Annotated in this window: 49 protein-coding genes (1 of these 49 running past the window's edge); 24 read left to right on the top strand and 25 right to left on the bottom strand. The window is 65.1% G+C overall.

All coding sequences use genetic code 11. From position 1 onward, the window contains the following. Nucleotides 1-582 carry the start of a DNA polymerase III subunit alpha gene (gene dnaE / locus ACZ7KI_RS12565; protein WP_470273262.1) on the bottom strand. The gene continues 2,937 nt to the left of window position 1, outside the view, so only the first 582 of its 3,519 coding nucleotides appear in the window; it begins with the start codon at nt 580-582; its stop codon lies off the left edge, out of view. Nucleotides 583-701: 119 nt separating this feature from the next. On the opposite strand from dnaE, the gene ACZ7KI_RS12560 reads away from it, so the two are divergent. Beyond that, nucleotides 702-1,667 (top strand): LysR family transcriptional regulator, encoded by a 966-nt coding sequence (locus ACZ7KI_RS12560; protein WP_470273261.1) that lies wholly within the window; start codon nt 702-704, stop codon nt 1,665-1,667. Nucleotides 1,668-2,020: 353 nt separating this feature from the next. Then, nucleotides 2,021-2,143, top strand: a complete 123-nt coding sequence (locus tag ACZ7KI_RS12555) for a hypothetical protein (RefSeq protein WP_470273260.1) — start codon at nt 2,021-2,023, stop codon at nt 2,141-2,143. Nucleotides 2,144-2,198: 55 nt separating this feature from the next. On the opposite strand, the gene ACZ7KI_RS12550 is transcribed toward ACZ7KI_RS12555, so the two are convergent. From ACZ7KI_RS12550 to ACZ7KI_RS12535, 4 genes are read right to left on the bottom strand one after another with little or no spacing between them, the layout of a single operon-like run. Continuing rightward, nucleotides 2,199-4,247: an AbfB domain-containing protein gene (locus ACZ7KI_RS12550; RefSeq protein ID WP_470273259.1), complete on the bottom strand. Its 2,049-nt coding sequence runs from the start codon at nt 4,245-4,247 to the stop codon at nt 2,199-2,201. Between the two features lie 28 nt (nt 4,248-4,275). Beyond that, nucleotides 4,276-4,704, bottom strand: coding sequence for a DUF7878 domain-containing protein (locus ACZ7KI_RS12545; RefSeq protein ID WP_470273258.1), 429 nt, complete (start codon nt 4,702-4,704; stop codon nt 4,276-4,278). Between the two features lie 15 nt (nt 4,705-4,719). After that, nucleotides 4,720-8,850: a polymorphic toxin-type HINT domain-containing protein gene (locus ACZ7KI_RS12540; RefSeq protein ID WP_470273257.1), complete on the bottom strand. Its 4,131-nt coding sequence runs from the start codon at nt 8,848-8,850 to the stop codon at nt 4,720-4,722. Nucleotides 8,851-8,902: 52 nt separating this feature from the next. Next, on the bottom strand, nt 8,903-9,943 hold the full coding sequence (locus ACZ7KI_RS12535; RefSeq protein WP_470273256.1) for a hypothetical protein: 1,041 nt from the start codon (nt 9,941-9,943) through the stop codon (nt 8,903-8,905). A 449-nt stretch (nt 9,944-10,392) separates the two neighbouring features. Between ACZ7KI_RS12535 and ACZ7KI_RS12530 the strand changes: the two genes are divergently transcribed. Further along, nucleotides 10,393-10,803 carry a hypothetical protein gene (locus ACZ7KI_RS12530; protein WP_470273255.1) on the top strand — a complete coding sequence of 137 codons (411 nt, stop codon included), beginning with the start codon at nt 10,393-10,395 and terminating at the stop codon, nt 10,801-10,803. Nucleotides 10,804-11,539: 736 nt separating this feature from the next. On the opposite strand, the gene ACZ7KI_RS12525 is transcribed toward ACZ7KI_RS12530, so the two are convergent. Both ACZ7KI_RS12525 and ACZ7KI_RS12520 read right to left on the bottom strand, forming a co-directional pair. Further along, nucleotides 11,540-12,733 carry a hypothetical protein gene (locus ACZ7KI_RS12525; RefSeq protein WP_470273254.1) on the bottom strand — a complete coding sequence of 398 codons (1,194 nt, stop codon included), beginning with the start codon at nt 12,731-12,733 and terminating at the stop codon, nt 11,540-11,542. 603 nt (nt 12,734-13,336) lie between these two features. Further along, complete coding sequence (locus ACZ7KI_RS12520; RefSeq protein ID WP_470273253.1) at nt 13,337-14,032, bottom strand: hypothetical protein; 696 nt, start codon at nt 14,030-14,032, stop codon at nt 13,337-13,339. A gap of 548 nt (nt 14,033-14,580) precedes the next feature. Between ACZ7KI_RS12520 and ACZ7KI_RS12515 the strand changes: the two genes are divergently transcribed. The 6 genes from ACZ7KI_RS12515 (at nt 14,581) to ACZ7KI_RS12490 (ending at nt 20,941) form a co-directional block, all read left to right on the top strand. Continuing rightward, nucleotides 14,581-15,690 (top strand): hypothetical protein, encoded by a 1,110-nt coding sequence (locus ACZ7KI_RS12515; protein WP_470273252.1) that lies wholly within the window; start codon nt 14,581-14,583, stop codon nt 15,688-15,690. Nucleotides 15,691-16,346: 656 nt separating this feature from the next. Further along, entirely contained in the window at nt 16,347-16,613 is a 267-nt protein-coding gene (locus tag ACZ7KI_RS12510) for a hypothetical protein (RefSeq protein ID WP_470273251.1), read from the top strand. A 72-nt stretch (nt 16,614-16,685) separates the two neighbouring features. Beyond that, complete coding sequence (locus ACZ7KI_RS12505; protein ID WP_470273250.1) at nt 16,686-17,180, top strand: (2Fe-2S)-binding protein; 495 nt, start codon at nt 16,686-16,688, stop codon at nt 17,178-17,180. Then, nucleotides 17,177-18,166 (top strand): FAD binding domain-containing protein, encoded by a 990-nt coding sequence (locus ACZ7KI_RS12500; protein ID WP_470273249.1) that lies wholly within the window; start codon nt 17,177-17,179, stop codon nt 18,164-18,166. Before ACZ7KI_RS12505 ends, ACZ7KI_RS12500 begins: the two co-directional genes overlap by 4 nt. Continuing rightward, complete coding sequence (locus tag ACZ7KI_RS12495; RefSeq protein WP_470273248.1) at nt 18,163-20,274, top strand: xanthine dehydrogenase family protein molybdopterin-binding subunit; 2,112 nt, start codon at nt 18,163-18,165, stop codon at nt 20,272-20,274. Before ACZ7KI_RS12500 ends, ACZ7KI_RS12495 begins: the two co-directional genes overlap by 4 nt. A 193-nt stretch (nt 20,275-20,467) precedes the next feature. Beyond that, nucleotides 20,468-20,941, top strand: a complete 474-nt coding sequence (locus tag ACZ7KI_RS12490; protein ID WP_470273247.1) for a nuclear transport factor 2 family protein — start codon at nt 20,468-20,470, stop codon at nt 20,939-20,941. A 1,038-nt stretch (nt 20,942-21,979) separates the two neighbouring features. Here ACZ7KI_RS12490 and ACZ7KI_RS12485 read toward each other — a convergent pair. Further along, entirely contained in the window at nt 21,980-22,495 is a 516-nt protein-coding gene (locus ACZ7KI_RS12485) for a hypothetical protein (protein ID WP_470273246.1), read from the bottom strand. A 620-nt stretch (nt 22,496-23,115) separates the two neighbouring features. Between ACZ7KI_RS12485 and ACZ7KI_RS12480 the strand changes: the two genes are divergently transcribed. Then, nucleotides 23,116-23,499, top strand: coding sequence for a single stranded DNA-binding domain-containing protein (locus tag ACZ7KI_RS12480; protein ID WP_470273245.1), 384 nt, complete (start codon nt 23,116-23,118; stop codon nt 23,497-23,499). Nucleotides 23,500-23,662: 163 nt separating this feature from the next. Here the strand turns inward: ACZ7KI_RS12480 and ACZ7KI_RS12475 are convergent, their stop codons facing one another. Next, nucleotides 23,663-24,061 carry a nuclear transport factor 2 family protein gene (locus ACZ7KI_RS12475; RefSeq protein ID WP_470273244.1) on the bottom strand — a complete coding sequence of 133 codons (399 nt, stop codon included), beginning with the start codon at nt 24,059-24,061 and terminating at the stop codon, nt 23,663-23,665. Between the two features lie 396 nt (nt 24,062-24,457). Here ACZ7KI_RS12475 and ACZ7KI_RS12470 point away from each other — a divergent pair, with 396 nt between their 5' ends. Together ACZ7KI_RS12470 and ACZ7KI_RS12465 are read left to right on the top strand one after the other, a co-directional pair. Continuing rightward, the gene (locus tag ACZ7KI_RS12470; protein ID WP_470273243.1) at nt 24,458-25,390 is read left to right on the top strand and encodes a S8 family serine peptidase; all 933 of its coding nucleotides are present in this window, start codon (nt 24,458-24,460) and stop codon (nt 25,388-25,390) included. A gap of 245 nt (nt 25,391-25,635) precedes the next feature. Then, on the top strand, nt 25,636-25,926 hold the full coding sequence (locus ACZ7KI_RS12465) for a hypothetical protein (protein ID WP_470273242.1): 291 nt from the start codon (nt 25,636-25,638) through the stop codon (nt 25,924-25,926). Nucleotides 25,927-26,158: 232 nt separating this feature from the next. On the opposite strand, the gene ACZ7KI_RS12460 is transcribed toward ACZ7KI_RS12465, so the two are convergent. Both ACZ7KI_RS12460 and ACZ7KI_RS12455 read right to left on the bottom strand, forming a co-directional pair. Beyond that, entirely contained in the window at nt 26,159-26,764 is a 606-nt protein-coding gene (locus tag ACZ7KI_RS12460) for a DUF6801 domain-containing protein (RefSeq protein ID WP_470273241.1), read from the bottom strand. A gap of 46 nt (nt 26,765-26,810) precedes the next feature. Further along, nucleotides 26,811-28,844 (bottom strand): oxygenase MpaB family protein, encoded by a 2,034-nt coding sequence (locus ACZ7KI_RS12455; protein ID WP_470273240.1) that lies wholly within the window; start codon nt 28,842-28,844, stop codon nt 26,811-26,813. Nucleotides 28,845-29,174: 330 nt separating this feature from the next. On the opposite strand from ACZ7KI_RS12455, the gene ACZ7KI_RS12450 reads away from it, so the two are divergent. Further along, nucleotides 29,175-29,879: a TetR/AcrR family transcriptional regulator gene (locus ACZ7KI_RS12450; protein ID WP_470273239.1), complete on the top strand. Its 705-nt coding sequence runs from the start codon at nt 29,175-29,177 to the stop codon at nt 29,877-29,879. A 118-nt stretch (nt 29,880-29,997) separates the two neighbouring features. On the opposite strand, the gene merB is transcribed toward ACZ7KI_RS12450, so the two are convergent. The 3 genes from merB to ACZ7KI_RS12435 all read right to left on the bottom strand — a co-directional run bounded on the left by merB (nt 29,998) and on the right by ACZ7KI_RS12435 (nt 32,759). Continuing rightward, nucleotides 29,998-30,675, bottom strand: coding sequence for an organomercurial lyase (merB, locus tag ACZ7KI_RS12445; protein WP_470273238.1), 678 nt, complete (start codon nt 30,673-30,675; stop codon nt 29,998-30,000). 32 nt (nt 30,676-30,707) lie between these two features. Then, entirely contained in the window at nt 30,708-31,640 is a 933-nt protein-coding gene (locus ACZ7KI_RS12440) for an NADP-dependent oxidoreductase (protein WP_470273237.1), read from the bottom strand. 213 nt (nt 31,641-31,853) lie between these two features. After that, a complete protein-coding gene (locus tag ACZ7KI_RS12435; RefSeq protein WP_470273236.1) occupies nt 31,854-32,759 on the bottom strand; it encodes an NADP-dependent oxidoreductase in 906 nt (301 codons plus the stop codon). 715 nt (nt 32,760-33,474) lie between these two features. Between ACZ7KI_RS12435 and ACZ7KI_RS12430 the strand changes: the two genes are divergently transcribed. Next, a complete protein-coding gene (locus ACZ7KI_RS12430; protein ID WP_470273235.1) occupies nt 33,475-34,473 on the top strand; it encodes an ABC transporter substrate-binding protein in 999 nt (332 codons plus the stop codon). A gap of 161 nt (nt 34,474-34,634) precedes the next feature. Beyond that, complete coding sequence (locus ACZ7KI_RS12425) at nt 34,635-35,078, top strand: hypothetical protein (protein ID WP_470273234.1); 444 nt, start codon at nt 34,635-34,637, stop codon at nt 35,076-35,078. A 436-nt stretch (nt 35,079-35,514) separates the two neighbouring features. Here ACZ7KI_RS12425 and ACZ7KI_RS12420 read toward each other — a convergent pair whose 3' ends face one another. Beyond that, nucleotides 35,515-36,033, bottom strand: a complete 519-nt coding sequence (locus ACZ7KI_RS12420; RefSeq protein WP_470273233.1) for a TrmH family RNA methyltransferase — start codon at nt 36,031-36,033, stop codon at nt 35,515-35,517. Nucleotides 36,034-36,400: 367 nt separating this feature from the next. Between ACZ7KI_RS12420 and ACZ7KI_RS12415 the strand changes: the two genes are divergently transcribed. The 4 genes from ACZ7KI_RS12415 to ACZ7KI_RS12400 all read left to right on the top strand — a co-directional run bounded on the left by ACZ7KI_RS12415 (nt 36,401) and on the right by ACZ7KI_RS12400 (nt 42,063). After that, nucleotides 36,401-36,769 carry a hypothetical protein gene (locus ACZ7KI_RS12415; protein ID WP_470273232.1) on the top strand — a complete coding sequence of 123 codons (369 nt, stop codon included), beginning with the start codon at nt 36,401-36,403 and terminating at the stop codon, nt 36,767-36,769. Between the two features lie 445 nt (nt 36,770-37,214). After that, nucleotides 37,215-38,204 (top strand): S8 family serine peptidase, encoded by a 990-nt coding sequence (locus ACZ7KI_RS12410; protein WP_470273231.1) that lies wholly within the window; start codon nt 37,215-37,217, stop codon nt 38,202-38,204. A gap of 959 nt (nt 38,205-39,163) precedes the next feature. Then, entirely contained in the window at nt 39,164-40,642 is a 1,479-nt protein-coding gene (locus ACZ7KI_RS12405) for a S8 family peptidase (RefSeq protein WP_470273230.1), read from the top strand. Between the two features lie 197 nt (nt 40,643-40,839). Continuing rightward, entirely contained in the window at nt 40,840-42,063 is a 1,224-nt protein-coding gene (locus ACZ7KI_RS12400) for an MFS transporter (RefSeq protein ID WP_470273229.1), read from the top strand. A 10-nt stretch (nt 42,064-42,073) separates the two neighbouring features. Here ACZ7KI_RS12400 and ACZ7KI_RS12395 read toward each other — a convergent pair whose 3' ends face one another. The 5 genes from ACZ7KI_RS12395 to ACZ7KI_RS12375 all read right to left on the bottom strand — a co-directional run bounded on the left by ACZ7KI_RS12395 (nt 42,074) and on the right by ACZ7KI_RS12375 (nt 47,128). Continuing rightward, the gene (locus ACZ7KI_RS12395) at nt 42,074-42,985 is read right to left on the bottom strand and encodes a LysR family transcriptional regulator (protein WP_470273228.1); all 912 of its coding nucleotides are present in this window, start codon (nt 42,983-42,985) and stop codon (nt 42,074-42,076) included. Nucleotides 42,986-43,244: 259 nt separating this feature from the next. Then, the gene (locus ACZ7KI_RS12390; RefSeq protein WP_470273227.1) at nt 43,245-44,036 is read right to left on the bottom strand and encodes a hypothetical protein; all 792 of its coding nucleotides are present in this window, start codon (nt 44,034-44,036) and stop codon (nt 43,245-43,247) included. A gap of 327 nt (nt 44,037-44,363) precedes the next feature. Next, a complete protein-coding gene (locus tag ACZ7KI_RS12385) occupies nt 44,364-45,236 on the bottom strand; it encodes a LysR family transcriptional regulator (RefSeq protein ID WP_470273226.1) in 873 nt (290 codons plus the stop codon). A 157-nt stretch (nt 45,237-45,393) separates the two neighbouring features. Then, the gene (locus tag ACZ7KI_RS12380; protein WP_470273225.1) at nt 45,394-46,635 is read right to left on the bottom strand and encodes an MFS transporter; all 1,242 of its coding nucleotides are present in this window, start codon (nt 46,633-46,635) and stop codon (nt 45,394-45,396) included. A 103-nt stretch (nt 46,636-46,738) separates the two neighbouring features. After that, nucleotides 46,739-47,128 carry a DUF3224 domain-containing protein gene (locus ACZ7KI_RS12375; protein ID WP_470273224.1) on the bottom strand — a complete coding sequence of 130 codons (390 nt, stop codon included), beginning with the start codon at nt 47,126-47,128 and terminating at the stop codon, nt 46,739-46,741. Nucleotides 47,129-47,451: 323 nt separating this feature from the next. On the opposite strand from ACZ7KI_RS12375, the gene ACZ7KI_RS12370 reads away from it, so the two are divergent. Then, a complete protein-coding gene (locus ACZ7KI_RS12370; protein ID WP_470273223.1) occupies nt 47,452-49,761 on the top strand; it encodes a helix-turn-helix transcriptional regulator in 2,310 nt (769 codons plus the stop codon). Nucleotides 49,762-49,791: 30 nt separating this feature from the next. Here the strand turns inward: ACZ7KI_RS12370 and ACZ7KI_RS12365 are convergent, their stop codons facing one another. Beyond that, a complete protein-coding gene (locus ACZ7KI_RS12365; RefSeq protein WP_470273222.1) occupies nt 49,792-50,661 on the bottom strand; it encodes an SDR family oxidoreductase in 870 nt (289 codons plus the stop codon). Nucleotides 50,662-50,733: 72 nt separating this feature from the next. Here ACZ7KI_RS12365 and ACZ7KI_RS12360 point away from each other — a divergent pair, with 72 nt between their 5' ends. Then, nucleotides 50,734-51,303 carry a TetR/AcrR family transcriptional regulator gene (locus tag ACZ7KI_RS12360; RefSeq protein WP_470273221.1) on the top strand — a complete coding sequence of 190 codons (570 nt, stop codon included), beginning with the start codon at nt 50,734-50,736 and terminating at the stop codon, nt 51,301-51,303. Here ACZ7KI_RS12360 and ACZ7KI_RS12355 read toward each other — a convergent pair. Then, a complete protein-coding gene (locus tag ACZ7KI_RS12355) occupies nt 51,266-51,634 on the bottom strand; it encodes a hypothetical protein (protein WP_470273220.1) in 369 nt (122 codons plus the stop codon). The genes ACZ7KI_RS12360 and ACZ7KI_RS12355 overlap by 38 nt on opposite strands. 430 nt (nt 51,635-52,064) lie before the next feature. Further along, nucleotides 52,065-52,619, bottom strand: coding sequence for a GNAT family N-acetyltransferase (locus ACZ7KI_RS12350; protein ID WP_470273219.1), 555 nt, complete (start codon nt 52,617-52,619; stop codon nt 52,065-52,067). Between the two features lie 273 nt (nt 52,620-52,892). On the opposite strand from ACZ7KI_RS12350, the gene ACZ7KI_RS12345 reads away from it, so the two are divergent. Further along, complete coding sequence (locus tag ACZ7KI_RS12345; RefSeq protein WP_470273218.1) at nt 52,893-53,177, top strand: hypothetical protein; 285 nt, start codon at nt 52,893-52,895, stop codon at nt 53,175-53,177. Nucleotides 53,178-53,256: 79 nt separating this feature from the next. Here ACZ7KI_RS12345 and ACZ7KI_RS12340 read toward each other — a convergent pair whose 3' ends face one another. Continuing rightward, a complete protein-coding gene (locus ACZ7KI_RS12340; RefSeq protein ID WP_470273217.1) occupies nt 53,257-54,126 on the bottom strand; it encodes an SDR family NAD(P)-dependent oxidoreductase in 870 nt (289 codons plus the stop codon). A gap of 3 nt (nt 54,127-54,129) precedes the next feature. Further along, nucleotides 54,130-54,669 (bottom strand): nuclear transport factor 2 family protein, encoded by a 540-nt coding sequence (locus tag ACZ7KI_RS12335; RefSeq protein ID WP_470273216.1) that lies wholly within the window; start codon nt 54,667-54,669, stop codon nt 54,130-54,132. 707 nt (nt 54,670-55,376) lie between these two features. Between ACZ7KI_RS12335 and ACZ7KI_RS12330 the strand changes: the two genes are divergently transcribed. Together ACZ7KI_RS12330 and ACZ7KI_RS12325 are read left to right on the top strand one after the other, a co-directional pair. Then, complete coding sequence (locus ACZ7KI_RS12330; RefSeq protein ID WP_470273215.1) at nt 55,377-56,858, top strand: AfsR/SARP family transcriptional regulator; 1,482 nt, start codon at nt 55,377-55,379, stop codon at nt 56,856-56,858. 11 nt (nt 56,859-56,869) lie between these two features. Beyond that, nucleotides 56,870-57,550, top strand: a complete 681-nt coding sequence (locus ACZ7KI_RS12325) for an SDR family NAD(P)-dependent oxidoreductase (protein ID WP_470273214.1) — start codon at nt 56,870-56,872, stop codon at nt 57,548-57,550. Nucleotides 57,551-57,671 lie beyond the last annotated feature (121 nt).

Here is a 57,671-nt window from a genome sequence, read left to right as displayed (position 1 = left end):
GATCGGAAGCCCGTGATCCATCAGTTCGAGGAAGAAGTCGTCCGCGCCGAAGATGTCGCGATAGTCCGAAGCCGCCTGGATCGCCTCGCCGGGTTGGCCGAGCCGGAGCCTGGTCTGCACCTCGCCCGACGGGCATCCGGTGGTGGCGATGACACCTTCGTGGTGCCGGGCGAGGAGTTCGCGATCCATCCGGGGTTTGCGGTAATAGCCCTCCAGACTGGCCAGCGAGGACAGCTTGAACAGGTTCCGCAACCCGGTCGCGTTCTCCGCCAGCATGGTCATATGCGTGTACGCGCCACCGCCGGAGACGTCACCGCCGTCGCCACGCCGTCCCCAGAACACCGGTTTCTTGTGGAAGCGGGACTCAGGCGCGAGGTAGGCCTCGATGCCGATCACCGGTTTGAGCCCTGCCTGGACGGACTGCCGGTAGAACTCGTCCGCGCCGTACATGTTGCCGTGGTCGGTCATGCCCACCGCGGGCATGCCGAGCCGCTGTGCCTCGGCGAACAGGGGCGCGATCTTGGCGGCGCCGTCGAGCATCGAGTACTCGGTATGAACGTGCAGGTGCACGAAGGAGTCCACCGGCCACTCCCTACGGTTGTACAATTCCGGTCTGACGCGGTGATTTGACCGGTGTCGGGCCGACGTTGTCCAACAAGCGACACGCGATAGGCGACAACCACGAGTTGTAGAGGAGCACTATGGAGCTGGACCTGGGCGCGGTGCGCGCGTTCGTCGCGGTGGCCGAAGACCGGTACTTCAGCGAGGCCGCGATCCGGCTGGAGATGAGCCAGCAGGCGGTCTCCAAACGCGTCGCCAAACTCGAAACCGATCTCGGCGTGCGGCTGCTGTCGCGAACGCGCGGAGGCGCCGAGCCGACCGACGACGGTGAAGAGTTCCTCAAGCACGCCCGGGCGCTGATCAGCCTCGCGGACCAAGCCGTCGAACGCCTTCAGGGCAGGCGGCGTCCCTTGCGCGTCGACGTCCTCGGCACGCGGCTGGCGACCATGGAGGTCATCCGGGCGTTCCACGCCGACCACGACGACGAGCTGGAACTCGTCACACCCGGGCTGGGCGCGGTACGCCGGCCGATGCTGCCCGAGTCCGTCGACGCCGCCTTCGCCCGTGTCAGCACCGTGCCGGATCCGGGGATCGGCCGCACGCCCGCCTATTTGGAACCGGTGAACCTGCTGGTCGGACGGCGGCACCCGCTCGCACGGCGACGAAAAGTCGCGATGGCGGAACTCGACGGCCTGACCGCCTGGATGCCCTACAACGCGCAGGCCGGCGAATGGGTGGAGTTCTGGGCGGAACTGTGCCCGGCGTTCGGCATCCTGGTCGACACCGACGGACCGAACTTCGGGCTCGAACACCACATCGAGGTGATCGGCCGGTCGAAGGACCGCCTGGGGTTCGTCGGCGCGAAGATGCACGTGCCCTGGCATCCGGACGTCGTCCAGATCCCGCTCGTCGATCCGACGCCGATGTACCCGTTCTCCCTGCTGTGGCGGCACGACAACCGGCATCCCACGTTGCCGCTGCTGATCGAGCACGCCCGTTCCGCCTACCGGCCCTTCGATCCGGAGCGGCAGTGGCTCCCGGTGCCGGACCGCGAGGCCATGACCCATGTGCACGATGCGCGAAGGACCACCGGTACGGAGAAGTGAGGTCATGGGGCTGATCGGCGCGAGCGTGACCAGGCTGGGCCCGGTCGGTAAGCGGCTACATGACGCGCCGCTGCCCGATCACCGAGCCAGAGCCGCGGGCGATGTTCGACAAACTCGCCGTTCACAGCCCCGCCCTGGTGGTCGTGGACCAGCCCGCCACGGTCGGCGCCGCCGGGCCGTGCACACCCGCGCGGGCGGGCGGGTGTGCAACGTGGCCTGACTGCCCGGACCGGCGATGCGACGGATCGCGATCTCTGCCCCGGCGACGTCAGAACCAAGGCATGTGACGCCTACGTCATTGCCGATGCCGACGCCGTCTACCCCAGACTCTGCATCATCTCAACGTCGACGGCGTGGCCTGGGCGAGCCGGACGCGCTCGTCGGCTTCGACGACAATCGCCGCCCTGATCTGTCTCGCCCGACGTCGCCGCGACCTGCTGTCCAGCATGCACAAACGCACTCCCGCGAAGCGGTGAACAAAGCGAGCAGTACGCCCTGTTCACCGCTTCGGGCTCGGACTACCTCACTCCGCTACGGCCTGCACGGAGTGGATCGATCGCTCGAAACACCGGTAGCGGAGTTGTAGAAGATGGACCCGTGCTGGAAGTTGCTGCACCGGCCGCCTGGTACGTCCATTTCGCTGGACGTGGGGTAGCCGAGGTAGGAACCCTCCCAGCCGAGGTCTTTCCACCGCCCCTTGATACCGCCGTAGATCAGGTGCGGCCCCGTGGCGGAGGTCCAGTAGATGGAGCCACCGCCTGCGAAGTGATTGAATCGACCGATCCTGTCCGGGGTTGCGGTTTCGTCCGTGGTTGGTGCCCCGAACGCCCAGTGGTGCAGTCCGTCCTCCGTGATGTACTTACCGTAGATATAGCCTTCCATATGCTTCACGCCGATCGTCGCGGTCCAGGTCAGGCGCCCGTTCTGATAGTCGCGGTATCGGATCGCGCCCTCGGTCTTCTCGTCCGCCACAGGGTCGCCGATCCGGGCGCGAATGTCACTGTCGTTCAACCAGCGGCGCTGGATCGCCGAGGTGCTCGGGTTCCCACCGTGGACTCGCCAAAGCCGATCGATCCCGTAGTTGGCCGGCGCGTCGAACACATTCGCACCGCTGCCGTTGGCGGCCCACATCCGACCGTTGTAGTGACGGAGGAACCGGCCAGGTGCCCCCTTCGCCTCCAGGGCCACAGCACCGGATTCGGTGCGACTGCACCACGTCGCGTCTGTGCGGAACCGATCCGTGCCATCGCTGGGCACGATGAGTACCTTGAAGTCGAGCTGTCGCAGGTAGTTACCCGGCTTGGTGACCGACTCGAAGGAATGACATCCGAAGTCCGCCAGCCCTGGGACCACCTTCCAGGTCGCGTCAGCACCTTCACCCGGCTGCGGTGCCGGATTCCCGAAGGCGATCACCGCTTGGCCCCCCTGCGGTCCACGCACGTAGGCTCCCCTGACGCCGTCCGTGTCCGCCTGCAGCGACTGGTGGAGAACCCAGTCCTCGTACTGTCCGATGCGCAGGAACCGGTCGACCGCCTGGTAATCCCCGGCAAGCGCGTTGCCCGCCGCCCAGGCGAGCATGGGATGAACGCCACTGTTTTCGGCGCGGACCTTGAGTTCTTGCAGACGCTTGCGGTCGGCCTCTGTCTTCTTCTGAAGGGCGATCTCGAGGTCTCGCTTGTTGGCCGCATAGATACCCGTGTCGATATAGGCTTTCCAGTCCGCGGAATTGCTGCTGCGCAGAGCGCGCTCGGCCGCGACGGCGACTTCCGACCCGGCGACCGCCCGGTTCCAGATCTCCCGGACGAAGTTGTCATTCGAAAGTACGAGCAGGCTTTCCGTCGCGACAATCCCGAGCACGGCGGCCGCGTTGGCCTTCGCGTTCCGAGCCGCCAACCGCGCCTTCTCGGCTTCGGTGGCTTCCTTGTCCGCGTCGATCGCGTCCTGCTGGTCCTGTGCGTGAGCCATGCCGATACCGGTGAGCAGGAAGGTCTTCTGCGCCGCCTCGTCGGCGCCAAAGGCGGTCAGCGCGGCAGCCTTCACTTTGGGACCGGTCGCCCGCTGCCACAGGGCGAAAACGAAGTCCTTGTAGCTTTGGATGAGAAGCTCGGGTTCGGCGACCACCCCGATCGTGGCCGCCGCACGCTGCTTCAGCTCACGGGCTTGACGCGCCACCTCGGCGTCTTGGATCTCCTTGACGTCGTCCCGTCTCTTCGCCTCGTGGATGCCCGTCTTGATCCACTGCGTGCACTCGAGTTCCGTCCCCGCGAACGCCAGCTCGGCCGACGCGCGCACTTCCGCACCTGTTGCCTTGCGCCACAGCGCGATGACGAAGTTGCGGTCATTGAGGATGAGCAGGTCGTCCCCGGCGACGATCCCCAGCACAGCCGCGGCCCGGACCTTTTCTTCCAACGTCGACTCCGGCACCGCCGCAGCCGCGGCAGTCGCCTGCGTCGGGGTTTCCGCCCCTGCCCCCGCCGCGGCGGGGGCAGCCGCAAGGCTGGACAGCACAGCGCCCGCAGCGACGACCGTCAATATTTTCGAAAACACACCAGGTCTTTTTCTCATCATTTCCTCGTTCATCACGCAATCCTTGGACAGTTCAACATCGCTACTCGCGCACCGGCGGCAGAAATTCCTCGATCCAGGCCCCGAAAATATCGATACACGCCTTTCGCAGTTCCAGTGCAAACCTGTCTATCTCCGCATCCACTTCACCCACACTCAAGGGTGACCCGTAAGCGGTTTTCCCGGCGCCGTCTTCCGCGAGTCGCCACATCGAATCGAGCCTGACGATTCTCACTCGCCAGCGATCCTCCAAGGACAGTGAAACGAACTCGAAATTCTTCCGCATCACCGAAGACGTCTTTTTCCACTCCCACAACGCGACCACAAGCTCCACCACCGGGAAGGACGCTTCCCACCAGAACTCTCGACCATCGTCGAGAATGGTCACGTCGGCCTCGACGTCGACGAAGACGTGCGCCTTACTGGAACCCTTCAGCTCCGGCGCCCCCAGTCCGGTGAACTCGAGCCTCAACGAAACCACTCCTCGCTACGCCGGTGGAATAGCATGAACAGGATGCGTGGTGATTATTTCCCCATCCTTGCCGACTACCATCTTAATTACCGAGCGCCCGTTTTGTCCAATTTCCCTCCCCATGTCGACATATGCCAGGAAGTGGCCGTCGTCCTGTTTCCGGAATACCAGACCCGGCTTGTTCAATCCCTCCGCCACGAGTGCCCTTGCCTCGTCAACCGTGGCAACGTTGAACTTGGCGAAGTTGCGACCATCGTTGATCAGATGCTTGTCCTTGATGAAGATCTTCTGCGGATCTTTGGCTGGACCTTTGATGATTTCCGACGCCTGCTCGAGCAGTTCTTCACAGGCGCTGCTGTTGTGTGCCAACAGTGAGGTGCCGCCCGAGAAGACATAGAAGGTGTGAACCTGGTCCACTGTGAGGTTGTAGACTTCGTGCACTTCGGTCCACGCGCGGGTCGAAGAAACTCGATGCACCCCACCGCTCGCGTCACGCAGTGTTTCTCCGGTGGTCAAGTCGCCGGCGTTGATCCATTGCCTTCGCCCAGGGGACCAGAACGGATGCCGGTCCGTGGCGACGACCCGGTCTCCGGCCGCGTCGATTCCGATCTCCACGAGGTTCTTCACCCCGCGGCCGACGATCACGTCGGTGACCGTGTGCGGCTCCGTACGCGCGCTCTTGGTGTCGGTCGCGACAACGGAGTCCCCGACGACGACCGACCTGATGGGCTTCCGCGAGCCGCCGGCCAGCAGGACCGGGGTTTCCGGTGCGAAACTGTTGGGCTTCCCGGTCAGGCAAGCCTTTACCGCGTTGAGGGTCACCTGGGCCGCGCCGACGGCCTTCACGCCCGCGGACGAGGCGGTGAGGAATTTGTCCAGTGAAATTCCTACCCGGACCATGGCCGCACCGAGTTGGGGAAGCTTCACGATGAGTGCCGCCAGCGAGGCCGCGTTGATGAAGGTCCACAGGCAGGCCGCGATGTCGCCTTCGCCGAAGCACTTCTTGGCGTCGTTGACCCCGATTATCTCCAGGAGGACGTCGGCGCCGTTCTCCTGCAAGAACTGGAGAATCGTCTTGTTCGCATCGCCTCGAGCCTGCTCGTACTGGGCGATACAGTCGGCGTTGCCCTCGCACAGATCGTCGAGCGTCTCTGCTTCTTCCGGCGTGAGCCCCGGAAGACCGGCCTCGACGTTGCCTGCCTTCTCCGCCCGCTGGGCGTTTTCCCGCTGACGTTGCGCTTCTTCCGCCCGGTCCGCCGCTTTCCCGGCTTCGACGGCGCTCGCCAGCGCGTTCCGCGCGGCCTCGACGGCGTTGTCGGCGTGCTGCTGTGCACTCTGGGCAGCCGCCTCGGCGGCTGTCGCGTCGGTCTCGGCCCGACCTGCCGCGTCCCGAGCGGCGGCCGCGTCGATCTCGGCCTTGCTCGCCGCGGAACGGGCCGCCGCGGCGTCCCGTTCGGCCGCGGCGGCGTTACGCCCGGCGATCGCGGCGTCGTTGTTCGCCGCGTTCGCGGCGGCACGAGCCTTACGCGCGTCTTCGCGCGCCTGGGCGTCCGCGTCGTTGGCCCTGGCGGCGGCGGCCCGGGCCGCGGCCCCGTCCGCTGCCGCGTCGGCTGCGGCTTGTTGCGCCTCCGCGGCCGACTTCGCGGCCGTGGCCGAGGATCTCGCGGCCGCGGCGGCCGCATCGAAAGCCGGCTTGACTTCGCCCGCCGCGCGATCGGCCGCTTCCTGCGCCAGCCGCGCGGCATCAAGGGCTTCGGTGGCCCGCTTCTGCGCGGCCGCGGCTTGTTCGGCACCGACGGCCTTGGCCTGGTTGGCCACGAGCAGGACGAAGTCGGCGTCGAGATCCGTCCCGCTGAAGGGGGCGGCGACGGTGATCGCGGTGTTCGCCGGATCGGTGATCGCCTTCGAGGAAGACCGGGCCGCTGTCGCCGCCTGGACCGCCAAGCCCGCTTGAGTCGCGGCGGAAACCGATTCCGCCGCCGCGGCGTCCGCTTCCGCCTTGGTGCGCTGCGCCGACCAGAGAGCGTTCATGGCCTCGGAAGCGGCCTGCTGGGCGAGCGATTGCGCGGTACGGGCGGCCTCGGCCGCCTTCGTCTCGTTGAACGTCGCGTCGGACGCGGCCGCGTTGGCCTGCATCGCGGCCAGATGGGTGGCCGCGGCTTCCGATTCGGCCTTGCTCGCGGCCGCGTTCGCCCTGGCGGCGGCCGCCGCCGCCTGTTCGGCGGCCGCGCGGGCGCGGGCGGCATGCCGGGTCGCTTCCGTCGCGGCCGCCCGTGCTCCGGCGGCGGCGCCGGTCGCCACGTTCGCCGAGTTACGAGCCGCACCCGCGGCTCCCCTGGCCGTGTCCGCGTCGAGACGAGCCTGGTTCGCGGCGTTCTGGGCCGTGTCCGCGTGGGGTCCGCCACGGGCCGCCGCGGCGGTGGCGTCGAGCGCGGCCGCGCGGGCGTCGGCGGCTCGCTGATCCCGTTCGGCCGCGTAGGCCTTGTCTCTTGATTCCGCGGCCAGGCGTTCTTCGGTCTTCGCGTTGGTTTCGGCGGTCGCGGCGAGGCCGTCGGCCGCCACGGCTCCGCGGCGTGCCTCCGCGGCGATCCCGGCCTGCCGATCCGCCTCACGGCGGGCGCTCTTGGCGACGGCGGCCTGCTGCTCCGCTCTGCCGCGTGCGCTCGCGGCGGCCGCCCGCTCCCGTTCGGCGACGGCGCGGGCGGCCGCGGCGTTGGCGGCCTCACGTTCGGCGGTGATCCGCGCGTCGCGGGTCCGTTCCGCCGCCTGCCATGCCCGGGTTTCGGCGGCTTCGGCCGCGTGGCGAGCCGTCTTGGTCCGGAGCGCGGCGTCCTTCGCGGCTTCAGCCTGTACCCGGGCGGCTTCCGCGATCTGGGCGGCCGTCCGGGCGTGTTGTTCGGCGTGCTCCCGCCACTTCTTCGCCTCTTCCGCGTGGCGCGCGGCCTTTTCCTGCGCGTCCCGTGCTTGATCGGTGAACGCCGTGGCTTCGATGGCGTGCTGGGCCGTCTCCGACGCGGAGACCGCGGCGCGGGCGGCCTCGGCCATGGCGCTCGCCATCTGCGCCCACTGGACCCCGTAGGTCAACCCGGTGTCGACCAGGACGGTCGCTTGGACCTGCGCGGACGCAGAGGCCGCCTGCGCGTCGGTTGCGGCTTGACGCGCAAGGCCGAGCTGGCGGGCCACCTCGGCCTTGACCTCGTTGAACGCGTTCAGCGGGTGCTGCCCGCCCGCCGCGTTGGCGGCGAGGATCTGCGCGGCACGACGTGCTTCCGTACCGGCCGAGATCAGCGCGTTCGAGGATTTCTCCAGCGCGCGGACTCCGTTGCCGTGCGCCTCGAGGAGAAGCCGTCGCGCCTGCGCCGCCCGTGCCGCCTTCCGCGCCAGCTCCGACAGCTCTTCCGCGGCCTTTTCGCGCGCTTCCTGATCTCTCAGGAACTGCTCACGCGCTTCGGCATCGGCCTTCGCCGCGACCAGATAGCCGGTCTTGAAGAACTCCGTGACCGCCGCGTCGCCCGCGTCCAGAGCGGCCTGGGCGGCTCGCTTGACCTCGGGACCCGCCACCCCGAGCAGGGCCTGCAGCTTCGCGCGGTTCGCCGCGACCGCCTGCTCCGCGCTCTGCGCGGCCTGATCATCCCGCTGGCGGGCGACATCCGCGCCGTACGCCAAGAACAACTTGCGGTCCGAATCGGAGCCGGCGAGAACCCGCTCGACCTCGGCGTTGAAGTATGGTCCGCCGGTACCGCGCAGGGCCCGGACGTCCTCCAGGTCCTTCCGGGCTTCCGCCGCCTTGCGGTCGGCCGCGCGCGCCCTGGCCGCGGGAAGACCCCGGTCGAGGAACTCCATGATCGCCGCGGTGCCCCCCGCGTCCAGGGCGGCTGTCGCGGCATCGCGGACTTCCTTGTCCTCGGCGAGTTCCGCGTTGTCGACGACGATCTGACGCAGCCGGGGATCGCCCCAATCGGGAACGCCCGTACCGCCCTCCCACTCCCGGTAGGGATCCGCCGGCATCGGCCGGGGCGCCGTGTTCACCGGCGGCGGTTCGGCCAAGCTGCCGACGGACGGCGAGCCCGTCGCGACGCCGGGCTGAACGAGACCGGCGAAAACGGTGAAGATCAGGAGCGTGATCAAGATTCTTCGCGCGCGCACCAAGACATCCCCCTCGATCTGAATGCGGAATCAAAGCCGGGCAGAGAGTTCTTCAGCGTTCGTCCCGAACGCGCTGTTCGCCGTCACGCGCCTGCTGGAGCAAGTCGTTCCAGTACTGCGCCTGCTGCGCCGCAGCGGTCCGTTCGGCGTCCCATGAGGACTGACTTGACTGCGCGGGCGTGACAATCGCCGCCCAGTTCGGCCCGGCCGCGGCGACGGCGGCCGCGTAGACCGCCGCCCAGTTCGCGGCTTGCTGTTCGGCGTACCACTGGGCGTCGCCCCAGTAGGAGCGGCCCGGCGCCGTCTGCTCGCCCACCGTCTGCCAGGCCCGGACGGCCGCGGCCTTGGCCTGCTCGGCCATCTCGTCCGACGCTTCGCGCGCGGCCTTCTCCGCGGCCGCGGCCTCCTCGACGAGCCGGTTGAGGGCCGCACGCCACCGCATGTCGTTGTCCGCTCCGAGCTGCCTTTGCGTCTCGAGGTCGAGCCGGGCGCCGAACGCCCAGCCCGCCGCGAAGAAGTCGACGAGATCACCATCGCTCGCACCGGCCCGGGTCGCGTACGCGGCGCTGACCCGCACCTGCGCTCCGGGGTCGTTGGCGGCCAAGGAGCGAACGAAAGCCCGGTCGGCTTCGACCAAGGCCTGTGCCTGTTCGCCCAGAGCTTCCCGCGCCGAGGCGTCACGGAGCTTCGCGGCTTCGAATCCGCCGTTGGCGAAGCGCTCCCGATCCGCGTCGTCCCGGCTGTTCACCGCGTAGGCGGCGGCCTTGTGCACCTCTGGCGCGAACTCGGCGGTGAACGCAGCAAGGACACGTTTCGCGAAGTCCATGTTGCGGGCTTTTCGTTCAGCGGAAAGCTTTACGGCGTAGTCGTAGCCACTTTCGACGAACTGCGCGATGGCTGCGTCCGGAGCACTGGACAGGAGCGCCTGCCAAGCGGCGATGCGGACGGGCGAGCGCGGATCCGACTTCGCCAGGTACTGCACCCAGATCCGGTCGCCCGCCGCCGAAGCGACGGCGATGGCCGGGCTCGCCCACATCGCCAGCACTGCGACCAACAGCGAACAGAGCGCACGTCTGAAGGCATGCTTCCGCATCTGCGATCCCTTCTCCCCCACGACAACGACACTTGGAGGAGCCGACTCTATGGCACCCGAACCGCTTTCCGAGACGGAAAGAATCACAAATCTTCTGCCCCGGGCAAGGTAACGGAATAATGGAACGAAACGATCGCGCCCGGCAGACAGGCTTTCACAAGCAGAAACCTACTCCATATGGAGTCAAGAACAAGAACGATAACCGCATCGTCACCCAACCATGCCGCATCGGTCATCGAATTATAACCAGTGAACGCATGCCCAACAGTATATGAAACCGGCACAGAAAAGCATCATTACCAACAGCACGTCGCTCGACTTGAAAACAGGGTCCGCGCAAGCGGATGACACGGATTCCCCGACCATTACCTGTCAGGTAATCGACGGCACTCCCCGTCCGGCAACAAAATCGGTCTCGTCGGAACATCCCGTCGAACAAGGAGAACCACATGACTTCCCCTGCCACCGCCGTCGAAGCGACCACCGTCCCGCCCACCTTCCTGCGGAGGGTGCTGGTCCTGGACGCGATCATCACGGGCGGAAACGGGCTCCTGTATCTGTTCGCGGCCGGACCGATCGCCGAGCTTCTCGGCATGCGAAGCACCCCTTTGCCCGCTATCGGCGCTTTCCTCACTGCATACGGCATCGCGGTCGCTGTCGCGGCGAAGCCCGCACGACCCGCCGCATGGACGACCAGACTGGTGATCGGCACGAACATCGGCTGGGCGCTGATCAGCGTCGTGGGCGCAGCGTCCGGCTGGCTCGAGACGAACTCGATCGGCACCGCCTGGACGGCGGCGCAGGGGTTCGTGGTCGCCGGCTTCGCGGCCTTGCAATGGATCGGCCTGAAGAGGTCCTGATCTTCGACGGCTGGCGTCCCGCTTCCTCTGGGATAAGCGGTTTCACGGACGTGGCCGTGCGATCGCCGGGGTCATGACGGCCCTCTGTTCGGCAAGACGGCGAATGCCGCATCGAGCACCTGAAGGAAACTGGTGCGATTCGTTCGAAACGTGTCGGTCATCATCGCGGCCTCGGCGGCTGCCTCCCCCACGCAGGCAGCCGCCGGAATCAGCCGGCGATGAGTGTCTCCGCTGCGGGTCCTCGCGTGCGCAGGCCCGTGTCCGGTCGCAACCCGGCGCGGCCGAGCCCCTGGATCGTCTTAAGAAGCCACCGTAACGTGGCGTGCCCCGGCGTGGGTCCGGACCGGCTGACGGCAGCGGGGACGGCGACTGGTCTGTCCACAAAGGACCCTATTTGCACGGGTAAGTGTCCAACTTGGGCGGTATGCGTGGCTTCGCGAGCGGGTCGTGAGTGCGAAGTAGGGTTCTAACCCTAATTAACACTCACGACCCCCTTCGAAACCGTAAATATAGGCATCAATCGGACATGAAGTCATCCAATGGTGTCCCCTGTGGACAGTCAAGGAGGCCCCACCGTCTCAGTGGGGAGTCCTTGATTGTGACCAGTCCGCGAAGGCCTCCTTCGCTACCTTCAGGGTAGGGAAGGGGACCTTCACATCAGCGAGGCGATCACGCCATGTTTGCCTTACCCCTCAATAAGAAGCCACCGTAAAGGTCATGGTGTCTCCGTCCGCGCTCAAGAACAAGTTGGCTTGACGGGCCGAGATACCACAATCCGCAAACGGCGGAAGCCGGTAGACACCCTCAAGACTCCGCCGTGCTCGAAGGAGAATCCATACCCGGTCAGATCCACTGAGGTCAAGCTCCGGCAAGTCTTGCTTTCCTTCAGCGTGGGGACGCCGAATACGGAGAGTTCAGTCAAGTCGAAGGCGAGAGGCACAGTGGCTGAGATGTCCGTACCGTGCGTACTCCCCGTGACGTGAGCCGGTGAGCTGACTCTGAGGACCGCAGTGGCAGGTATCAAGTTCAAGAGCCGAAAGGATACGAGCTGGCTTTTGTCCAGGCTCAAAGCGGCGGTGAACGTACCGGTCACACGATCGCCGTCCACGGCGAAGCCCCCGTCGCCGAGGTCGGCGTCTCCAGCGGCGTAGGCCAGGCGCGTGGTCGTCCGCGCGTTGAACTCCTTGTGGAAGGTTGCCGCCACGACTTCGACTCGGTTCCATTCCTGGAACCAAGGCTGTGCCAGACAATATCCTGCCAGCGTGCCATACGCGGTGGCCGAGCCATTCGCCTTACGGGGAGTGATGGTGACGCCGAACGATGACGCGTACATCAGGCCGATGCGGGTACCCGCGTCGGCGAACACCATCGGCGGGAGTGTCCCTTCGCCGGATACCGACGTCACCACTTCCCCGAGAAGTGGGATTCCGGACTTCGACCACCGTGGTGAGGTGGCGGGATCAGGCAAGTTCGTACCGTAGTAGGCAACACCGATCGTAACGTCGATGTCGAACGATGTGGCACCGGCCGATACCAGCGCGGTGCGCAACGGCGTCCCCTCAGCCAGGTCGAGCGACGTCGTGCCTGTGCCTCTGTACGGGATCCGTTCCGTCGGCACGCCCGCAGTCGCCTCGGTCGGCGCGTCGAGAGTGATACTGAAGCCTTGCGTGTAAGCGATCTCACCGAGATTCGCAAGTTCGAGGTGACAACTTTGAGTGTCACTCTTGGTCAACGGCGATGTTCGCGGAGACGCGCCCGCGACGTCAGGCGCGACTGCGAGTCCCAGTACCACCGCGACGACGGAAAACATCGACGCGGCGAGAAATCTACCCGATCCGACCATGAACCACTCCGATGTCTCGCTCTTCCCGGGTGGCGAACGTATGACCGAACCGAAGACCCAGGCAAGCGCGAGGAAGAAACGACTCACCCCGCGACGGAGCCTGCCGCATGATTTGTGCCGACTATGCCGGTCACACGCATCCATGATGCAGCAAGTGTTATGAAAGTGCGCCGACAGGTCATCAAGAGTCAGCGCGGCGTCGGACGAGCATGGCTTCCCGTCCGAAGATCACGTTCGAACGGAGATCCGATCGGTCAGGATCAGCTCAGCACAGCCCCGTATGCCGCACATGGCACATGGAACTCCCCGTAAAAGATGATCTTTGGCAGGGTCACCACCTGAACATGGAGGTTGAGCTGTCAGGGTTACGGCGGTTCCAGGCCGAAGGTGGGGCCAGCCGCTCGGATACCTGCTGCGCACAGCTGATCGCCTACGCCAGAGTCCGAGTCTGCTGGTCCACGCCTGAATCACGGACGAGGATGCGCCTCTCGATGGCCGCGCACGATGACAACCTTCGCGGGATCGCCCCGTTCACCGTGATCGTTCCAGTGGCCATAATCGCGCGACCGGCCATGGTGGGCAGCGGGCTCTTCCTTCACGCGAAACTGATCAGCAAGCCGAAACAGCCGCCGCTGACTCACAGCGGTATCGTCCGCTCTCCGAGTCGTGGCGATCGAATTGGCACGAACGCTAGGCCACATACCAGATCACCTGGACACTTCCGTCCGACTGAGCGCGTAGCTCGGCACAAGAAGTGTGCGGGACAACGAGCCCGTTCACGCGGCATAACCGTTCGCGCCCGTCGAGCGTCGTCCTTTTGCTGGTGTAACCTTTTTCAGTCAAGTGTCCATGCATCGCACCGTACGCGTCCCATCCTGACACGTTCAGCCTCCTGGAACATCCTCCGGACCCACAGTCGACCTCCTGCCGCGCGTCTTGCAGAGTCGATGGAAGTGGCACCACCGACTCGTCTTCCGGAGGCGCTTCCAAGCGCAGGAAAAGAACACATCCGGTGATGAACAGGCCACCCAAGACCATTGCGAGCAGAAGCCCCGTGCCGGTGGGGCCGCGCCGCTGGGCGAAAAGTCCCACGCCACAGATGACGGCGGCGCAGATCGGGTAAAGCCAGAGCAATTCGAGCTCCGACGGCACCCATCGCCCCGGCGTCCCCAGTTCGCGCGGCACCACGAACCACGCCAAGACGACGAGCAGTGCGACGCCCACGCCGATTCCGGCCCTCGAGGACGCGGCCAAGCCGCCGCACCACACCGCCACCGGGACAAAGCCGAGCCATGCGAGAGGGAAGGTCGTCCACGGATACGTGCTCACCGCGAGCGCGACGACCATCAGCGCCACCCGCCACCAATGTCTGCCCCAGAATTTCATCGATCCCCTAGACTCTGACCACAGCTGGTGCGAAACTCCAGCCGGAAACGATGCGGAAGCGTATACCCCTTCGGCGGATTCACTGACCGGATCCCACCTCGCGGAGAGCTGCCAAGGACGCCCGCTGAGCCCGACGAATCTAGTTTAGACAGACAGATCTTCCCAGGAGAATCCGGCTTGCCCCCGACGCGACATACGCGGCGTCCCCGGCGAACGATGCCGGAAGCCTCAGGAAGTTCCCGATACCGCATCGATCATCGAAGGCCATGAACTTCGCATGGTGGATGTCTTGAGAGTGCCGAGAGACTCTGTGAGGCTCAAACAGGGAAGCGCTCGGCTCACGCGGTCCCGGTAGAGCCTGTCGCGGGAGCGGTTCAACACCCGAGCGTTACGCATCCAGGCGAACACAAGGAGACTTCGGCGCTTTGAACAGGCTTGGCCGAGCTTGGCGTCCGAACCAGCGGACAGGAGTCGCAGGGCTCGATTCCGCTGCCACGACACGGATAGCGGAGTTCCGTCCTGCCGAAGCAGGCTTAGGACGCGTCGAGATGTGGCGCCCGTATCTGCTCGCGATCGGCATGTTCCTCGTCCTTCGCTCGGTCGGTGTGGTCCTCCTAGCGGCGATGGCGGAGCGCCGCGATTTTTCACTGCTCGATCGGCTCACAGCCTGGGACGCGAAGTGGTACCTGCAGATCGCCGAACACGGATACTTCGGTCTGAACGGTACGGTCGATGCGGCGGGCCGGCCGTATCCGGATGCGCCGATGGGATTCTTTCCTCTGTATCCCGGCATCATCAAGGCGCTGAGTCAGCTCGGCTTGCCGCCGATCGCCGCCGGGCTCGCTGTGTCGACGCTCGCGGGAATCGCCGCTGCGTGCGGACTTCTGCGGATCGGCCGTTTCACCGGCGGCGATCGCGTCGGCCTGATTCTCGTGGCGCTCTGGGCAGGAGCGCCCATGTCGACAACCCAGAGCATGGTGTACACGGAAAGTCTGTTCGTCGCCTTCGCTGTTTGGGCTCTGATCGGCGTGCTCGAACATCATTGGGTGTCCGCCGGCGCCTATACGATGCTCGCCGGCCTGGTGCGGTCCACGGCAGCGGTTTTGATCGCCGTGGTCATGGCAGCGGCCGTAGTCTCGGCGTTGCGTCACCGGACGGAGCGGTGGCCGACTGTCGCAAGCGCGGCCGTCGCACCGCTCGGGCTCCTCGGCTATTGGGGATTCGTCGCGTCCCGGACGGGAACGTTCACCGGATGGCAGGAGATCGAGTACCGCGGATGGGGTGTGCGATTCGACGGTGGTGCCGAGGCTCTCGAACACGTGTATTCGACGCTCACCCGTGAAAGCAGGCCTTTCGAACTCCTGGTCGTGATCGTCACGCTCGGCGCGGTGGTGCTCGCCGTCCTCTCAGTGACCAACCGGATTCCCTGGCCATTGGCGGCCTATGGATGCGGGGTCCTGATACTGGCGATCGGGACAGCAGGCTTCCCCTTCATGAGGGCACGTTTCCTCCTTCCCTCCTTCGCTCTGTTGCTGCCGATCGCGATCGGTCTCGCCAAGCGGCGTACCTCGACCGCCGTCGCCGCGACCGCGACGTTCGCCCTGGCTGGGTGCTGGTACTCGGCATACTCCCTCACCGTCTGGCAGTACGCCATCTGAGCGGAACGCCGACCTCGTCGTGTGTCGATGCCACTCGTCAGAAAATCCCGATCGCCCTAACCCGAGGACGAAATGAAGCGTTCCATTGTGTTGTTCTGCACGCTCGTGGCCATCGGTGCCGCCGTAGTGATGATCACTCTCCCCCAACGCGAGCCGCTGTTGTGCCCGAATGGGTGGGCATGCCTTCAGCACAGTACGGCAGACGGTGACAGCGTCCTGAGGGTCAACTCGGAGACCTGGGTCACCGTGCAGGACACAGCGAAGCCAGGCCTCATATTGATCAACAACCAAGAGCCCGGAGACGACGCGTGTGTCGCCGAAGGACCGCACGGGGCGGGAAGGATCGTCTGTGTCCAGAGCCAGGAAGCCCGCACCGTTCCCGACCTGATCGCCCTATCCGCGCGCGGATAGACCATGTCCGGTACGGCCTTCGTCACAACGAAGGTGTTCGTGTGTCCTGGAGAGGCCGACCCACCAGTCTTCTTCGCGGCGATTTCTCGCGATCGGCTTTGAGGCCGCCGAGCATCGCGACCGGGTCGTCATTGATCCCGACGTAAAGCGCATCGCCTGGGCGTTGCGACCCCGCGACTCGATCGGTCAAGCTTGAAGGGTGAAGCAGTCTCCTTTCGAGACGCTGATTCCTGGGGTGAGCAGATATGGCCGTCCCGGTGGTCTGCCCTGTTCGGGAAGCCACCGGGAAACTATTCGACGATGGGATCGCCGATATCGGCCCGGCGTCGCGCCAAGATCGCAGGGTCGTCGATCTCGCCGGTTCGCCCGGAGTCCCCTGGCTCGATGTCGACTTCCGCGGCGCCGACGCCGGTCGTCCTCTCGGGTACCGCGTGTCGACACCGCCTGGAGCCGCCGAGCAGTCGGCCCAGATGAGCCGGTCCTGGCGCCAAGCCGGATCGCGCCCCGGGTAATCGTTCTCTAGTTGACCTACCGCAGGCCCCGCACCTGCGGATCTTCACCATCCCACCACGAGGAGAACACGCGTGACCGAAACCCATGAGCGACCACTGTCCATAGTGGTCAACAACTCTCCCAGGACGACCACGGTGGACACCAGGTCGACACTGGTCGACGCGCTTCGCGACCAGCTTGGCCTGACCGGAACCAAGAAGGGTTGTGATCGAGGAGAATGCGGGGCCTGCACCGTTCTTCTCGACGGTCGCCGGGTGTTGTCGTGCACGATGCTCGCGTTGGCCGCGGCCGGCACTGAGATCACCACCATCGAAGGTCTCGCCGGTGACGGTGGCGTTCTGCATCCCGTCCAGCGGATGTTCCTCGAAAAGGATGCCTTTCAATGCGGCTTCTGCACGCCGGGCCAGGTGATGTCGGCGGTGGCATGTATCAAGGAAGGCCACGCCTCGTCCACCGACGAGATCAAGGAGTGGATGAGCGGCAACATCTGCCGTTGCGCCGCCTACGTACAGATCGTCGACGCGGTCTCGGAGGCTGCCGCCGAAATGGAGGCCGGTAACCGGTGAAGGCCTTCGACTACGTACGTGTTTCAACCGTCGATGAAACGCTCGCGCATCTGCGCTCACCCAGCGCACAGCTGATGGCCGGCGGGACGGAACTCGTCAACTGGATGAAGGAAGGGATCGAGTCCCCCGGCCTGGTCGTGGACATCACGAATCTGGGGCTGGACAGCATCGAGTCCGGGCCTGACGGCCTACGGATCGGTGCCCTGGCGACGATGAGCGACGTCCAGGCGGACCCCGTCGTCAACCGCGACTTCCGGGTCGTCGCGCAGGCACTGCTGCGTTCCGCCTCAGCGCAGCTAAGGAATATGGCGACCATCGGGGGAAACCTGATGCAGCGCACCCGCTGCCCCTACTTCCGCGCGAACGCGTCCCTGCCGTGCAACAAGCTGGTCCCCGGGTCCGGATGCGCCGCTTTGGAAGGGGGCGTCACCACCTCCCATGCCATTTTCGGTGGCAGCGACCATTGCGTGGCCACCAATCCCTCGGATCTGGCGGTCGCCTTGGCCGCGCTCGACGCGTCGGTCGTGATCCGCAGCGACCAGGGCACCCGCCGGTCGCCGGTCGCCGGTTTCCACCGGCTACCTGCCGACCAGCCCGAGTATCACACGGAACTGCGGGCCGACGAACTGATCGTCGCGGTGGAAGTGCCCGCCGTCCCCTCTCCTCGCGAATCACACTACATAAAGGTCCGCGAACGGGCCTCGTACGAGTTCGCCGTGGTTTCGGCCGCCGCGGTCGTCGACGTCGAGGGCTCCACGATCACGGATGCCCGTATCGCGATCGGTGGCGTCGCACCTCGCCCCTGGCGGCTGTGGCAGGCCGAAACCGCGCTCCGTGGACTGAGCCTCGATGACACCCCACGGATCCGGGCGGCGGTCGCTGAATCGTTCGCCGATGCCAGGCCTTTGCCGGGCAACCTGTTCAAGGTCGACCTCGCACAGCGGACGGCGGTACGGGCACTGCGGAAGGCAGGAACGGGAGCATGAGCGTGGCAGCAAGGAACGTTCTCCGGCCCGATGGGCCGGCAAAACTCGCCGGCGCGGCCCTGTACGTCGCCGACAAACCGGATCCGGAGGCGTTGGTGGCGGCACTCGTCCTGTCCACTGTCGCCCGTGGACGGCTCGTCGGGCTCGACGTCTCCGCCGCGGAAGCCGCGCCGGGCGTCCACCAGATCCTGGGCTACGAGCACATGCCGCGACTGACTCCCCTGCCGTCGCCTCCGATGGGGCACACCGTACTTCCGATGCAGGACCCAGTAGTCCACTACGAAGGACAGCCGATCGCCATCGTCCTGGCCGGCACCTGGCATCAGGCGCGATTCGCGGCAAGCCTTGTCCGTGCTCATTACGATTCCGTCGAGCGACCGGTCTCCTTCGGAGAAGCGGAAGACATCCCCGCGGCCGGACCCTCCATGCTGCGCGAGGACGCGGACGTGCTGTCCGGGGACATCGAGGCAGGTATCGCGCGGGCCGACGTGGTGATCGACGAGGTCTACACCACGTCCGACCGGCACGCCAACCCCATCGAGCCTCACGGGACCGTGGCCTGGTGGGACGAAGAACAGCTCGTCGTTCACACCACGACGCAAGGCATCGCCCTAACACAGCAGACCTTGGCCGGCCTCTTCGGTCTGCCGCCGGAGGACGTCCGCGTCGAGTCACGCTACGTCGGTGGCGGATTCGGGTCCAAGGCCTATGTCTGGCCGCACATCCCCTTGGCCGTCGCGGCGGCGAAAGTGTGCCGCCACCCGGTCCGGCTGGTACTGACTCGCGCGGAGATGTACACGCTGTGCGGTCACCAACCGGCGACCTGGCAGCGCGTCCGCCTCGGCGCGACCAGCCAAGGCCGGTTGACCGCGCTGGAACACAGTGGGTCACACCCGACCAGCCGGGCGGCGGACTACCACATCGAGAACATGACGCAAGCCGCCGTGGCGCTCTACGCCAGTCCTGCGATCGCACTTCACGCCCGTGTCCGGCAGGTCGACCGGCCCGCGCCGACACCGATGCGCTCACCCAACGAAGCCGTGGGAATGTTCGCGGTCGAGTCCGCGATGGACGAGCTCGCCCACCGGCTCGACCTTGATCCCGTCGAGTTGCGGTTGCGCAATGAGCCTGCCGCCGATCCGATGACAGGCAGGCCTTTCTCTTCCCGGACGCTCGAGGCATGCATCCGCGAGGGAGCACACCGGTTCGGCTGGTCACCCCGGCCTCCGACCGCGTCCGTCCGCGAGGGTGACGACCTCGTCGGCTGGGGCATGTCCGCCTGTGCGATGGAGGTCCACCGTGGGCCCGCGTCAGCACGGATCCGCGCCCACGCCGATGGGCGGATCGTGGTGGAGACCGGGCTCGAGGAGATCGGGACCGGCTTGCCCGCCATGGTTCAGGCGGTCGCCGGAGAGGTACTCGGGGTCGCTCCGGAGGACATCCACGTCCGCCACGGAGACAGCACGCTGCCCGCTCACGTCGGCGGATTCGGTTCGATGTCCACGATGGGTATCGGGTCCGCCGTGTACACCGCGGCCCTGGACCTCCGCGAGAAACTCGAAGCGGCGGGCGGTTTCGCAGGACTCCGGCAGACCGGAATCACCGAACTGAGCGCAGAAGGAGCCTGGGCTCCGGAGCCGACAGCGTCGGCGACGGGCGCGTCACGCGACTTCTCGACCCACGTCTACGGGGCCGTGTTCGTCGAGGTCCGGGTGGACGCGGAACTGGGCTTCGTCCGGATGAACCGCTGCGTGGGCGTGTACGGCGCCGGCCGGATCATCAACCCACTGGCCGCGCGGAGCCAGCTCACCGGCGGGATCATCTGGGGCTACGGCCATGCTCTGCTTGAACGATCGGTACTCGAGAACGACCGCGGAAGGTTTCTGTCCAAGAATCTCGCGGGTTACGTCGTGCCGGTCAACGCGGACATCGGCGACATCGACGTGTCCTTCATCGAGGACGACGATCGCCGCACGAGCGCGCTGGGCGCCAAGGGTATCGGGGAGATCGGGGCGAACGGGGTCGCGTCCGCCATCGCCAATGCCGTGTTCCACGCCACCGGGCGCCGTGTCCGCGATCTTCCGATCCAGATCCATGACCTGCTCTGACGAAGTACGGGCCGGGGACGGTCACTCGGGAGAGTCGCCCGTTCCCGGACCGATGCCCACAACGCATGGCCACAAGCCTTGGACCAGAGGAATCACTCCGGTGTCTCCTGAGCAGTGACGCTATGCGCTGGTGGTCGTGACGCTACCTCCGCACCGCTGTTCGCCTACCTCACGGACATTTCAAGGAGAATCGATGGCATACACCTACCGGCTCACCACGCTCGCACTGCTGCTGTCAGCGGCCGCCTGTAGTGCCTGCGGTGCGGAGCCAACGGCTCCGGTACCGGGCCGGTCGGAAGCCCCGCCGACGGCACCCGCACCGCTGTCCGGATCGGATCGAGCCGCCGCCCCTGGGATCACACAGAAGTTCACCGACGCCGCCAACAGGGGAGATTCTCCAGGTGTGGCGGCGACTTTCGCCGAGCAAGCGAGATTCGACAGCGTAGGCCGGATTTTTCCCTCACGCGAGGCCATCATGAGCCGGTTCATCGATCCGGAAGTCATCGGAGTGGGCGGCCGATACGAGATCACCGGCGCCCGATGGGCCGGAGACCGGTATGTCGTCGACTACCGATTCACGACACGGTCCGGCGGCGAGGAGATCTTCTACTACGCGTTCCTGGTCCGCGATGGTCTCATCCGGGACGTCCTCGGCCGGTACCGCTGATCCCTTCACCACGAGGACTGACCGACGAGACGCACGAGTCCGTCGATCAGTCCTCGGCACGGCGAGCAGGACAGCCACGAGATGTCCGAGTTGGGAGGCGCACGCTCTCTCGACAGCATGCTGATGCAGACTTGGTAGCGTGGTCCTCACGGCGCCGACCAAACCGGGAATTGGGCCGACCGCGACATCCCCGTCTCCGTCCAGCCTCCTCGCACGGGCCCTTCGAGAGATTGCGGGTGTTGTCCGAGCAGCTCAGGTCATGCGACCTTTACCGCGACCGAATCTCGTTGCCCCCGTGCCCTACCGCGCTCCGCCGGAGATGATTGATCATCCTCGGCGTGCAGGCAGACCACACAAGTACATTTGATCTCGCGCCCTACATTCCCGCACGCGTCCACCACACCGACAACGCCGATAGTATTCGCTACGGTCGTTCCCTGCCGCACCTGAGCCGGGTGGCAGAGCTGTTGCTCGAAGGGACAACCGCTTCCGGTGAGCATGATCTGATCCGGCCACTGCGCGTTGGTGATCTCCCCGTGCAGCCGAGCAGGGTTGGTGTCGTTGCTCCGCCACAACTTGATGTGCCGTCCGTGAAACTCGACCTCTTGCACCAAAGTGAACCCCGTGACGGATGCCGCATTGACCGCTGGGGCAGTCCAGGTTGACGCGAGTGTCAGGCACACAGCACCTATGCCGACAATGACACTTTTTCCCTTTGCCATGATTCGCACTTAGCTCGGACCTTTCGTTTATAAAAATAGGAAAAGTGAGTCGAGCAGCCGGAAAGTCATGCTGGATTCGACAGTTTAATCGTCGACCAATTGCGCCGGAAACGCCATACTCCCGCAATGCGAATATCGCCGGCGTGACACCTTGATGTTTATCGGCCGCGCTCCGACACAATTACCCGGATCGTGATGCACGCGCACCGTCATGAACGACCAGGGGAAGGCTCAGCCCGGCCATGCGTGGCCAACCGAGCGCCCACCCGCCGCCCAAGAGCACTTATCGTCAAAGCCACCAACCGCGGTCGTTTCCCTAGTGCTTGTACACGTGCACGCGGCCGACATTGTCGTTGATCGCGCTGCCGAAGTACCTTGGACTGATCGAAAAGCTCGCCGATTTGCGAAGGGAGGTGTCATGCACGGTGACTCGGTCGCAGGCAGGGTGCATCAGTTCGATGGAACTGAGATTGGCTCGCCAGTAGTTGGCGGGGTCGTAGGTGTAGCCCTCTCCGTCGCAAGGACCAGCGCCTCCCCAGACCTCGAGATTTTGCCCCTTGAAGTCGGTATCGCTCCACCACTGCATCAGCAGGACGTCCGCGGTCACCTGCTCGGCGTTCAGCCTGGCCTTCACGTCCGGTTGACGCAGGTACGCCGCCTTGTCGAAGGCAGTCGGTGAACAGTGCTCGTGCGCGACCCTGGAACTCTGGCCAGGGCCGCCCTTTCCGAGTACGACCACGCAATGTTCCTTGCCGCTGGCCGGCGCCGACGGGGCCACGGGCGACGCGATCGCGGTCGATTGAGCCATGGGCAATCCGCCGAAGACGGCCATGGCTACGATCAATGAACGGGTTCTCTTAGTCTTCGACAAAAGCAAGGATCTTCATCCTTTCAGATAAGCGAGCATTACGCCCTCCAGCCGAACTCGCCGACGATGCGAACCAGCATAGACCAACGAAATCCGGCGACATGGAATTTCTGCTGAATGTGAATATTTCACTGGCGAAGTGCGGTTATGATCATGCTGCAAACGTCAGGTTCCGACAAATGCGAAGATTGACGTGTTCGATGATCACTCGTATATGAGTGCACGACACTGGTGGTCATCTTGGGCATCCGCCGCAGCGCGGATGTGACACCGGAGCGGAACGGCTTCCGCATGCGGCCCTGAGGTCGACAGACCGCGCCAGACCGCTTGGTCGCCGCTTCGATCCGGACCCGATCTGCGGGCGAGCAGCTCCTCCGCAAGGGATTGAACGCCGGAGTACCAGCAGGCCGTGATCACCTCCCAGTGAACACACTTCGGGTAATCGGCACGATGGCCGCAGTGACCGAAACGCCGGATGAAGCCAGCGGGAAGCTCGCCGGAATGGCGTGACTGCTACAAAAAGGCTGCGGCACGCCCTGGCTTCACTTGCCGTACCCTTTCACTCCGACAGTCAGGAAATCGCGATGCCGAGAAAACCAACGACCTTGCTTCTCACCACGCTTGCCGCGGCCACCATCGCGGCCGTGAACGCCCCGACCGCTTCCGCCGCGACGTACACTCCCTTGAAGACCGCTTCGCAGGGGTCCCTGATCACTCGCCTGCTGATCAACGACCAGACCGGGGAGTTCCACGCGGAAGGGCGGAACCTGCGACCGGGCGACATCGTCCGGCTGGACATCGGCGACCACTTCGGTCATCCGTCCATCACAGTCACCGCGAATCTGGCGGAACCGGGCCTCCTCACCCCGCCGTTCCGGAAGAGCAACACCAAGTTCAGGGCTTGTGCCGGGAACCCGGCCGACAGTACCCGGTTCATCTGCACGGACTACCACCTTCACCGGAACTGATCACGATCATGAGCGACTCCCGGGGAGACACTTACTGAGTGAATGACCCACTTCCCCGAGAAAGATCTGCCTGCGACGGGAACTCACAGTTCGCAGGCAGATCTTCTCATGCAGGGCTTCGAACAGGACTCACACGCGTACAAACGAAGCCGCAGCGTCCACGTCAGAGAAGATCCGCCTTTGAAGTTCCGCTGTCGATCCGCTGCCCGACGTCCCACTTCTCGACGAGCAGACCCGCCTCGATCCGCCAGATGTCGACCGACACCGCATCGGGCTCATCACCTCCGAGATGAATGACGGAGTAGGTCCAGACGAAATCAAACTCGGCGACTGTGGCCTTGACCTGAATCGAAAAGTTCGGAAACCGGTCTGCAACCTGTTCTCGGAAGCTGGCGATCGTCCTCAGTCGACCGACCCCCGCACCGGGATGATGGTTGATGAAGCGCTCCGACAAGAACTCGGCCGCCCGGTCGAATTCCTTCCTGTTGTAAAACGCTTCACAGAATCTTCTCACTAGATCCTTGTTGGCCGATAAGCGATCAGGAAGATCACTACTATTCACGGCTACCATCCCTCGGTTGAGATACTCGGACTCAGGTCGTCAACGAACGACAGTTTCGACCCGCAGGCCTGAGATTATCATCGAGAACGCTCGAAGGCTGACAGCGTCACGACCTCCACCGCACTCCAAATCGGGTGGAATCATAGACATATGGTTATCGAATCAGCATGCGCATAGTTCATGATTCGTTGAACGAGCAGTCTGCCAAAGGCCTCGGTCGCAACGAGAAGCCGCAATGAAATTTCCGCCTGCTACCTTCGCGTAAGGCCCTTGAATCGAGCAACACCGATTCAAGGCTGCCTGCCTGAGACCAGGCGGGGCCACGGCTTCCGCCCACTAGTGAAGTAGGTTCAAGTGGCGCGCTTCTCAAAAGTCAGACAGTTCGCGGTCGCCGGCGTGTTTCTCGCGCTCGCACCAGGAGCCCTCGGTTCACCGGCCGAGGCGAGCACACCACAAGGTTCCGCGGGCACGCAGGCCGACCCCAGCCGCAGCCTCGACCGGATCGACCAGCGGGACCTTCCCTTGTCCCGCAGCTACAGCTGGGCCACGAAGGCCGAGAACGTACACGTCTATGTCGTCGATACGGCCATCCACCGGACCCATGTCGACTTCGAAGGCCGGGCGACGGAAGGCGTCGACCTGGTCGGCGGGCCAAGGGACTCCGACGTGTGCTTCCTCAGCGGAACAGCAACGGCGAGCCTGGTCGGCGGCGCCAAGTACGGTGCGGCGAAGGGCGTCCAGCTCAAGAGTGTCCGCGTGCGCGACTGCTGGCAGGAGACAACCCCGGAACGGGTCGTAGCCGGAATCAATTGGGTGACCGCCCACGCTCAACGTCCCGCCGTCGCCGTGCTGCCCTTCGTGCTCGCCCCGAACAACGCCGTCGACGAAGCCATTCGCAAATCCGTCAAGTCCGGCGTCAGCTGGGTCACCAGCGCAGGCGGCGCGAAGCACGCCTCCGAGGACGCGTGCTCGCTCTCCCCGGCGCGGGTTTCCGAGGCCATCACCGTGACCCCACTGGACGTCGCCTTGTTCTCCACCGCAGGCGACGTCCTCAGGGGCGATGCACGACGTGGCCCCTGTGTCGACGTAGCGGCACCTTCCTCAGGTCCCACCGCGATGGGTCCCGGCAACGGACAGAACCTTTGGGATCGCGGCGGAAGCGATAGCGCCTATACGGCCGGCGCCGCGGCACTGCTCCTCGGCGAGCACCCCACCTGGAGCCCCACGCAAGTTCACCAAGAACTCGTCAGGAAGTCGACGAAGGACAAACTGAACCCGGGAACCATCGGCGCCACACCCAATCGCATCCTCTACACCGGTGCGGCGTAACGAACTCTGGCGAGTGGCCGTGCCGATCCATGTCGGTGCGGCCACTCGTTCGGCGCGGCCTACCCTGAAGACCCGATCACTCACCCGACAGGGAGGCCTGACGCTACTTCCCTGGATGAAGCACCAATGAGGCCGGATCGAATGCCGGACAGACCAGCATGCCTGCTCATCGGCCCTCCTGGTCGATGTTGTGCCTTCTTCCTACCACAATCAAGGATCGCTGAAATGCGCAAGAAGTAGCCACCGTGCTGCTTGCCACTCTGTCCGCGGCCTCCATCGCCGCCGTCAACGCTCCCAGTGCGTCGGCGGCCACGTACACCGAACTGAAGTTCGCGTCCAAGCTCCTGACGAGCGCTCGCCTGTGGCTCAACGACCAGACCCGAGCAATTCACGCCGAAGGGCGGGTCCTCCCGCCTGGCTGGATCGTTCGTCTGGACATCGGAGAGGGATATCCCGGGCGCGAGAGCATCACCGCCACCGCGACGCGGGCCACCGCCGGCCTCAGCACCCGGCCGCATCGCGAGAACTACGCCTGATATAGCGCCTGTGCGGGAGACCCCGTACTGAACGGGCCGTTCGTCTGCACGCGTTTTCACTATCACCGGACCTGATTTGTGCCATCCGAGCGGGTCCGGCCGGGATGAAGCGCAGCTTCGCTGCCTGAACATGACGAACCTGCTCGCAGAAGAGAACGGTCCGCTGTGTCACGACGTTCACGCGTGACACAGCGGACCGTCAAAGCCGAAGGTCGGCCTTAAGCGGAGCCATTCAGCCGACGATCTGGGTCGTGCCGAGCAGTGTGTCCTGGGTCGGCGGGGCGAGTACGAGGTTGAGGTCGAACTCCCCCAGGTCGCTGTCAGTCACGATGTGCGAGGTGGCCTTCGGCTCCACATTGACCTTCGTCTCCCCAGTGGGAACGCCGCGGGGAACGGTGAACTTGAGTCCGCCCTTGGCCTGGAAGGTCAAGGGGCCTTGGGCCGGCACCGGGGTGTCCGGAATCGGGAGCCGGACGGCGAGCGGAACACTCAGGCCGTTGCTCACCGTGATCCGCGCGGCAGACCTGATCTCACCGGAGATCTTCTTGGCGCCGACCAGGCGCAAACCGTCCGCCGCGGCGTCTCCGCCGTTCACCTCCAGCGTGAACGGAACATCGAGTGGTCCGCCGACCGTGACGTTCGACGGGATGTCGACGTGGACGACCACCTTCACCGTCTGGATGCCGATGATCGGGAACTCACCCTCGAAGGTCAGTTCCTTGTCCGCGGCCGCGGCCGTCCCCGCGGTGAGGACGCTTGCCGCCACCACGGCGGTCGCCGTCACGGCAGCGGCTTTCACCGCGCCGCGTGCGCTGTCTCTCAAGGCTTTCACAGACATTCCAATACCCCTTCTTCGTGGATGATTACTTTGTCGGGCAACCGGTTCAGCGGGCACCGAGGACCGGCTCGGACTCCACCAGGCCGACGTCGTCGGGCGCGCGATTCTCCTTGAACACCCGTTCACGCTGCCTGGCCCTCAGTTCGAGGTGCGCCAGCGCGGGCGGCGTGTAGCCGTACCGTTCACGAGCTTGAGCGGGAGTGAGTGTTTCTTCCGTGGCGGGCGCGATGCCGAGCAGCACCGGCGCCACGATCGGCAAGGTCGATGGTGACAGCAGGCGCAGGGCGGCCAGCTGGAGCCAGCTGCTCATGCGGATGAACCGGAACGACAGCCGCATGACCGGTACCACCAACGCGTCCAGCAGCCGGCTCTGCCGGATCCCCGCCAGATCCCGCATCCAATGCGGCATCGACGCGATGGTCGCGACGCGCAGAGTACTGGTGATGACCAAGACTGCGGGCCAGTACGCCGGCGGCATCGGGGGCAACATCACCTCGGCGTGCAGGAGGTGATCCATGGTCGAACGCGCGACGGGTGAGCCGACCAGCTGGGGACGCATGCGTTCGAAGTAGGCGCGGACGCCTTCGCGGTCACGGGGGACGTCCGCCGGGTCGCAGGTTTGAAGTTCTGCCGCCGCGGCGCAATCCGCCCAGTAACGAGCCTCTTCGTCAGCACTGAGCCTGCCCGGCCCGTACTTCTCGTAGGCATAGAGGATCGAGTGCCATGCCGTCAGATGGATCCACAATTGTGACGCTGGATCGTTGGCGTCGTAACGCTTTCCAGTGACCGGGTCGACACCCACCCCCGTCGAATGGACCTTCACCAAGATGTCCGACGCCTTCATGGTGACGCGGGTACCGGCGAAGGCGACCATCGCGAAATAGCGCAGGGTTCGGTCATAGCGCGTATGCGAGCGGGTCCTCAGGGCTTTGGTCTTGTCGACGGCGGCGACCAGCGCCGGGTCAAGCTCCTCGACGACGACAGCGCGCTGGAAGCCCACGGTGAGCGAAGTCGGGTAGGTCCACACCTTCCAGGTCACCGACCCCGGGCCGAAGAAGCCCCGGTCGTCATGAGGCGTGATCTTCGACCGGATGCCCCGTGCGAGTTCCCACGCCGATGCCTCCGACGGCGGTTGGCCTGGCTTGCCGGTGGTCACCGCGGTCAGCACCGGACGCACGACACGGGCCAAACCCAGCAGAACCAGCCCGAAGAAGCCGGTGCCGAGCAGCAAGACCATGGCCGAGACGACGATCAACGCCCCCGGCGATCCCCACCGCAGGTCACCCGCGTAACGCAGGACTCCCCCCAGGGCCAGCAGACCGAAGACGACCAGCGCCGCGAGCCCTACCGCCGCCTGCCGGAGATCACCGACGACCGCGGCGTACACGATCAGCAGCCCCAAGGTGATCGACCAAACCGACAGTTCGCGCAGATCGAACGCGCTCACCGGCCACGGCCACCACGCCACGTAGGGGCCGGGGCGGACCGTGGCGCCGATGCCGGCGACGAGTAACCCCATCCCCTCGATCCCCGCGAAAACCCGTGCCCACCCAGGGATCGGGGTCGCGGCCGCGACACCGTCGACATCGACACGGCGAAGAAGCTGAGCAGGCACTGTCAGCACGGTGAGCAGGATCGTGATCCCCAGGGCGATCAACCAGATGTCAGGGACAGGCACGCTGAAAGCCGTCCCTGCGATACCCAACTCGCGGGGCGGGTTCAGCTCCGCCTGATAGTGCTTGGTCACGACGAGGCTTCCGGCGGCCATCACCAGCGGCGCGAAACTCGCTATGCGGGCGTTCGTCCATCCCGGTTCCAACGCGGCGAGGAACAAGAGCACGACCGCGGCACCGAAACCGGCGCCGACGGTAGTGGCGGTGAGGGGGCTCGCCATGGTCCACGCGAACCACACGTCGGTCGCACCACTACCCAGGTACAGCACGAGGAACACCACCACACAGGCCAGGACCAGCGGCGCGAACAGGCCGTCGCGGACCGCGGGATGCAGGTTCTTGCCCGGTGCCTGTGGCGCCTTCAGCCGGCTGTCGATGCTTTCCGCCGCCGGATCCGACGTGCCCATGACGCCTCCTGAAGGTGACGTGGTCGAGTTCGGCACAGCGCCGCAGCCGACCGAGGTGGTCTCCGCGCGGAAGGAAAGCCGGACTCGACCACAAACGCGAATTGGACTGGCGGCCGATTCTGAAAGAGTTTCAAGTACTCGCCTGTACTCTGCGTACGCTAACGTTCTTTAAGAGCTCCGACAAGGGGCACCGATATGCTTGGCCACGATCTCGGATAGCGGACACAGTTTCCCGGCCCCGCGGTGTCAGCGACAACACAAAACAACGATGAGCGCCACGTTCCCGCCGGGTCCGCGCTCGCCCGAAGTGTGTAATGAGAAGGTGGTGCCATGAGTGAGCGGCCATCCTTGACCGGTGTGGAGGCCCTCGCCACGGTGGGGCAACGGCTGCCGAGCCGGCACGGACTCACCGCGGAAGAGGTCGCGGCGTCGCAACGGGCCCGGATCCTGGTCGGCTTCATGGAGGTCACCGCGGAGAAGGGGTATGGGGCAGTCACGATCGCCGACATCGTGGAGCGGGCCGGAGTATCGCGTCAGACGTTCTACAGCCTGTTCCCCACCAAACAAGCGTGTTTCGTCGCCGCGTTCCGGGCTGGAGCGTCGACAGCCCTGGGGGAGATCACGAAACCCCTGAGCGAACTCTCCTATCTGGATTGGCGAGCCGCCGTGACGCTGACGATGGAGCGGTACCTGGCGAAAATGGCCTCGCAGCCGAAGGCGACCTGGACGCTGCAGATCGAATGCCTGGCCGCCGGCCCGGAAATCGCCGCAATGTACCACCGGCGGATCGCCCGCATCGCCGAGCTGTACCGCATCACCTACAAGCACGTGGTGCGAAAAGAGGACCCGACCAGACCGGAACTACCGGACGAAGCGTTCGACCTGCTGGTCGGCGGCATGTCCGACCTGATCCGTCAGTGTCTCTACACGAAAGGCGCCGAGGCGATCCCCGACCTGGCGCCCGTGTTCCTCCGCACTCTCATGGCCCTCTTCGGCGAGCGCGACGTACCTGCCGGTGCGGCTTCGGGCTCCTGACCGATGCGGAGATCCGCCGTACTTGATCGCGGCGGATTCAGCCCGTCCGGGAACGCACGGCACGGTCACCGGGCCTGATCGAGCCGGCATCCTCTACCGGACCGTGTGCCCCGTCTAGCTAGCTCCAGAAGGGTCCGCTGAGCCCGGCCTGTTCGAAGTACTCGGCCGCGGAGGCCGGGTCCCGGCGGGTGTACCCGTGCTCGAGCCTGCCCTCGTACCAGCCTGCCGCGAGCCGCCAGAGCGTCGCGAGGTCAAGCACATATCCCTTGTCCTGCCCCGTTTCCGTCAGCCATTCGTCCACACAGGACTCAGCGCAGAACAGCCGCTGGTTGCCGCAGGTGTGCACGACGTCGTCCCACATCCGCGCCACCGGCACCAGGAAATGCGCGACCAGGTCACCCTTCGGTGGTGCCTGATCATTCACCATCAACGCCTGCGGTTCACCGCAACCGCGGCAGCGCGTGGACACCAGCACCTCGGGTTCGGCCTTGACCAGATGCGGGATCGCGAACGCGTCCCACGCGCAGCCGCCCCACCACAGCGTCCGCTCGCCCATCACGGAGAACCCCAGCGGAATCGCCGCGAACGGATGCGCCATCACGACGTGCTCACGGGTGTCGAGCACCAGATGCCGCTGCTCGGCGAGCCGGTGCAGCGCCTGTTTCGCCACCGCGAGCGACCCGTGGGCGGCGTCGGCCAGTTCCGGTGCCGTCGGCGGCCTCCCGTGCTCGGCGAACGCGCGGTAGACCGCGACGCGGACGTCCTCGTCCCAGCTGGTGTCGGTTTCGGCGCCCATGGCCTCGTTGATACGAGACGATTTCGTAGATTTCAAGGGTTCAACACCAGTTGTGTTCGAGGACGGGCGCTCTCGAAGCGTTCATGGGCCTCCGCCACCTTCGTCAGCGGGAACACATCGACGGCTCTCAATTCGAGGACGCCGTCGTCGACCAGGCCCGCCAGTTTCGCCAATCCGACCCCATCGGCGCGAGCCGATACCGCCACGACACGGATGCCACGGACAGAAGCCGGGGCCGCGCCGCTCGCGAACACCACGAATTGCCCTCGAGAGGCGACAGCGCCGACGGCGTGCGGCCCGAGAAAACCCGTGTCGAGTACCGCATCCACTCCTCCAGGCACCATCGCGAGCACCTTCTCGGCGAAAGCGGCCTCACGAGACACAAAGACTTCCGCCCCGAGTGCCCGGACCAACTCCTCGTCGGCCTTCGCGCCGACCACGACCACGCGGTACCCCTTAGACTTGGCCAAGGTGGCGACAAACCCACCCGTGGCGTTCGCGAGGCCGGTGACCAGGACTGTCGCCCCCGGCCTCAGTTCGAGTAGGTCCAATGCCTGCAGGGCGGAGAGGCCGTGGAGAGGCAGGGTGGCGGACTCTATGAGTGAGACGGTTTTGGGAGCCGCGGCCACTGCGCCGCGTTCGAGGACTACGTAGTCGGCATAAGTACCGAGCGACGTGCCCGGCTGGTCCCGCAAACCGATGACGGCGTCGCCCGGACTGAAGCCACCGGCGTCCTCTCCCACCGCGTCGACCAGCCCGGACACGTCACATCCGATCCCGATGGCAGCACGCGACAGAACGTCTCCTGCCACCAGAAATCCAGCCCTGGCGGCGAGGTCGACGGCATTGACGGCAGCGGCGCAAACCCGGATTCTCACTTGACCGCGGTCTGGCTTCGGGATCGGAACCTCGTCGATTTCCAAGGCATCCGGACCACCGAATCGCCGAATCACGACCGCACGCATCCGTCTCCCCCTGACAGTCCCGGCAGGAGCACCACACTGCGTTGCCCCGTCGAGGACACTCGCAAGCACCTGATCCGCCGACATCGCCTGTGCACGTTGCCAGCCAGGAGCATCAGTTCGACTTCGGCACGGCTTCCATGACCGAAGTGCCCGGTCCCGCTACCGGTGGCCTCGACAAAGTGCGAGCGCGTCTGTTCGGAGGCGAACGTGTGCTCAGAAGGTCACGGTGATCTTCCCGGTCAAGTTCCCACCGAGGAAGCATTCGTGCGCGGCTCGGATGTCATGCAACCCGAACACCGCGTGCACCCGGGGCTTCAGGACGCCGCGGTCGACGAGCCTGGTCAGTTCACGCAAGGCCGCGCCGTCCTCGCGCACTTGATTGACAGTGGTGCGAACACCACGTGCCGACAGATCGGGAACCGGTCCTGCCTGGGTGGCGATCGACGCGTATCTACCGCCATCCGCCACGGCTTCGGTCAGGAAGCCCCCGAAGGTATCGAGGACGGCGTCGTAGTCGCGACCCCGAAAGCCTTCGCGATCGGTGGAGACGAGGCCGGCGCCATGCTCACGAGCGACCATGACCTGTTCATCCCGCGAGACCAGGGCATCGACCTCGATCCCCCGCGCGCGGGCGATCTGCAGCGCCAGCCCACCGACAGCACCGGCTGCGCCGGCGATCAGCAACCGCTCACCGGCTGACACTCCGAGCCAGGCCAGCGTCTGTACAGCCGACAATCCGGGAAGCGGCAACGTAGCCGCCTCCACAAGGCTGACCCCGCGCGGCGCCGTAGCCACCGCTTCCGCCGGAAGCGCGATCAGGTCGGCCCAGGTCCCGCGACGGGTGCCGAGCTGATGTGACATCGCGAACACACGATCCCCGGCGCGCCATCGACCGGCACCGCCATCGACCACGATACCGGCCACATCCCAGCCCAGCCTCATGGGCAACGGCGGTGTGCCCTCACCGATAGCACCTGCCCGCGTCTTGTCATCGACGGGATTGACGCTCGTCGCAACGGTCCGGATCAGCACCTCCCCGGTCGCCGGCCCGGGCTCGGCGACATCGACGAGGCGGAGAACATCAGGAGGGCCGAAGCGATCGATCTCAATTGCGCGCACGGAAGTCCTTCACACGGCTGATTCTGCTGTCACGCCGTCCAACTCGGCCGACGAACATCGAATTCCCGAGCTGGCCGCTTTGGAAGCCCTTTTGAAGTCGGCTCACCGTTCGCGATCTTCCGGGCGGCGAACGGCCACACGGGCACGGAACGGACAGGATTGGCGGTGGCGGGGACAGTGACCCTCGGCTGGCGCGCGACTTTCAGCGGGGGCGCGGAGGCAAAGTCAATGGCTGACCACGCGGAGTCTGTGCCGACACCAGCGGATGCGCAGGCGACACCGGGTACCGGCGGCGCGTCGCATCACCTGTCCAGTGGCTCTCCGGCGTGGCGGTCGAGCGGCTTCTGGGAAGGGGCATCGCCTGACTGGCCTGGCGCTGCCGCAGGATCTGCCGCCAGTGTCTGACGACGCCACGATCGAGAACACCTTGCCCGAACCAGTCGGCTGCACGCTCGTCGTGTCGGCCAGGGCACCGACGACGACAGAAGACGACAAGCACCGATACGCAATCGGTTATCGATAAACACAGGAAAGGAATCACGAAGCCGTTGCCTGAAGCGCCTCCCCCTGTGAATGATCACGGCGCCAGGCGCGGACTACGACAGCCGCCTGTGCAAGCATTTTTCATCACGTTCGTGACATCGAACCCCAGTGAAATTTCCGCTCCGTGAATCCGGCCGACGGCGATGTCGTCTGAACTGAAGGCGGAACCTGCATGCACCTCTCTCGACGCGGCTTTCTCGCCGGCACCGCGGCGCTCGGCGCGACCGGCCTCCTCACCGCTTGCGGCTACCAGGAGGAGAAACCCGCGTCAGGGGCCGGCACGACGTGGTCGTACACCGACGACCGCGGCCGCAAACTCGAAGGCGAGCGGCCGACCCGGATCGTCGCGCAGGTGACCGCCGCCGCGGCGCTGTGGGATCTGGGCGTGAAGTCCGTCGGGATCTTCGGCCCGTCGAAGTTCGCCGACGGCAAGCCGGACCCGCAGGCGGGCGGCGTCGACCTGAACGCGGTGACGTCGCTCGGGAACGTGTGGAACGAGTTCAACTTCGACAAGTTCGTCTCGCTGAACCCGCAGCTGCTGGTCAGCGTGATGTACCTCAAGGACCGGATGTGGTACGTCCCGGACACGCAGACGGAGAAGATCGACAAGGCCGCGCCGAGCGTCGGCATCCGGCTGCAGGGGCTCGCGATGCCGGAGGGGATCGCGAAGTTCATCGCGCTGGCGAAGGCACTCGGCGCCGACACGGAGACTCCGGCGATCCAGGCCGCGAAGGCCGAGTACGAAAAGGCCGACGCCGCGCTCAGCGACGCGGTCAAGAAGTCGTCCGGGCTGAAGGTCCTCCTGGTCTCCGCGCAGAAGGACACCGTCTACGTCGCGAACCCGCCGATGTTCGCGACCTCGAAGCACTACCAGAACAAGGGCATGGACTTCGTCCTCCCCGAAGCGCCGGACCAAAGCCAGGGCGGCTACTACCAGCAGATCAGCTGGGAGAACATCGGCAAGTACACCGCCGACGTGATCATGTACGACAACCGCGGCGGTTCCCTTTCGCTGCGCCCGGAGGACCTGAGTGGCGTGCCGACCTGGACCCAGCTACCCGCCGTGAAGACCGGGAAGCTGATCCCCTGGAACAACGAGACACCGTTCTCGTACCAACGCTTCACACCGCAGCTGACCGAACTGACCGCGGCACTGAACAAGTTCGCCTAGGACCACCCGACGCTCTCCACAAGGAGGCCGACAACACAGAAATGAAGCCGGGGAGAATCTCACCGAACTTACCATTATCCCGTCATGAAGTGACAACTCGACCTTCGAGTCGATTTTCCGATCGATCACGGAGGCCGGACTTTCACGAAGGGATACAAGAGATGCGTCCTCGCTCCACCCGCGGCTTCGTTCACAAACTGGTGTTCACGTTCGCCGCGATCTTCCTGGGGCTGTCCGGGCAGCCCGCTCTGGCCTCTCCCGCACCTGCCTCCACCGACGGTAATAAGACGGTGGCCTGCGAAAACTGGATCAACGTCTTCAATCCCTTTCGCATGCAACGCAACATCGCCGCGAATGGCGATTTCCGAAACTGCGGCGCGTACAGCAAAGTGTGCATCGAAGTGGACTACTTCCACATCATCTTCCCGAGCGGAGGGACATGGGTTCCACTCGGCATGAAGTGCGATTCCGACTCGAGCGGACACCTGACTGGCATCTTCGCCGAGGGTGAGGTTTCCTACGCTCAGGCCTACGCGTGGATCACTGCTTTCGATCATTCGGGTCGGCCGGTCTGGACGAAAAAGAGCGCTGTGGTCGCCGTATAAGTAACACCATCCGGATCGACGGCTGTCGGTGCCAGCTGATTCCCACGAGACAGCGGTACCGACAGCCGCCACGCTGCGACCAGTCCTATCTGAGGGTCGCGTCCAACGATCGCGGCGATGTGGTTGTCGACGTAGACCACCTGCGACGCCGCGTGGACGCGCTGGGTGACCTGGTGAGCGATCTCCGCCGTCGTCCGCTGCGCCAGAAACCGCACAGCACGCGCCAGGAAGCTTGCGGTTCGACCGCGCCAGGCCCGCGCGGCGTCGTACACCCGCGATGCTCGCACGGGCCGGATCCGCCCCGGTCGGAACCGATGCCGCGATGATCAAGCCTCTGGCCGGCGTGTTCCCCGCGGTCCGAGGCCGGCTGCGCCGCACCCCGAAGCGCACCGGACCGCAGCCACCGAGCAGTCCGTGGCAGCGGTGTCGACGACGATCACACCAGGCCCGCCAGCTTGTACAGGACGAGGCTGCCCGCCACGGCGACGTTAAGGCTCGCGCCGGTACCGACCATGGGAATCTCGACTACGGTGTCAAGGAGGTCGAGCGCGTCGGGTGGGATGCCCTGCTGTTCATGACCGAGCACGACGACGGTGCGGCCTCGCGCGAGCGGAAGGTCGGCCAGACGCACGGCTTCTTCGGCGAGCTCGACGCCGACTATCGTGGTACCTGCGGCCCGCTCCTTCGTCAGCCAGCCCGGCGGATCGTGCACCCAGTGCACGCATGCCGGCCGTCGCAAGGTATTCCCACGCCGGAGCGCCTCTGGCACCCATGGAAACCGCGGCACGGCGAGACAAGCACCGACCGCGTCACAGGTCCGCAAGAGTGTGCCGAGATTGGCGCCGTGCAGTGGCCACAACGGTGCGACAACGAGGTGACCCCAGCAGGAGTGGGCTTTTTTCCGCCGGTTCGCACGCAGTTCCGCACGTGTGCGAACCCTGATCGACGGCCTCACCGGAGGTGAGGCGTCGCGCCTCCCAAGTATTCATTGATCATGAAGACCATGGTACCGGAAGTCCTGCCGCCGCGAGCAACGAGGAAGACCACAGGAGCCTGTTCCGTTCGACGGTGACGCCGTCGAGGACCCACAACTCCTCGACGGTGCGGAAGCCGGTCTGACACCGCGTTCTCCCATTAAACGTTTCTCGCAAATTAATAGGCGGAGAATTCCTTCAAACCATTCAGGCAAGGTTTGATATCATAACCATTCATAGATCAATGACACTTGATTTGACAATGCGTCGATCATTGACCCCGCCGAGATTCGGACGTTAGTTTTACTCCGAACGGCCATATCAGGCCGCGATTCCACAGGAGTGAAAATGCCCAGAATTCGTCGGCGCGCGGCGATCACCGCGACCCTGACCGCCCTGGCCGCCTCGTCGGCGCTGCTGTCCCCGGCCACGGCCGCGGCCGGAACCGCGGGAGTGACCGCCTGGGAATGCCAGGGACTCTATGGATGCCTGTACGAGGACGCCGGAGGCCAGACCTCCCGCTACGAGCTTTACGCCTGCGGCACCAAGGACCTGCCCACCGAATGGAAGTACCGCGTCTCGTCGATCCAGACCAAGTCCAGGACGGTGCGCCTCTACAAGAACGACGGAGTGATCGGGGACTTCGCACCCAATGTGCGGCGTGACCTGTTCCGCGGCGACAACGACCTGGCGGTCAAGTACAGCATCCCCTGCTGACGGTCACTCTCGGACTTACGAGTGGTCAGGACGGTTTGAGCCGTCCTGACCACTCGCGGCCCGCCCCATGGCCGAACGCGATCCAGGCGGGCTTCCCACTCCTGATATCACGCCTTGCCAGCAGCATCGAAGGACACAGCGGCACCTCAAGACAGGCACGCCCGCTTCAAGGCGCTCGTCTTCCCCATCTCGCGATCCAGGATTCAAGCAAAACCTGAATCGCGTACTGACTCTCGATTCCGGCTCATGAATATCGGCAGTGAGCCGCGGTGTTGACCTCATCGGGACACTCCCGCGCCCCCCAACCGTATAACCACTGATCAGCACCTCTTCCGTCGTCATGACGAAACCTCGACCTGCTCATGAAGTCCACCTGAAGGTGAGGTTGGCTACCCTTCGTGATGATCATTGCCCGAACGGCAATCAATCCGAGGAGTTCAGTCGCATGACCACGCACAAAAGGTTGAGACGCAGCACCCTCGTCGCCGCCTTCCTGATGGGAGCGAGCGCCCTTTCCTTCCAGCAGGCCGCCGTCGCGGCGGTCCAGGACAAGCACATCGACACAACGCGCCCGCTCGCGTCGGGAATCCAGGCCAACCCGACCGAAGAGCTCGATCGGCTCGACCAGCGAAGCTATCCCCTTTCGAAGACCTACAGCTGGACGACCTCTGCCGACAACGTGCACGCCTACGTCCTGGACGCAGGAATCAACGTGACACACACAGACTTCGGCGGCCGCGCCACCGAGGGGGTCGACCTTGTCGGCGGGACCATCGCCAAGGACTGCTGGCAACATACCGCCACCGGCTCGGCGGCACAGGTCGGTGGCATCAAGTATGGCGTCGCCAAGGGGACGCACCTGGTTTCTGTGCGCGTGCGCGATTGCGCCCGCAGAACGACGTCCTCGCGAGTGGCTGCCGGCATCAAATGGGTAACCGCGAATGCGGTGCGTCCCGCCGTGGCCTTGATTCCCTCCAGCCTGTCTGCGAGCGTCGAGGTCGACCAAGCCATCCGTGATTCGATCAAATCCGGGGTGACCTGGGTTACCAACGCGGAAGGTTCGCCCGAGCACGACAGCGACGTCTGCGTCGAAGCCTCACCAGCGCGCGTCCCCGAAGTCATCACCTCCACCGGAGTATTCACCGGCTCGAACTCCGATTCCGTTCATCCCCTGACGCACTCCGGATCCTGCGTCGACTTGGCCGCCCCTGCGGACGCTCCTACCGCCATCGGCCCCGGCAGCAACGAGAACATGTGGGGAGCCTTCGACGGAGGCAGCGGCTTCACCGCGGGCGCCGCCGCTTTGATCCTGGCGGAACACCCGGCCTGGACACCACAGCAAGTGCATCAGGAGCTGGTCGGCAAGGCGACCCCGGTCAAGTTCATCCCCTCGGGAGCCAAGCCAGACCGTCTCCTCTTCACCGGCACCAGGTAGCTCAGCACCTCTGAGGGGTAAGGCAAATGTGGCGTGACGGAGTTGGCCGTGGGGGCGAACTCGCCTAGAGGCCTGCGCGTTCCCGACTGTCCACAAGAGATACTCTTGAGCTGAATGAGCCCGATTGGCGCGTTTGCGCCGTTTCACAGGGGGTCGTGAGTGGCAATCAGGGTTCTATTGAGGGGAAAGTCAACCGTGTCGTGGTGCGGGACCTGTGCCGCTTCTGCGTACGCGTTCGCCTGGTAGCGAGGGCCTCCTTGCCTACTCTGACGGTAGCGAAGGAGGCTTTCGCTACCGCCAGATGTGATCCCTGGTGACGGTGAGACGACTGTGACCTCGGCGGCCGGTCGTGAAGGCCAAGGCGTAACTCGCGTGCCTGGGGACGTAACTCGGGAGTGCGGAGTCTGAACACGCGAGATCCGGGTTTGAGCACGCAAGTGCGGTGTCGCGTCACCCAGCCACCGTCTCGCCCGAGACACGCTACGTTTGCCTTACCCCTCAATAACCCTCTTTGCCACTCGCGGCCTAGCTCAGAGTCGTACATATGGGCATAAATTAGGCATCTAGCCGCCAGAAAGCGTCCTTTATGGACGCACGTGGAGCGGCGAAACCAACAAAGTCACGCCATATTTGACTTGCCCCTCGACATTAGGTCCCTTGAACCGGGCCGGTGAGGACGAGGTGATGATGTCGTCCTCACCGATCCCGGCCGTCCGGATCAAGAAAACGGAAGGTGCCTCTCTCTCAATCGAGTCCAAGGTGTCTTCGCCGGCGAGGAGGGCATATACAGCAGGCTATCGAGGCCCGACCACTGTGCATGACCGAGACCTTGTATTCGATCGCTCAGCACTGCCAGGCTGAATCGACCGCGTATTGCCGTCGTTCTGTCGCACGGCCGCGGCACCGTAACTGGGGAATTCATCCTGGAGGTTTGTTTCCACATGTCCATTTTCCGTCCGATGAGGCGCGCCAAAGGGCTCGCTGTCGCCGGAACACTCGCGGCCGGGCTCGGCCTGGCGGCAATCCCGTCGGCCGACGCCGCACCGTCGCTCCCGATCGACACCACCGGGGGCGCGCACTTCGCGGTCCTCGTACCGAAAGGCACGCCGTTCGATTTGGCCGAGATGGCGATCGGCGCTCACGAGGGCTCCATCGTGCAGCGGTGGCCACAGATCGGGGTGATCATCGCCCGCTCCAAGCGAGCGGACTTCGCCACGAACGTACGCAAGGAGAGCGGTGTCGTCGGAGTCGGCGCCACCAGGAACAAGGCCGAACTGGCACGCCGCAGCCAGGGTTCCGCGCCGATCTCGCCAAAGATCGAGGAACACGCCGCGCGCGGCCAGCGCACGCCGGCCGCCGCCGAACCCTTGGCCGCCAACCAGTGGAACATGAAGCTCATCGGCGCGGATCAGGCCAACGAGATCAACCAGGGCAGCCGTGACGTCCTTGTCGGCATCCTCGACAGCGGCATCGATTCGTCCCACCCCGACCTGAAGAACAACATCGACAAGTCCGCATCGGTCAACTGCGCCAACGCCGGTGTTCCGGACCAGACGGAGTCGGCCTGGCAGGACGAAGTCGGGCACGGCACCCACGTGGCCGGCATCGTGGCGGCAGCCAAGAACGGCGTCGGTGTCGCGGGTGTCGCACCGAACGTGCGTCTTGCTTCGATCAAGGTCGGCGGCACGGAAGGCTTCATTTATCCCGAGTCCGCTATCTGCGGGTACATCTGGTCCGCCGACCATGGCGTGGACATCGCCAACACCTCGCTGGCGATCGACCCCTGGTATCTGTGGTGCAAGGCGGATCCCGACCAGGCCGCTGTCACTGAGGCGATTCGCCGGTCCCTTGCGTATGCCACCAGTCATTCGGTCACTCCGGTCAGCTCACTGGGCAACAACAACTGGGACCTCGCGCACGACATCGTCGACTCGAAGAGCCCGACCAACGGCCCCACCGTGACCCGGAACACCGACTCCTCCTGCCTTACCCTTCCTGCCGAATTGACAGGAGTCATCGGGGTTTCCTCGGTCGGTTCGGCGAAGTCCCGTTACTACAACTCGAACTACGGCACCGGACTCGCCGACCTCACCGCTCCGGGAGGTGACAAGAAGTTCCAGATTCCGGCGACCCCGGACGCGAACGGACAGGTTCTCTCCACGCTGCCCGGCGGACAGTACGGCTACCTGCAGGGCACTTCCATGGCCGCGCCCCACGTCACCGGTGTGCTGGCCTTGCTCAAGAGTCGCAATCCGGCGTTGTCCGGGGACACCCTCAAAGCCGCTGCCGAGGCTGGGGCGGAGATACTCCCCTGTCCCACCGGAGGCGTGCACGATCCGGGCGGGACGGGCGAGTTCCGGGCTGTGTGCGAAGGCGGATCCACCGGCGCCGGCTTCTACGGCAAGGGATTGGTCAACGCACTCAAAGCAGTTCGCTGAACCGGCGATCCTTCTGAGCAAGAGTAAAAGAACAAGTTGACGGAAAGCCGATCGGCTGATGGAATTCTCGAAGAGCATCCATCAGCCGATTCGGCATGCGCGGACAAAACATCGCCCAGCACACCGAAATCTGAAGTTAACACGAACGAACCGTCTTTCCATGGCCGCAGCGAACTCCCGAAGTTACCGTCGAACTCGTGAAAAAGGAAAGCCTGGCGGGAAACAGGAATTGGTGGCGCTGGTCGGCCGCTGTCGGCCTGGTACGGATGCCGCCGGCGATGGCCGCACTGGCGCTGGCCTTCGCGGGAGTCCATGTCACCGGCTCCTACGGGATCGGCGCCGCGCTGGCGGCATGTTACGCGTTGGGTGAGGCAGTATCGGCACCTTGGCGTGGCCGATCCCTCGACAATCGCGCCCCACGGACCGGGATCGCGCACATGACCTGGGCGCTGCTCGGTTCCGCCGCCACGCTCTCGACACTCGCGTGGGCGGTATGGGGCCGGTGGCCGGTCGCCTGGCTTTTCGCCCTGACCGCGGTGGCCGCCATCCTGCCGTCCGGCTTGCCCGGCGGCTTCCGTGCGATGCTCACCGGTTTGCTGGACCCTGTCCGGCTGCGCTTCGCTTTCAGCTGGGACGCGGCGATTCTCGAAGCGGAATGGTTCTTGGCTCCGCTGGTCGTCAGTGCCGTCCTCGTCGCCGGTCAGCCCGCCCTCGCGCTGGCGGCGATGGCAGGGTGTGCTCTCGCGGGAGCCGCGATGACCCGCAGGTTGGCCGGTGTCACTCCCGAAAATGGACCTCCACCTGCGACGCTTTCGCCGGGAACCGACGAGGCTCGCCGGGCATGGAGGTCTCCGGCAGCCTGGCCCACCTACCTCACCTCCCTCAATCTCGGTCTCGCCGAAGGAGGCCTGATCGCGGTGCTCCCCGCCTTGCTGCTGAGCCTGGGAACGTCCTCGACGATCGCCGGCGTTTTCGCGGCGGCGATCTCGGCGGGGAGCTTTCTCGGGGGCGTATTGCTCGCGGCCCTAACGAACAGACTCGTCGGCCGGGCCTCGATACAGGCGGATATCGCACTCGTGCTCATGGGCCTGTTCCTGCTTCCCGCTATCGCCCTGTCATCGGCGCCGTGGCTGGTGGGACCACTGGTCGCCGGGGGGTTGTTCATCGCTCCGGTGAACGCGTTGCGCAGCCAGGCTCTGGAACGCGCGCTCCCGATGGACTCCCGCAGCGAAGGCTTCTCGATCCAGTACGCCGCTCACGGCCTGGGTGTAGCGCTGGGGTCGTTCCTCGTGGCGATCCTGGTGTCCACGAACCCACAGACGGCGCTAGCCGCGATCCTGCTCGTCCCGATCGCCCTCGCGGTCGTATCCCTCACGATCCGGCGGTCCGGCAAACGTGAGACCTTGGCCGCGGTCGACTGACCCCCGAAACTCAGACCCCGGTCGGGTACAGCTTCTCGGCTGCTTGCCGGAGCGCCATGACAGTGGGTCGTTGGCTCCCGTTGACATGCCAGGCGAGCGCCGAGGTGCAGGGAGGGATGTCCACCACGTCGAGAAACACGATCCCCGGCCGGGGGAAGAACCTTCTCACGGCCGACGGCAGGAACGCGATGGCCTTGTCCTGCGCTACCGTGGCCAACAGAGATTCGACGTCCCTCACGACCGGTCCGTACTTCACCGGAGAACCGTCGGGTCGTGGGTCCACGGCCCAGAACTTCCTCCATGCCGGCGGACATTCGTGAGGAAAGTCGATCACCACGCGGTCCCGCAGCTCCGCGAGTGACACCTCGTGCCTGCCCGCCAGCGGATCGTCCGCCGGCAAGCACACGATACGAGGCTCCGTCGACAGATGATGCGTCTGGATTTGCTCCGGGGCCGGCGGCCGGCAGAAGACGACGTCCACCTCTCCGGCGTAAAGGCTCTGAAAGTGCTCTGTGACGCTCAGCAGTCGAACCTCGACCTGCAGATCAGGATGCTGCTCGATCGCCTCAGCCAGCACCAGGCGAGTGTGTTCCATCGCGGCTTCGGCGCCGATCGTGCCCACGACCACTTTCCCCATCGCGGCTCGGGTGTACTCGGTCGCGACACGATGCAGCACCTGCGTCGCCGTGACTATCGACTGCGCCTCGGCCAAGATCGCCTTGCCCGCCGCCGTCAGCTCCACGGTGCGATTGGTGCGAGTGATGAGCTGGATGCCGAGACGTTGTTCCAGGGCGGTGAACTGCCGGCTCAGCGCGGGCTGGCTCATGAACATCCTCGTGGCCGCACGGCCGAAGTGCAGCTCTTCGGCCAGCACAAGAAAAATACGTAGCTGGTGCACCGTGGGCGCACTCCAATGATCCATCTCTGCCTCATCCCCAGTTCGCCCCGCACCGGCTAGAGCCGAGCAGGACCCAGAAAGCAACTATCCGTGATTCGTCCAGTGCGAGGGCGCCCGTCCGAATTCGACGACGGCTTCGCTCAACGCCGTCTACTGCTTCTGCGCCGGACAGGGCGGCGGATCCCGCAGGGGATTACGAACGACCATATTTCAGATTCAACTCGCCGGTTCCCTTGCAACACCGAGCGCCGATCACTTATTCTGTTCGGCAGCGCCGACCAGCCTACGCTGACACGAACCTACGGGCCACTTCCAACGCGACCGTCGACGCCTCTTCGGGAACAGCCGGGCCCATACCGAAGAAACCCTTGTCAGACCCGTCGTACTGTACCGAAACAAACCGATTGCCATCTTGTACGATGATCGTGACCAGAGTTGCCTCATCCAGCTGCACTATCGACTCGACCGCTTGACCCCCAAGTGCTTCCAGTGGTTTGACCTCACGCATGGTCGGCAGCTTCGCGAAGTAGTACCTCAGTGCCGCGTCGACGCCGTCGCAATCTTTGACACGGACGACCAATTTCCGCTCCCGCGACTTACTTGCCCCTTTAAGGGTGACAAAGTCGCACGAAATCATCCGCTCCCCCGCGCCGGACAAAATCGTGGACACGGTCGGATTCGTGGTTCCAGCCGTTTCCAGCAGACCGCCGGGAATCTGACATTCGGGGTCCACCCGGAGGTTTGTGGCATCGGCGCCGATCGGACCGGCCAGTACCACTATCCGCGACGTCGCATAGACCACAAACAAGACCAGCACCATTGCGGCACCGATGGTCGCGACGATGAAGCCCGTGCGCCGCTTCCTCAGCTGCGGATAATACATCGCGTTCCTCTGACAGTAGAGAATTGCCATTCTGACTCGACCGTCACCATTTTCGGACAGCGGTCGAACTTCGGGAAATAAGAACGCGGCCCCGGAGGCCGTGAAGGGGAGAGCCACCGGGACCGCCGCCCGAAACGGCCCGTCGGGAGATTTCTCGGCCGCTTCGAAGTATTCAGAGCGCTGGGCGATCACTCACGCAGACCGCTCAACCCCCGGAAACATGAATAGTTCTTGCCCTTGTGTTCATCACGTCTTCCTGACCCCCAATATGCACGACTCAACGCGTGAATCACAACCTACTCTTCCTTGCCAAGCGAGGGCGTGAAGTTGAGGAGTACGAGCGATGCAAGAGAGCAACCGAATGATACCGTTTCGGATATCGACCATGAATGCGACGCGGATGCGCCGAGTATGGTACCCCGCTGTCACCCGAGATCATCGGGTTTCCAGTCAGGCTTTCAACAAGAAGGAGACCATGCGGCCGGGAGCGATGGACAGACCACCGAAGGCCGTTGCTGTTCACCCTTTCGATTGCCAGGCGGCGAGCGCGGCCTGACGAACGGCGATGACTGCCGGCCGGTTCTCCGCGGTGACATGCCAGGCCAGCGCCGAGGTGCACGGACTCAAGTCGACGACGTCGAGATACTTGATTCCCGGACGAGGGAAGAGAATTCGAGCCGCAGAAGGCTGAAACCCGATCATCCCACCCCTGGCGATCAACGCGAACAGGGACTCGACATCGGAGACGACGGGTCCATATCGGACCGGCACGCCACTCGGACGTGGATCAGCCGCCCAGAAGTCGCGCCAGACTTTGGGGCATTCCGGGGGGAACGAGACCACGACCCGGTCGTCCAGATCAGCCAGTCGCACACTGTCCTTGCCCGCCAGCGGGTCGTCCGCCGCCACACAAACCACTCGGGGTTCGCTGTTGAGATGCAACGTCCGGATGTCCTCCGCCGCGGGCGGACGACAGAACACCACATCCGCTTCACCGGTGCTCAAACTCAAGTACTGGTCACCCAAACCCAAGAGCCGCACGTCCAGTTCCAGCGCGGGATGGCGCCTGCGCACCTCGTCGAGGATCGTGACGGTATGCGCCATCGTCGCCTCCGCACCGACCGTGCCGATCACCACTCTGCCCGCCAGACCGCGGGTATGATCCCCGGCCAGACGCTGGAGCCTGCGCATCGCGTGCACCACCATGCGGGCGTCCGGCAGGATGGACAGACCGGCCGCCGTGATCGAAGTCGTGCGGCTGGTGCGGGAGACCAGTTCGACACCGAGCCGTCGTTCCAGCGCGCTCAGCTGACGGCTCAGCGCGGGCTGACTCATGTAGAGTCGCGCCGCGGCCCGGCCGAAATGCAGCTCTTCGGCAAGTACGAGAAACATTCGTAATTGGTGCACGGTGGGAGCCGCCCGATCCCCGACATCACCTGTCATGTCCGCAGGCTACTCCAAGGACCAGCGGATATCGGCACGACTCAATTCACTGCGCACTTCGGTGACATTCCCGGTCGCCGACCTTCACGTTTATCACGAATATTATTCAGCTTGTCGGCCGGTCAACAGTGGAGTTCGATGCTGTCAGCGTCGACCGCGGCACTCGGCGCCACAGCACGGTCGCCGCCACACCAGTCATCACTATGAGCGTGCCAGATGCGGCGATGCTCACGGCCGGTCCGACCAATGACGTCAAAGTGCTCGCGGCGAGAACCGCGACCCCTGTCGACCCGGCCAGCAACGCATTGAAGAGGCCCATGCATTGCCCCCGCAGCGCGGCCGGGACGAGTCGGCTGAACGTCGCGCCCACGACGACCAGATACGCCGCGCACGCTCCGGCCACCATGAACACCACGGCCGACAAGACCAGCCCTGGACGGGCGAGGCACACCAGAAGCGGAAGGCCTCCCGCGGCGGCGAGCGGCGCCATCAACGCGAGCCGTCCTTCGGCGGAGATGAACCGGCTGCCCAGCACGGAGGCGCCGAGAGCCATCCCGGCCGGGTCTGCCGCCATCAACAACCCGGCTTCCCAGGCCCCGCCGCCCATCTCGGCGATATAGGCGGCCGCGAGACCCTCCGGCACCACGGTCACTCCGAGAAGGGACGCCAGCAAGGCGAGAACCCGCAAACCGGGATGCTTCCAGATGACACGGACCACCTCCCGGCTGGACCGCCAGTAGCCACCCCGCGCCGCCGCCGGGGGTGACCAAGGTCCTACGTACCGGGCGACGACAACCGCGGAAACGAGACAACAGATCGCATACGTCGCCAAGGCCACCTCGGGCGCGATGCCGCTCAGAGCACCTCCCAGCGCGAACCCTGTGATCTGGGCGATCTGCTGCGTCACAAGCCTCAGTGACTGGCCCGTGATCAGAAGATCTCCCGGAAGCACATCGGGCAACATGGCTCCCCGGGCCGCCTTCGCCGGTAGCGCCACCAGTTGCAAGCCCAGCAGCAGGCAGAGCGACAGCGGCAACGGCAGCCCGGGGACCGCCATGAGACCGGCCAGCACGGCACGCGCCAGATCACCGGCCACCAGGAGGGCGCGGCGCGAGTATCGGTCGGCGACTCCCGCGATGAGCGGACCCGCCACCGCGGGCAGGAACGTCAACGCGTAGGTCAGCCCGGCGAGTGCCCCCGACCCCGTACGGGCAAGCACGAGAACGGCCATCGCCACCCTCGCGAGCTGTTCACCGGCCGAAGCCACGATCTCGGCGATCCACAGGGCCCGGAAGTCTTCGATCGCGAGCGCCGCCCGCCAGCCGCGCGACTCACCACGAACCGTCAAGTCGACCTTTCATACAAGGCAGCTCTGATGCCGCACCATCCGGAAATCTGTCACACGATTGACAATCCCGGACATCATCTATCACCTGTCACGAACAACACGGCTACAGCTCGTAGTCGAAGACGTAGGTGTGTTCGCCTTCCGGCGAACGCTTGATGTCCATCTTGGCCTTGAGTCCCTTCAAGTCGCCGCCAGCCGAGTCCGCAACGACTTCGATGATCGCGACCCCGCCTCCGGCATTCCCGTACGCGGTGTGGCGCAGTACGAAGTCACCTTCGCGATCGTCGATTTTCGCGCGTACCCGCTCCATTCCCACATACGAGACCGAGCCATTGTGAGCCAGCACTTGAAGCAGGTTCGCTTCGCTCACGCCCTGAATGCCGCCCTCGAAGGTCTTGGTGTTCCGTACGCGAAGCAAGCTGACGCCGTTTTGCTCGTCGTAAACTTCCTCTTCCCAGCTGCCCAGGTCGAACCGGCCGGTCACTTCGTTCATAGACTCTCATCATTTCCGTGTGTGCAGGCACCGCCGCGGCGGTGCGCGATCCCCATCGGGGGAACAGCGTTACTTTGCCGCCACGCGTTCGCAACAGGCAAGACCGGCACAATGCAATTGAAGTCGTGATCCATATCCTGACGGTTATCCGCCGGGGCGCCTTACTACCCAGCGAAATGGATCAGTCACCCATACACTCGAGCCCGGGCCTCGGATCACGAGTTGCGAGCGGCCGGACGCCGTCCGAACATGGCCACTCCACCGCGGGACGAAAGCGCCAGGGCTCCACCGAGTGGTGGGCCACGACAGCGAGGAGGACTGGGATGAGCCCCGCAGGGACCTCCGGCGCGGTGGGCCGGATTCCGGCGGAGTTGACGACCTTCGTCGGCAGGACCGCCGAACTGCTTCGGCTGACGGAGGCAGGCCACAACGGCCCGATGGTGACCTTGACCGGCCCTGGAGGAGTCGGCAAGTCACGCCTCGCGGCGCATTTCGCGACTTCGGCACAGGCAGGATTCCCCGACGGCGCATACTTCGTGGCGCTGGCCGATCTCAACGACCCGGAGTTGCTGGCGAACACCGTCGCCGAGGCACTGGGACTGACGGATCGCTCGGCCCGCCCGGCGGTCGAAGTGCTGGTCGACTGGCTGCGAGATCGACGCGCCCTGCTGATCCTGGACAACTGCGAGCACCTGACCGGCAGCTGCGCCCGGCTGGCAAACTCCCTCCTGACGCGTTGCCCGCGTTTGGCGATCCTGGCGACCAGCAGGCATCCCTTGAAGGTGACCGGCGAGCAGGTCTTGCCCGTACCGCCTCTCGCCGTCCCCCGGCCGAGGATGGACCTGCGGGAACTGCTGGCGGTAGACGCGGTGCGCTTGTTCGCCGATCGTGCGTCGGCCGTCCTGCCCTCGTTCGAGATCAGCGAGAGCAATGCCGAGGACGTGGCCCGGCTGTGCGAGCGCCTGGAAGGTGTGCCGCTCGCCATCGAGCTCGCCGCCGTGCGAATACGGGCGCTGTCGGTCCGGCAGATCACGGAACGCCTGGACCGGCAGCTCGCGCTGCTGACCACGAGCGCGACGAGGCACGGTCCGGAGCGGCACGGAACACTCCGGGCGATGATCGACTGGAGCCATCAGCTGTGCTCCGCGCCCGAACGCCTGCTCTGGGCCCGGCTGTCCGTGTTCTCCGGAGGCTTCGAGGCCGATGCCGCCGCGGCTGTGTGCTCCGACGCCGGACTGACGGCCGCACAGGCACTCGAGCTCATCGACAGCCTGGTCGACAAGTCGATCCTGATCCGCGATGAGCGAGACGATGTCGTGTGGTACCGCCTCTTGGAGACGATCCGTCAGTACGGTCACGAGAAGCTCACCGCCGCGGGCGACGCGGCCCGTATGCGGCGGCGCCACAGTGATTGGTACCTGGCCCTCGGCCGGCAGTGCGGGCAAGCGTGGATCGGCCCGGACCAGCTGAGCTGGAGCCGGCGGCTGCACCGCGAGCACGCCAACTTGCGGGCGACACTGGACTTCTGCGGCGAGAACCCGGACGACGCCGTCGACGGGATGTCCATGGCGTTCCAGATCAAAGAGTTCTGGCTGATCCATGGCCTCACCTCGGAGGGCAGGCTGCATCTCGGCAAACTGCTCGACGCGGCTCGCCCGGACGCCCCGGGGCGCGCGAACGCCCTGCTCACCTATACCTTTCTCGCCTTGATCCAAGGGGAGCGGCCCGCCTACGAAACGGCATTGGAACAGACAGCGCAAGCCGCCGAGCAGGAACGCGACGACTCCGTCAAGGCCTACCTCCTGCTCGTTCGCGGCTACGACGCCCTGACAGCGGACCGCATGGCCGAAGCCGCCGACCTGTTCGCGCGATCCGGTGCGTGGCAGCACGAACTGGGCGATCTCAGCGGTGAGCTGTGGGCACGCTTCAACCACGGCATTTCGACCGGGCTCTCCGGCGACCTCGAACGCGGGCGCCGGATACTGCGTGAATGCGTCGCCGAGTACGCCTCCCGCGGCGAGATCTTCTGGCGATCGTGGGCGCTGTGGTCCTTGGGCGCCACCGAGTACCTCGTCGGCGACCTCGAGCGAGCACGCGAGGCCTGCCACGAGACCCTTCAGCTCGAACAAGAAGTACAGGACAAGGCCATCCTCGCCTTCGTCCTCACGGTCAGCGCGGGTGTCGCCGCCCGCAGCGGGCAGCTCCGGCGGGCGGCGACGGTGTTCGGTGCGGCGACGGCGATGTGGGCGACGATCGGCATGTCCCCGGCTCGGTACGCGGCCTTCACCGACCCGATCCAGAAGGACACCGAAACCGTCACCACCCAACTCGGTCTCGACGCCGCCGCGGCGGCCTTCACCAGGGGATACACCATGCCCCCGCACGAAAGCATCGCTTACACCCTCGCTGAGCGGAATCCCTCGCCGCAGACCGGCGCTCGCCACCCGTTGACCCCACGCGAGACCGAAGTCGCCGGCCTGGTCGCCCAGGGCATGACCAACCGTCAGATCGCCGAAACGCTCGCCATCAGCCAGAGGACCGCCTCTACTCACGTCGACCACATCATGACCAAGCTGAACGTCACCAACCGGACTCAGATCGCCACCTGGGCCATCACCGGAGCGCCCGACTGACCGGGGCACTGCCCCGTGAACATGCCGTGGTCAGTTCGCCCAAGCCGCGCGAACAGGCACGGCTTCGTCATGCAGGAACTCTTCGAACGCGCGAGGCGGACGACCGATGAGGTCAGCGACGGCCGTCGTCGTCGCGGCGAGCTTGCCCTCAGCGACCTCCGTGAACAACTCGGCGACGTCTTGGGCGAATGCCTCGGGCAGTCCTGCCGAGGCGAGCCGGTCGGCGAAAGCCTGGGCGGGCAGATCGACATATCGGATCTCCCGGCCCGCCACCGTTGACAGCCTGGCGGCGATCTCGGCGTGGGTCAGCGCCTGCGGCCCCGTGAGCACGAACGTCTCGCCATGCCGCGGCTCCCCGGTCAGCAGCGCCGCCGCGCAGGCGGCGATATCCACGCAATCGACGTAGGACACCCGGCTATCACCGTAGGCACCGAGAATGTTCCCGTCTTCGACGAACAGCCCGGCGCCGGTGCGGAAGTTCTGCATGAATCCGCTCGGCTGCAGAAGGCTCCAGCCGATGCCGGAGGCCTTCAAGTGTTCCTCGATGACCCCGTGCGCACCTTCCGCCAACCTCCCACCCTCGCGCGCGTGCCATACCGACACCTTCACGATGTGGTCGACACCGGCCTCGACGGCCGCGTCGATCACGCTTCGTTGCTGGCGGATCATCGGCTGCTCGCCGTTCACGGGCTGGGCACCGCCGGCGTTCAGGAACACCCGGTCCGCGCCTTTGACCGCGGCCGCGATCGAGTCCAGGTCATCGAGGTCTCCGACGACGTACGGGCAGCCCAGCTCGTCACCGGTCTTCGCGTTCCGCACGAAAGCGGTGATATCGCTGTCACGCAGGCTGCGGACAAGGTGCCGACCGATACTTCCGGATGCTCCGGTGAGCAGGATCATCGTGGTCTCCAGCTAAAGTGAGGCTGTCTCGACTAATAAGTCGAGGGTAGCTCAAGTTAAGCGGGAGCAAGCGTGAATCCCACGAGGCGGCCAAGAGCCGACGGACGTCGTAACCGTGAGCGGCTGCTCGCAGAGGCTGACGTGATGTTCCGGGAACGCGGTGTCGGCGCACCACTGGACGGTGTCGCTCGGCGGGCGGGCGTGGCGATCGGGACGCTCTACGGGCACTTCCCAGACCGCAGGGCATTACTCGAAGCGCTGCTTCGGGACCGGAACGAGGCGCTGTTCGATGCCGGGGAGAAGCTGACCGGCCAGCCACCGGAAGCTGCGCTGCGCCGCTGGGTCGACCTGGTGGTCGAGCACGCCGCCACCTACCAGGGTCTCGCGGCGATGCTGGCGGACGGCGCCGACGACGAGGCCTCGGAACTTCACACGTCCTGTGCTCGGATGACGGCGATCGGCGAGCAACTCGTCGCCAACGCGGCCGGCACTGGAGTGTTGCGCCCAGGGGTGACCGGCGCGGACCTCTTCGCCCTGATGAACGCCGGAGCGTGGACACGAGAGCACGTGTCCGCCGACCAGGCGGACCGTCTGGTCGGCTACGTCATCGACGGAATGTTGGAGGCCCGTCCAGGATCGTGAATCCCTCGCTCGCTTCCCGATCGCCTTCAGCCGCCCGCCTGGCTTTGAGCAGGATGAACAGATGGCGGGAAGCGTCGAGAAGATCGCTTCGCAGTTCGTCGGTCCGATCCAGGGCCGCGTGCGCGAAGGCCCCCCGCAGATAGTCGAGGATCGCCGGATCCTCCGCCGCGAGCAGTTGCTCGAGGCTGATCGCGGAGCCCGCGAGCCGTTGCATGAATATCCCCACGTCGGCCGGGCCGGACGCGACGGTGAGCATCACCACGAGTTCCTGCAGTTGTTTGTGCAGGAGAAAGAGACCGTCCAGTGTCGACTTGCCGTCGAGCCGGTTCATGTCGCCGTCCTTCCGCACCGCGGTTCTCGGAGGGTACGTACGAGATGACGAACACACCGTTGTCCCATGCCGGGAAGGCTGTCCGGCTCGACCGGAACACGCACCGGCAGAATAAGAACCGAGCTCTCCACTCGATCGCCTGTGGACCATTTCATAAGACAGTTACACCTGGGTGGCTCTCGACACAGTCGCCGGACGGGACAGTCACCGCGACCACCCCCGCTCGCCCGGATACTTCACGAACAGCGAAGTGTTTCGACGAATCGATTCAACACCCGGCGCGTCACCACGGCAGGAACCAAGCCGCGATTCGGCTATGACTCTTGCTCGAGGATCGATAACCGGCCGCACATCGATCCACGTCCACGCACATCGCGCTCGCACCCCAGTCGAACCATGCTTGACCGAAACACTCCGTGCCTGTGCGGTGTCAGACCGGTCCGGTGGGCACGTATGGCCGGTCTATCCGGTACACGTGATGACGGACGTCAACCGCTGGGTTACCCGGTTCGATCTCACCGCTGCCGACCCTGGCCATACCGGCCTTTTCGAGTGTGCGCCAGTAGGCGGAATTGCCCACGTGCGCAGCGACGATGACACACTCGGCATCCTCATGATCAGCCCAAAGGTTGTCGAGGGCGGAGGAAACCATCTCGGTACCGAGTCCTCGACCGATGTTCGCCGCGTCGCCGATGAGAAATCCGAACGTCATCGCGCCCGTCGGCACCAAGGTGATCTCGGCCAGATCGAGCAGACCGACGGGGTAGTCGCACAGGAACGAGCGCCGCCCGAGTCCGACAGGCACATCGTCCACGACGGCCATGAGATCCTCGTTGGGTTCTTCACGACGCGCGGACGGCCCGAAAGCACGTTCAACCGCTTCCAGCGGTGCCTCTCGGGACCACCACCGGGATACATGGGGAGCCGCCAGCCATCGAGACAGCAATGGGAAGTCATCCGGAGTGACATGCCTCCAAGTCAACACGCCGCGGACATCAGCACAGCGAAGCCCGGCCCCGGGTTTGTCATCGTCTCCCTATTTTCTCCGACACTCAAAGGCACCTGGAACACAAAAGTCATCCAAATGAAGGCGACTGATTGAAGTCGAACTGAATCCGAAGACCGCCTTGGCGCCCGTCCTCTGACCGGCCGGCACACCGCTACCCTCGGGTAAGCCCGCTATTGCGTTCGTGTTAACAGTTCCCCGCAGCTGCCCGGGAGGCTGCTCGCGGTCAACAGATCCGTACCATCATGATCTGTGCCGATCGAGCAGTCCGCCAGCGTGATCACCGTGACCTACATGGAGTCCTCCGGCGAATGGAGGGTCTCACTCACTGCTTCAGACAAGGTTTTCACCACCCGGGCAGCGGATCTGCTCGACGCGAGAGGCCGAGTCGACAGGCTTATCGGAAAACTCGCGAAAGAAGGTATCAGCGGGACTTCTGTTCATATGATCGACGGTAGTGCCGTGGCATTCACGCGCGCCTACTTGACGGCGAAATTCCAGATCTCCGAAGATGTCACGCACGCCACCGAACGATGACATCGTCGGTGTCGCAGGCGCCGGTCGTTCATGGTGCCGTAGCCGCTGCGGATCCCTGATTCACGGCTACGGCAGGCCGTCACCCAGTCAGGTATCCTCCGCTGGCGTCGACATCGGTTCCGGTCACAGCACTCGACTCGGGCGAACTGAGCCACATCACTACGGTCGCCATCTCCTCGGGCCGCACGATGCGTTTGATCGGGTAGTCCTGCGCGATCTGTTCGTAGGTCACCCCGAACGCTTCGGCGGCACGGCGAAGCATGGGAGTGTCCACCGCACCGGGCGCGAACGAGTTCACCCTGATGTTCTTGTCCGCGTACTCGAGGGCGGCGACCTTCGTCAAGGACGCGACCCCGTGTTTGCTCGCGTTGTACGGCGCGATCGTGGCGAACCCGACTTCCGCGGAGATCGACGCGGTATTGACGATGACCCCGCCGCCCCGCGCGAGCATGTGCGGGATTTCGTATTTCATTCCCAGGAATACACCGGCGGTGTTCGTACGCCAGACATTCTCCAGATCGGCTAACGTCTGTTCCGCGAGAGGCGCCGCACGCGGACTCTCGATACCCGCGTTGTTCACAGCGATATCCAAGCGGCCGTATCGGCGCACGCAGCCCTCGACGAACGCGCGGACGTCCGCCTCGGCGCGGACGTCCGTCCGATGGAACGTCGCCTCACCGCCGCTGGCCCGGATGCTGTTCGCCACCTCCCTGCCCAGCTGTTCGCGACGGCCGCAGAAGTACACCTTCGCGCCCTCCGCGGCCATCGCGCGTGCCGTGGCGGCACCGATACCCGAGGTGGCTCCGGTGATCAGAACGACCTTGCCGTCGAATCTGCCCCTCCGCGAGGTGACAGCGGAAGCGGTGGCGACCGGTCCCAGAGTGCCGGCAGCGAGACCCAGCGCTCCCGCGGCCAGCACCCGGCGTCGTGACGTTGCTCCTTCGTTCATGTCTCAGTCCTGTTCCAGCCGGGCGGGGATCCTCGCGAGGGGGTATTGCCGCCAGAAGTAACGGTCCGCCGCATGCTGGTCGCCGGCGAAGTTGATCGCCTCGGCGATCTTCCGGTCACGGATGCGATAGGCCAGCGCCCAGGTGATGTCAAGGCCTGCCGGAGTGGTGCTCCACCCTCGATGGAGGTCGACCACCCACTCGCCGTCTGCGGCCAGGTACAGGATCTCGGCCCGAAACCCGGAGCGTCCGAGCTGTTCGAAGAAGGCGATCACCTCGTCCGGCCCCGTCTTCGTCCCCGCGAGCGGGTGATGCCCTGGAATCGTCCATCGGATGTCGGCAGTGAAGAACTGCCTCAACGCGTTGAGATCTCCAGAACCATAAGCTTGGTAGTAGCGGCGGATCAGGCTCACGTTCGGGTGTTCGCGCGCCGGCGCGGCCGAAGCCGTCCCGCCGGTCAACGATGTGGCCAGGAGCGCCGCGGCGCCTACACCGCCTGCGCGCAGGACCGCTGCCCTATCGATGGGTGTGCTTCGGTTTTCCACAGTCTGCTTCCTTCCGGAGTGGCCTTCCCAAGACAAACACCGGCGCTCCCGCGGGTCCAATACTCACGTTCATACGTATGGGGCATCGCGGAAGGCCTCGGCACCGGCTCGGCTCCGCGGGGATGGCCATCTGCACAGGCTCGCCCCGACGAGTGGCACTCGCACCTCTTCACGAGCGCCCGAAGTGGACGAATCGCCACCGAGCGTGAGCCGAAGCCAACATGAAGTCGCTCCGATCGATACTTGACCCGCACTCGTCGAACACTGGCTCGACGTCGACTTCCTTCTGTCGGCAGCCGCGGCCAGGGCGGGACCGCACCTTGCCGCTCGTGCCCCCAGCCGGGAGGTGAAGGTAGGCACCGCCTCCGACAGAAGTCGCTGTTGGCCGCGCAGTTCTGGTCTCCGCGGCCGGTCCCGTCCCCAGCGGGTGCCGCGGAGACCAGAACACCTCCATGGTGGTGCTTCACCTGGCCTTCAGGGTAGAGGTCGACTCATTCCCCTGGGTCATGCCTTACTGTGCATCGGTTATACCCGAAGAATCATCGACTTCATCTTGCGGGACCCACGTCAGCCGATGAGAATCAACCAGGACCGCCACAGATCTGCCCGACTTCAGTAATGGCGGAATTCCTCACAAATCGGAAGACACAGGAGAAGCTTGTCTTATGCTGGGGGTTGAAGACAGCTCATGCCATTCGCGAGACCATGTGGTCCGGGAACTCGAATTCGCGATCCTCGGACCCCTGACCGTCAAGCACGGAAATCATCCGATCAAGATCAGCAGCCCGAAGTTAAGGGTGTTGCTTTCATCACTTCTCTTGATGCCTAACAGGCCGGTGACGATCAGCCAGCTGACCAGCCGGCTTTGGGGTGACAACCCACCTGAGTGTCCGCGCCGGGCTGTCCAGTTGTACGTGACCCGGCTACGCGCGGTCCTCGGCCCCTCACGGGAGCTATTGACCACCGTGCCCAGTGGATACCAGCTGACGATCGCGCCCGATCGACTCGACCTCCTCGACTACGAGGAACTGGTCGCGGCCGCGGCAAATAGTCGTGACGACTCCGAACGTGCACGACTGCTGTCCGCGGCGCTCGAGCTATGGCGCGGTGATCCCTGTGAGGATGTCGCATTCGACAACCCGCCATCGACCGACCTCCGCCGGCTCATGGAGTCACGCTTGCAGGCCGAGGAAGACTACGTCGACGCCAAGTTGCGCCTCGGCGAGTACGGCGAGCTGGTGGGTCGGCTCCGCAGACTGACCACGGACGCGCCGCTCCGTGAGCGATTCTGGGTGCAACTCATCGGTGTCCTCCACTCCTTGGGCCGCCAGGCCGAAGCCCTGGCGACGTACGCGGCGATCGCGAGCCGGCTCGCCGACGAACTCGGGGTCCATCCCGGCGAAGAATTGCGCGCGGCCCACACGCGAGTCCTGGCCGACGACATCGACCCAGTGGTGCCGAACGGCCGGTCGGTATCCGCTTCTCCGGTCGTGCCACGCCAGGTACCACCGGGCACAGCGAAATTCACCGGTCGCGACGCATATCTTGCGCAATTGGACAAGTCCGCGTCCCCGATGGACAGTGGGACGCCGACGCTCAGACTGGTGACGGTGGATGGCGACCAGGGCGTGGGCAAGACAGCCCTCGCCGTACATTGGGCCCACCTCAGGGACCATCTATTCCCCGACGGTCAGCTCTTCGTGAACCTTCGGAGCACGCCAGGGTCGGCTCCGACCGATGCAGAGGAAGCCTTGGGAACGATGCTGCGCTCTCTCGGGCGATCGGATTCCGAAATACCGGACGAACTCGACGAACGCGCGGCTCTCTTCCGAACAATCACCGCCGGCCGCCGGATGCTGGTTCTGCTGGACGACGCCGAAGCCTTCAGCCAGGTTGTCCCTCTGTTGCCCGGGCCTGGGAACTCCGTCATCATCACGAGCAGAAGAAAGCTGGCGGAAGTCGCTGTAGCCTACGGCGGAGAGCGAATCGCGATGGATGTACTCATGCATGCCGAGGCATTGGAGCTCTTCGGGAAATTCGTGGGTGCGGAACGCGTTGCGACAGAGCGAGCCGACGCGGCATCCATTGTCGGGTACTGTGGATATCTTCCTCTTTCATTGGCCGCCGTCGCGGAATGCATCAGCGATGTCGCGACGATGTCGCAATTCGCCCAGAGACTCCTCGCGTGACCGGCGAGCAAGTGGTCGTCGTCACCGGTGCCGGGGGCGGAATCGGCGCAGCGACTACAAAATGGCTGCGCGAAGGTGGCTGGGTCGTCGTCGGCGTCGACCTGCTTCCGGCCGACGCCGACGTCTCGATCCAGCTGGACCTCCGTGACACACGTGCTCTGGTCGGTTTGTTCGATCAGGTCGAGGCCGAACTGCGGAGTCCGGCCGCGTTGGTCAACGCGGCCGGCCTGTACCGGGCGACCGGTCTTCTCGACACGACGCCCGACTACGTCTCGGAGGTACTCGCCGTCAATGTCACGGCCGCGATCATGTTGACCCGAGAACTGATCCGGCGGCGCCTGTCCATCGAGCAGCCCGCGTCCATCGTCAATGTCACCTCTGTGGTCGCCCGCACTGGCAGTGATGATCCCGCCTACGGCGCGTCCAAAGGCGCTTTGGTCTCCGCCACCAAGGGAATCGCCTCCGCATTCGGCCGATTCGGGTTCCGGGTGAACGCTGTCGCCCCTGGTGTGGTAGAAACAGGGATGTCGGCGGCCATTCCACGTGACCGCCTGCGGCACTACACGGACTCGATTCCTGCGGGGCGCTTGGGGCGGCCTGATGAGGTGGCCGCACCGATCGCGTTTCTTCTGTCCGAGGCGGCGTCCTATGTCAACGGCGCCGTTCTCGACGTCAACGGAGGATTGGCTTAACCAAGACAACGGCGAACATGCAGTGGTGGGGGGGGGGGGGGGGGGGGGGGGGGGGGGGGGGGGGTAGGGGGGGGGGGGGGGGGGGGGGGGGGGGGGGGGGGGGGGGGGGGGGGGGGGGGGT

Source organism: Amycolatopsis sp. NPDC039088 (assembly GCF_055598845.1).
Note: the sequence above shows the minus strand (reverse complement) of the source record. Positions and strands in the feature narration are given on the sequence as shown.

Excerpts from the sequence above, each read along its gene's own strand:
- ACZ7KI_RS12415 (WP_470273232.1), top strand. The coding sequence starts at position 36,401 with ATGCCCAGAATTCGTCGGCGCGCGGCGATCACCGCGACCCTGACCGCC.
- ACZ7KI_RS12370 (WP_470273223.1), top strand. The coding sequence starts at position 47,452 with ATGAGCCCCGCAGGGACCTCCGGCGCGGTGGGCCGGATTCCGGCGGAG.
- ACZ7KI_RS12365 (WP_470273222.1), bottom strand. The coding sequence starts at position 50,661 with ATGATCCTGCTCACCGGAGCATCCGGAAGTATCGGTCGGCACCTTGTC.
- ACZ7KI_RS12495 (WP_470273248.1), top strand. The coding sequence starts at position 18,163 with ATGAGCGTGGCAGCAAGGAACGTTCTCCGGCCCGATGGGCCGGCAAAA.
- ACZ7KI_RS12340 (WP_470273217.1), bottom strand. The coding sequence starts at position 54,126 with ATGAACGAAGGAGCAACGTCACGACGCCGGGTGCTGGCCGCGGGAGCG.
- ACZ7KI_RS12535 (WP_470273256.1), bottom strand. The coding sequence starts at position 9,943 with ATGCGGAAGCATGCCTTCAGACGTGCGCTCTGTTCGCTGTTGGTCGCA.
- ACZ7KI_RS12550 (WP_470273259.1), bottom strand. The coding sequence starts at position 4,247 with ATGAACGAGGAAATGATGAGAAAAAGACCTGGTGTGTTTTCGAAAATA.
- ACZ7KI_RS12460 (WP_470273241.1), bottom strand. The coding sequence starts at position 26,764 with ATGTCTGTGAAAGCCTTGAGAGACAGCGCACGCGGCGCGGTGAAAGCC.
- ACZ7KI_RS12485 (WP_470273246.1), bottom strand. The coding sequence starts at position 22,495 with ATGGCCGTCTTCGGCGGATTGCCCATGGCTCAATCGACCGCGATCGCG.
- ACZ7KI_RS12385 (WP_470273226.1), bottom strand. The coding sequence starts at position 45,236 with ATGTTTCTCGTACTTGCCGAAGAGCTGCATTTCGGCCGGGCCGCGGCG.
- ACZ7KI_RS12450 (WP_470273239.1), top strand. The coding sequence starts at position 29,175 with ATGAGTGAGCGGCCATCCTTGACCGGTGTGGAGGCCCTCGCCACGGTG.
- ACZ7KI_RS12455 (WP_470273240.1), bottom strand. The coding sequence starts at position 28,844 with ATGGGCACGTCGGATCCGGCGGCGGAAAGCATCGACAGCCGGCTGAAG.
- ACZ7KI_RS12480 (WP_470273245.1), top strand. The coding sequence starts at position 23,116 with ATGCCGAGAAAACCAACGACCTTGCTTCTCACCACGCTTGCCGCGGCC.
- ACZ7KI_RS12425 (WP_470273234.1), top strand. The coding sequence starts at position 34,635 with ATGCGTCCTCGCTCCACCCGCGGCTTCGTTCACAAACTGGTGTTCACG.
- ACZ7KI_RS12510 (WP_470273251.1), top strand. The coding sequence starts at position 16,347 with ATGGCCGTCCCGGTGGTCTGCCCTGTTCGGGAAGCCACCGGGAAACTA.
- ACZ7KI_RS12560 (WP_470273261.1), top strand. The coding sequence starts at position 702 with ATGGAGCTGGACCTGGGCGCGGTGCGCGCGTTCGTCGCGGTGGCCGAA.
- ACZ7KI_RS12440 (WP_470273237.1), bottom strand. The coding sequence starts at position 31,640 with ATGCGTGCGGTCGTGATTCGGCGATTCGGTGGTCCGGATGCCTTGGAA.
- ACZ7KI_RS12530 (WP_470273255.1), top strand. The coding sequence starts at position 10,393 with ATGACTTCCCCTGCCACCGCCGTCGAAGCGACCACCGTCCCGCCCACC.
- ACZ7KI_RS12375 (WP_470273224.1), bottom strand. The coding sequence starts at position 47,128 with ATGAACGAAGTGACCGGCCGGTTCGACCTGGGCAGCTGGGAAGAGGAA.
- ACZ7KI_RS12490 (WP_470273247.1), top strand. The coding sequence starts at position 20,468 with ATGGCATACACCTACCGGCTCACCACGCTCGCACTGCTGCTGTCAGCG.
- ACZ7KI_RS12410 (WP_470273231.1), top strand. The coding sequence starts at position 37,215 with ATGACCACGCACAAAAGGTTGAGACGCAGCACCCTCGTCGCCGCCTTC.
- ACZ7KI_RS12520 (WP_470273253.1), bottom strand. The coding sequence starts at position 14,032 with ATGAAATTCTGGGGCAGACATTGGTGGCGGGTGGCGCTGATGGTCGTC.
- ACZ7KI_RS12395 (WP_470273228.1), bottom strand. The coding sequence starts at position 42,985 with ATGGATCATTGGAGTGCGCCCACGGTGCACCAGCTACGTATTTTTCTT.
- ACZ7KI_RS12405 (WP_470273230.1), top strand. The coding sequence starts at position 39,164 with ATGAGGCGCGCCAAAGGGCTCGCTGTCGCCGGAACACTCGCGGCCGGG.
- ACZ7KI_RS12355 (WP_470273220.1), bottom strand. The coding sequence starts at position 51,634 with ATGAACCGGCTCGACGGCAAGTCGACACTGGACGGTCTCTTTCTCCTG.
- ACZ7KI_RS12515 (WP_470273252.1), top strand. The coding sequence starts at position 14,581 with ATGTGGCGCCCGTATCTGCTCGCGATCGGCATGTTCCTCGTCCTTCGC.
- merB (WP_470273238.1), bottom strand. The coding sequence starts at position 30,675 with ATGGGCGCCGAAACCGACACCAGCTGGGACGAGGACGTCCGCGTCGCG.
- ACZ7KI_RS12430 (WP_470273235.1), top strand. The coding sequence starts at position 33,475 with ATGCACCTCTCTCGACGCGGCTTTCTCGCCGGCACCGCGGCGCTCGGC.